Source organism: Rhizobium oryzihabitans (assembly GCF_010669145.1).
Taxonomy (GTDB): Bacteria; Pseudomonadota; Alphaproteobacteria; order Rhizobiales; family Rhizobiaceae; genus Agrobacterium; species Agrobacterium oryzihabitans.
On record NZ_CP048633.1, the window covers coordinates 57,672 to 115,342 of the forward strand.

The following is a 57,671-nucleotide window of genomic DNA, read 5'->3' on the forward strand; positions in this document are numbered from 1 at the left end:
TTGACAGTGCGGACATCGGATCTGTGCTGTCGGTATAGCAAGCGCATTGATCACGGCTCGACGGACGGCTGGCAAGGTCGGTTCAGGCGGCCCTCGGCGAACTCTTTGCTTCTTTTTTTTCCCACTTTGCAGTTTGCAATCTCTGGTGCTGGAGAAAAGCATAAGCGATCATCGTCATCAGAGCGTGCCGATGTAGGCCTTGCCACGATCGGCCCTCGAAGTGATCGAGACCGAGCTCCTCTTTCATCTGCTGATGTGCCTGTTCGCAGACCCATCTCGCCTTGATCGCGGCCGCCAGCACTTTCAATGTCGCATCGACGGGCAGGTTGGACAGGTAGTATTTGCGCTCGTCGTTTGATCGCCATTCGCCAACTAGCCAGGCCGCTTCGCCCGGCATGTGCTGCTGTCCCTTGTCATAGATGCGCTGCGGCGTGCCATCGGCGATCCGGATGCGCAATGCTGCAAACCGTGCGGTCAGGCGACCTTTTGTGCCGCGGCGCCAACTGACCTTCTTCCAGCTTGCAGATGCCAACATCGTTTCGGCGGCAACCGAAAGGGTGTCGGGGATCGAATGCTTGCGAGGACGGCCATGACCGGAGACGGGAAAGATCAATCCGACATCATCGGGATAAACCTTCTGATGCTTGGGGATACCGACCGCCCAGGTGAGGCCACGTTCACTCAAGCCCTTTCGGAACGCAGCCGACAGGCCGTAACCTGCGTCAGCCAGCACTGTGCCAAACCGGACACCGGTCACGATCAACCGATCGATCTCGGCAAGAGCAATCTCCGGCTTCGTGCGAGAGGTCCGCATGTCGTCTGGGACCCCAGCCTTCGCCATGCGCTCCTGATCACCGATCCAGCTATCCGGCAGGAACAGACGCAGGCCAACCGGGACCGGCACCTCTTCTCGCGCAAGCGTCACCGACACCAGCGTCTGGCAATTTGCTCTCTTGCCCAGCATCGAGGCGTATTGCGGCGCGACTCCGACCGAATGATCACCCTTCTTCGGCAGGCCGGTGTCATCAATCACCAGAAACGCATCGGATGCGCCAACGATCCTGTCCGCCTGCAGCGCGAGCTCGGCCTCAAGAGGAACAGCATCCCAAAGGCCGTCGGAAATGAAATGGTGGAGGCGGTCATACTGGCCTGGAGCGAACCGTTCCGCCATCGGCTCAATACTTTTGCGGTCTCCGGGGCCGATAAGCCCCGACACATAAAGTGGACACATCTGTCGCCGTTTCTTGTGTCCAAGCTTCTCCAGAAACGGCTGCAAAAATGCTGAAAGCTCCGTATTCCAATCCGCCATATCGCGCCCCAAAAGTGAGAGCGCAAATCATCTCAAACCAGGCTTGCACGAATCTGCCAAAGTAGTGTTAGGTCCTGTTGACAAAGTGGATTCCCAAATCAGCAGAAGCGTGATTCAAGACTGCTTTTTAGGAGGCAGTTTTGGCTCGCGGCGACCTGACAGATATGGAATGGCGGATCATCGAGGGGTTGTTGCCCACCGAACGCGGCAGGAAGGATAATCGGCAATATCTGAACGGTATGCTGCATGTCCTTCGGGTCGGATGCCCGTGGCGCGACATGCATGAGCGATACGGAAAGTGGAATTCGGTCTATGTGCGCTTCCGCCGTTGGGCCGAACAAGGCGTTTGGGACGCCCTGCTTGAGACCCTCGTCGAACTGGGGCTGACGGATGACTGGCAGCACATGATCGACAGCACCACTGTTCGCGGCCATTCGCAGGCGGCGGGCGCAAAAGGGGGACTTATCAGGAGGCTTTTGGTCGATCACGCGGCGGCTTTACGACGAAAATCCACGCCCGAGCAGACGGTCAGGGCCGCCCTCTTGGCTTCGTCCTGACAGGCGGCGAGGCTTCGGACTACAACGCCGTTCCTGACTTGCTGGCGATACCGGTCGGCAAGCCGAGGTTGTTCCTCGCCGACAAAGGCTACGACGGTGACTTCCTGCGTGAAGAACTCCTGATCCACGGTATCAGGCCGGTCATTCCGCCAAAAACCAACCGAAAGAACCCGCCTGCCTGCGACTTTCGGGTTTACAAAGATCGAAACCGCATCGAGCGGATGTTCAACCGTCTCAAGCAGTTCCGGCGCGTCGCGACCCGATACGACAAGACACGAAAATCCTTCTCGGCATTCCTCGCCCTGGCAGCCGCAAAGATATGGCTGCCATACTTTGTCAACAGGACCTAGCACTACTTTGGCAGATTCGTGCAAGCCTGGTTTGAGATGATTTGCGCTCTCACTTTTGGGGCGCGATATGGCGGATTGGAATACGGAGCTTTCAGCATTTTTGCAGCCGTTTCTGGAGAAGCTTGGACACAAGAAACGGCGACAGATGTGTCCACTTTATGTGTCGGGGCTTATCGGCCCCGGAGACCGCAAAAGTATTGAGCCGATGGCGGAACGGTTCGCTCCAGGCCAGTATGACCGCCTCCACCATTTCATTTCCGACGGCCTTTGGGATGCTGTTCCTCTTGAGGCCGAGCTCGCGCTGCAGGCGGACAGGATCGTTGGCGCATCCGATGCGTTTCTGGTGATTGATGACACCGGCCTGCCGAAGAAGGGTGATCATTCGGTCGGAGTCGCGCCGCAATACGCCTCGATGCTGGGCAAGAGAGCAAATTGCCAGACGCTGGTGTCGGTGACGCTTGCGCGAGAAGAGGTGCCGGTCCCGGTTGGCCTGCGTCTGTTCCTGCCGGATAGCTGGATCGGTGATCAGGAGCGCATGGCGAAGGCTGGGGTCCCAGACGACATGCGGACCTCTCGCACGAAGCCGGAGATTGCTCTTGCCGAGATCGATCGGTTGATCGTGACCGGTGTCCGGTTTGGCACAGTGCTGGCTGACGCAGGTTACGGCCTGTCGGCTGCGTTCCGAAAGGGCTTGAGTGAACGTGGCCTCACCTGGGCGGTCGGTATCCCCAAGCATCAGAAGGTTTATCCCGATGATGTCGGATTGATCTTTCCCGTCTCCGGTCATGGCCGTCCTCGCAAGCATTCGATCCCCGACACCCTTTCGGTTGCCGCCGAAACGATGTTGGCATCTGCAAGCTGGAAGAAGGTCAGTTGGCGCCGCGGCACAAAAGGTCGCCTGACCGCACGGTTTGCAGCATTGCGCATCCGGATCGCCGATGGCACGCCGCAGCGCATCTATGACAAGGGACAGCAGCACATGCCGGGCGAAGCGGCCTGGCTAGTTGGCGAATGGCGATCAAACGACGAGCGCAAATACTACCTGTCCAACCTGCCCGTCGATGCGACATTGAAAGTGCTGGCGGCCGCGATCAAGGCGAGATGGGTCTGCGAACAGGCACATCAGCAGATGAAAGAGGAGCTCGGTCTCGATCACTTCGAGGGCCGATCGTGGCAAGGCCTACATCGGCACGCTCTGATGACGATGATCGCTTATGCTTTTCTCCAGCACCAGAGATTGCAAACTGCAAAGTGGGAAAAAAAAGAAGCAAAGAGTTCGCCGAGGGCCGCCTGAACCGACCTTGCCAGCCGTCCGTCGAGCCGTGATCAATGCGCTTGCTATACCGACAGCACAGATCCGATGTCCGCACTGTCAACAGCACTTTCAAAGCAAAAATTCAATTCTGCCAAAGTAGTGCTAGGCTTTTGTATGAGTGACGCTCATGCAAGATTTCCCGCAACGTGCGAAACGCGTTTTGTACCGGTCAAGTTCTGCATCATTGCGTTGGATACCCATTTCCGGATCTTCTTTCCGCGAGGCCATTTGCCTTCGGCAGGAACGCCGGCGCGCATGGGTCGTCCGCAGGCTTCAGCCGACCGCACACAAGCAAGTGATGGTTCGCCTGTTATGGGCCTGTCGGCAACAGCCCGTCGGAGGAATAATAGCAGAATATTGATGACGGCGGCTGTTGCACTAGCTAGAAGTAGCTCGCCCATATACTCCGCCACGACCTTGCCTCGCCTTGTTCAGGAACAGACACATGCCACAGACCGCTTCTCAAGACCTGACCCGCCGTGGTCTCGGTCTCGACCCCGTCGTCGCCCTCAGCCTCGCCGGCGCGATTGTTTTCTTCCTGATCAGCGGCGCGTTTGCCTACATCAACCTGAAGACGCTGCGGGAGAATACAGAGGCGATCGTCCATTCGCACGAGGTGATCATCACATTGGACGAGTTGCTGTCGAGCACGCAGGACGCGGAAACCGGCCAGCGCGGCTTCCTACTCACGAACAACGAACGGTACCTCGATCCGTACAACACGGCCCTTGATACGATCCCGGCCAAGATCCAGGAAATTGGCGAGCTCACCAGCGATAATCCGGCCCAGGTCCGGCGCCTGCCCATACTCAAGCAGCATGTCGATGCCAAGCTGGCGGAGTTGAAGCAGACGATCGATCTTCGTCGCAGCCAAGGTTTGGACGCGGCACTGGCAGTCGTCAACTCCGATCGCGGCAAGGTGGCTATGGATGCCGTGCGCGGACAGCTCTCGGCGATGAGCCGAGAAGAAGCGGTATTGCGGGCAAAGCGCCTCGAGGAAATGAACAATGCCTATGGTACTGCGCTTTTGAGCGGCGTACTTGCCGGCATCCTCGGCATTCTCCTGACCATCGCCATCGGCGTTTTGATCCGCCGTTCTACCCTCGCCCGTCGCCGCGAAGAATGGCTGCAGGCGGGTAATCTTGGACTGGCATCCGCGATGATGGGCGACCAGCGCACCGAGCAACTTGGCGGCAGCATTCTGACTTACCTAGCAAACCACGTCGGGGCCGTCGCCGGGGCAATCTTCGTGGGTGGGTCAGATGCCTACAAGCGTTCATCGACCTACGGCGTCCCCGCCGATGCAAAGCTTCCGGATTTGGTCAGGCCCCGTGAAGGTCTGCTCGGACAGGTGGCGGTCGAGGGCAAACCCGTCATCGTCAACGACGTGCCGGAAAACTATCTGGAGTTCGGCTCGGCGCTTGGCCGGGATAAGCCGCGGCACCTGGTTCTTGCCCGGCGGCGATCGACCACAACGTGAACACTGTGATCGAGCTCGGCTTCCTGCGGCCTGTGGATGAACGCGTCCTCGCGTTCCTTAAAGAGGCATCCGGCACGATCGCCACCGCCATTCGTTCGGCGAACTATCGAAGTGAGTTGCAGAACCTTCTGGAGGAAACCCAGCGACAATCGGAAGAGCTGCAGGTGCAGAGCGAGGAACTGCGGGTCTCGAACGAAGAACTCGAGGAACAGGGTCGGGCCTTGAAGGAGTCGCAAGCGCGGCTCGAACAGCAGCAGGTCGAACTGGAGCAGACGAACTCTCAGCTTGAGGAGCAGGCGCAACAGCTGGAATCGCAAAAAGACGACTTGGAGCGCTCCAACGCCTCAACTCAGCTGAAAGCCCGCGAGCTGGAGCAGGCCAGCCGATACAAGTCCGACTTCCTGGCCAACATGTCGCATGAGCTGCGCACGCCGCTGAACTCGTCGTTGATCCTGGCGAAACTGCTGGCGGACAATCCCGACGACAACCTGACGGCCGAGCAGGTCAAGTATGCCCAGACCATCCAGTCTTCAGGTAACGATCTTCTCAACCTGATCAACGACATTCTTGATCTTTCCAAAATCGAGGCGGGCCATGTCGACATCCGGCCCGAACCCGTCTCCGTCGAGCGTCTATCCAACAACCTGCGTCAAGTCTTCGAACCAATTGCCAAAAACAAGTCGCTCGGTTTCGAGATCGACATCTCGCCGGAATGCCCCGCAGTCATCGAGACCGATCTGCAGCGGATCGAACAGATCCTCAAAAACCTGCTGTCTAACGCTTTCAAGTTCACCGAGAAAGGCAAGGTTACGCTTTCGATGAACCGAACGGGCGACGGCCAGGTCGCCTTTGGGGTGACGGACACGGGGATCGGCATCGCGCCGGAGCAGCAAAAACGGATTTTCGAGGCCTTCCATCAAGCGGATGGAACGATCAGCCGCAAGTTTGGCGGCACGGGATTAGGCCTGTCTATTTCCCGTGAACTCGTGCGCCTGCTGGGTGGTACGATCCATATCAGAAGCCAGGAAGGGAAAGGCAGCACCTTAACGGTCACGCTCCCGCTCGCCTACGATCCTGCCATCGTCGCGCCGAGAGCTCCGGTCGGCAATGCCGTACCCCTCGCACCCGCTGCTTCAGCAGCACCAAGTCAACCGACGGCGCTACTGCCGCGAGCGATTGTGGAGGACGACCGCGCTATGCCCTCGGACGAGCGACGAATTCTGCTTGTCGTCGAAGATGATCAGACCTTCGCGGCGATCTTGCGTGACCTCGCCCGCGAGATGGGCTTCCGCTCGCTCGTAGCAGGCACCGCCCAGGACGCCCTTAACCTCGCGCAGCAGTTCATGCCGAGCGCCATCGTCCTCGATGTTGGCTTACCCGATCAGTCCGGCCTCTCCGTCCTCGATCGTCTGAAGCGGGATGTCCGCACCCGGCATATTCCGATCCATATCGTCTCGGGCGACGACTATACGGAGACTGCCCTGTCGCTCGGGGCTGTTGGCTACATGCTGAAGCCGGTGCAGCGCGAGCAACTGGTCGAAGTGCTGCACAAGCTTGAAGCAAAGCTTACGCAAGGCGTGCGCCGTGTTCTGATCGTTGAAGACAACGAGGTTCAACGAGAGGCCGTCGCCAAGCTTCTCACGTCACACGACGTCGAGACGGTCAGCGCCGGGACAGCAGCGGAAACCTTGGCACTGCTGAAGGACCAGACATTTGATTGCATGGTTCTTGACCTTTCACTTCCGGACGCGTCGGGGTACTCGCTGCTTGAAACCATCAGCCAGGAGGACACGCATTCCTTCCCACCGGTGATCGTCTACACCGGTCGCGTGCTCGCATCCGACGAGGAGGAAAAACTTCGTCGCTATTCGAAGTCGATCATCATCAAAGGGGCAAAGTCGCCGGAGCGGCTGCTGGACGAGGTGTCGCTGTTCCTGCACCAGGTCGTCTCGGAGCTGCCGGACGAGCAGCAGAAGATGATCCGCAAGGCGCGTCACCGCGACGCCCTGCTTGAGGGACGCCGGATCCTCATTGTTGAAGACGACGTGCGTAATGTCTACGCCCTCACGAATATTCTGGAGCCCCGTGGCGCGCTCATTCAGATAGCCCGCAATGGCCAGGAGGCGCTCGACGCCCTGGAGAAATCCAGCGCCGATGACGTGTCCAAGATCGATCTGGTGCTGATGGATGTGATGATGCCGGTGATGGATGGCCTGACAGCAACGCGGGCGATCCGAAAAAATCCTGACTGGAAAAAGCTGCCGATCATCACTCTGACGGCCAAGGCGATGCCCGACGATCAGCAGCGCTGCATCGATGCCGGCGCCAACGATTATATGGCCAAACCACTCGACGTCGAAAAGCTGCTATCGCTCGTCCGCGTCTGGATGCCGCGATGAGCGAGACATTCGACAAGATCGAGGACATCGAGATCCGGCTGCTGCTGGAGGCGCTCTACGTCCGCTACCACTATGACTTCCGCAATTACGCGATGGCATCGGTGAAGCGACGCCTGCGTCAGGCCCGTGAGCAACTGGGGTTTCCGACTATTTCGGCCATCCAGGAAAGCGTCTTGCACGACGAGGCGATGCTGCCGCGGTTGCTTGGCTATCTGACCGTGCAGGTGAGCGAGATGTTTCGCGATCCGAGCTACTTTCGCGCCATTCGCGAGAAGGTGGTGCCGCATCTTAAGACCTATCCATCGCTTAAGATTTGGATCGCTGGCTGCAGCGGCGGGGAGGAACTTTATTCCTTTGTGATCCTGTTCCGCGAGGAGGGTCTGGAGGACAGGACGATCTTCTATGCCACCGATATCAACCAGGAAGCGTTGAGGATCGCCGAAGCCGGTGTCTATGATCTCGATCGCATGCAGCTCTTCACGCAAAACCACCGAGCGTCAGGCGGCAAGTCGTCTTTGTCAGATTATTACACCACCGGTTATGGCCGGGCGACATTCGACCGCAGCCTCAGGGAGCGTGTCGTTTTTTCCGACCATAGCCTTGTGACAGACGCGGTCTTCGGCGAGATGAATCTGATCTCCTGTCGCAATGTGATGATTTACTTCGATCGGCCACTTCAGGATCGGACCATCGGCCTGTTCAAGGAATCGCTCGCGCGGAAAGGCTTTTTGGGGATCGGCGCGAAGGAAAGCCTTCGGTTCTCGGCGCATGCCAATGCGTTCACAGACGTCGTTCGCGAAGAGAAGATCTACCAGAAGGCGGTCCGATGAGCACCTCCAGTCCAGAGGCTGTCGTGATCGGTACATCGGCTGGTGCCCTTGAGGCGCTATCCGTTATCCTGCCAGCGCTTCCTGCCGACTTCGGATTACCGATCATGGTGGTGGTTCATATACCTCCGGACAAACGCAGCGTTCTTGCCGAGCTCTTTGCCGCAAAATGCGCCCTTAATGTCGTTGAGGCAGAGGACAAGGTTCCGCTCGAAGCAGGGACTATCTACTTCGCGCCGCCAGACTACCATCTGCTTGTCGAAACAGACAGGTCACTTGCGCTATCCGCCGATGAGCCCGTGCTGTTTTCCCGTCCGTCGATCGATGTCCTGTTTGAATCGGCTGCAGACATTTACGGTCCCGGCCTGATTGGTATTGTTCTGACCGGCGCCAACCAGGATGGGGCTTTGGGCCTCAAAGCGATCGCCGACGCAGGCGGCATCGCAATTGTTCAGGAACCAGACACGGCGTTTCAGGACGCCATGCCAGAGGCTGCGATTAAAGCCGTTGCGAAAGCCGATATTTTGTCACTTGCTTCGATAGCTACTTATCTGCAAAAGGTTGAGCCATGAACCCCGTCAAATTTTTGCTGGTCGACGATCTCGAAGAAAACCTCCTGTCTCTCGAAGCGCTGCTTCGTCGCGACGACCTGTATCTTCTGAAAGCCCGCTCCGGCGACCAGGCGCTCGAAATCCTCCTTGAGGATGATGTCGCGCTCGCCTTGATAGACGTCCAGATGCCTGGCCTCAACGGTTTTGAGCTTGCCGAACTGATGCGCGGCAATGAGCGAACCCGCCGCATCCCGATCATCTTTGTTACCGCCGGCAGCACGAGCGAGCGCCGCCGCTTCGAGGGATATGAAGCGGGAGCCGTGGATTTTATCCAGAAGCCGATCGAGCCCGATGTGCTGCGCCATAAGGCAGAGGTCTTTTTCGAACTCTATCGTCAGCGCCAACAGATCGAGCAGCAGCGGGACCAGCTTCAGACCCAGGCCGAGGCGCTGAAGGAAGCGGACCGCCGCAAGGACGAGTTCCTGGCCACTCTTGCCCATGAGCTTCGCAACCCACTTGCACCGCTTCGCAATGGTCTCGATATCCTGCGGCGCGATCCCGACGATGTGAGGGCTTACGAGCTTCGCGAGATGATGGACCGTCAGTTGGACCACCTGGTTAGGCTGATCGACGATCTCCTTGATGTTTCGCGTGTCAGCCAAGGAAAGATCGAGCTGCGCCAGGAGAAGGTCAGGGTCGCGGACGTCGTTCATTCAGCGGCCGAGGCCAGCCGCCCGCTTATCGATCGCGCAGCACACACCTTCGAGCTCGATATCCCCACCGCAGATCTTTGGATCGATGCGGACCCGGCCCGCGTGTCGCAGGTCATCGCCAACCTGCTGACCAACGCAGCAAAATACACGCCATCCGGCGGAACGATCAAACTATCGGTGACCGCGGACGGCGGCAAAGCTGTCATCACCATCCGCGACAATGGAGTAGGCATTCCGGCCGAGATGCAGAGCGACGTCTTCCGGCTGTTTGCGCAGGTCGGTGGTCATCGAGAGCGTTCGCAAGGTGGCCTCGGTATCGGCCTGGCCCTCGTCAAGCAATTGGTCGAACTGCACGGCGGCTCGGTCAGCGCATCAAGCGAGGGGACTGATCGAGGAAGCGTCTTCACTGTCCAGATCCCGTTAACCGCAGCCCCGGAGGAAATCACAACTGCGGAACAGTCCGCCAAACCAACGGAGAAGCCATCCCAGAGGCTGAAAGTCCTCGTCATCGATGACAACCCGATCATCGCCGACACGATGGGGATGTTGCTGGAGGACATCGGCCATGAATTCGAGGCGGTCCACGATGGACGAGAAGCTCTGGATGCCGCTCGCAACTATAGGCCAGACGCGATCCTGCTCGATATTGGCCTCCCCGGTATGGATGGCTACGAGGTCTGCCGCGCGCTGAGGCAGGACCACCTGTTCGAACACACCACCATCATCGCTCAGACAGGCTGGGGCCAGGATAAGGACAAGGAACTGGCCAGAGATGCGGGGTTCGATTTCCACCTCACCAAGCCTGTGCCTCTTGCGGATCTTCAGCGAATACTTTCGGGCGTGGCAGCAAGAGACTGACGAAGGGTGCCGTCGGCGTTTGTTATGCGGCCGAGAGCATCTCGTTCAGACTGGCAATGACGTTCGCGCAGCTATAGGGTTTGGCGAAGAAGCGGCATTCTGCTGGGAGGTCGGTATTCGCGGGGCGATGGCGTCCAGAGGCGACGAGAATTTTGACGTCGGGTCGGTCGGTACTCACCACTTGCGCGAGATCCAACCCGTCTTTCGGGCCTGGCATGTCGACATCGGTGAACACCGCAATGATGTCGGGAACCACGCCAAGGATCGCGACTGCGTCGACGACATTGCAGGCTTCGAGGACCTTGAAACCAGCCTCTTCCAGGGCATCGACGATATTCCAGCGGATGAGAGCTTCGTCCTCAACGACAAGCACGGTATCACCTGAGTTCGGCATCTCGATATCCTAGTTCTGCAAGCGAAACGCAATACAGCGCAAAACGATCAGCGCGTTTGTTTATTAGATGCCGACAATATTAATAAAATGCCAATTAACCTGAAGGCTCATGCATCAGTCAATGAGCATCGCGACCGCTGCAACACCCATCACGCCGCTCGCCGCCCATCCGCAGATCTTCATGGCAATGGGAGCCGTGAACTCCTTCATCTGCTTTTTGCTGCTGACGACCATCATCATCGCGATCATGATTGGCACGGCGACAAATCCGTTGATGACGGCACTCCAGAACAGCGCCTTGACCGGATCGAGCGGCACAAATTCGAGGCTGAGTCCGAACAGGGTCGCCGCCACGATAACGCCGTAGAAGCCCACGGCTTCCCACGGTTTGTGGTCGAGACCCGCCTTCCAGTCCTGCGTTTCGGCGAAGGCATATGCCGCAGAGCCAGCCAGAACCGGGATCGACAGCAGCCCCGTCCCAACGATGCCGAGGCTGAAGAGGACAAAGGCAAAATTGCCGGCGATCGGCTTCAGCGCTTCGGCGACATCCGCGGCCGAGTTGATATCGGTCTTTCCGTTGGCGTGCAGCGTCGCGGCCGCGCAAATCATGATCGCGACAGCGACGATCGTGGAAACGGCCATCCCGCGAGGGTATCAAGCTCGATCCGGTTCAGCTCTTTCGGAGCTTGAGGCGGTGCCTCCTCAAGCGGCTTGGCTTCCTCCTTGCGATCGATCTCCTCGACCTCCTGACTCTACTGCCAGAAGAATAGATAAGGACTGATCGTCGTGCCGAGGATCGCAACGACCACGGTGAAGCTGTCATTGTTCAAGGCAAAGGTTGGCCAGACAAATCCTTTCAACGTCGCCATCCAGTCGATCTTCACCACAAACAGGACGGCGATGTAGGCGAACAGGACCAGCGTCAGCCACTTCAGGATGTTGGCATATCGCTCATAGGGAATGAACATCTGCAGCCCTAGTGACAAGAGGGCGAAGAAGATGGTGATCGGCAGGCTCGGCATGCCCGTCGCGAGCTCGACCGACGCACCCATCGCCGCGAGGTTCGCGCCAATATTGATGCAGTTGGCAACGAATAGCAGACAGACCAACCCGGTGACGAGCCATTTCGGCCAGATGGCACCCATGTTGACCGCCAGCCCCGATCCGGTCACGCGGCCAATTCTGGCGCTGACAAGCTGGATTGCCGACATCAGCGGATAAGACAGCAACATGGTCCAAAGCATGTTGAAGCCGAACTGCGCGCCGGCCTGGGAGTAGGTTGCGATCCCACTTGGATCGTCGTCGGCGGCTCCAGTGATTAGGCCAGGGCCAAGCTTCTTCAGAACCGAGCCTGATGTCGGACGCGACGTGGCATGCCCGGAAGGGGGCGCGGGTAGCGGGCCGTCAATTGAGGTGTTCACATCAGTCGTCAGAGCCCCTTTTGGGAGCCGATAAGGGGTCCCGTTACGACGCCTATCGACAGCCTCCCGACAAGACGTCCGCTCGTTCCTGGCGCGGTGGATGATCGGGAGACTGCGGATTCACGGCTACCTCGGGACACAGGATTCGCTGGCATGGCTACGAAGTGCTTGTTCTTTCGAAACAATACCGCCTTGTCAGCAGGTCGAGAGGCTGGACGCTGTGGGTCGATCACGGAGGTGATAAGACGTTGTCATCGGTGCTGGCGACGAAATTTATTCCCACTCGTTCAGGGCGCGGAACCTTGACGCCTCCACCGCGTTAAATGGCACTCACGGACACGTGATTATTGGGACGACAGGCTCATGAATCCTTTCGTGGTGATTTCGGTACGCCAAGTATCGCAGCTCCGTTTCAGGCCACGTCCTCACCCGCTCAGACAAGGAGGATCACTTTGAGCATCTTCGACCGTATCAAGCACGCAATCTTTGGCGAAGCACATGCTGCATCTGCTCCGCAGAGATCAAACTCGTCCGCATCTTCGACCTCACCGTCTTCTTCCGCGCCGGCCTCCACAATGTCTTCGTCGCCCGCACCGTCGACGACCGCGGCCGCTCCGGCGGCAAGCTCGTCGTCTTCCGCAACCCAGCCTGCAGCCCCGTCGTCCGCGCAGCCCTCTCAGTCGGCCGGCAGCGGTTCCTCCGTCGATGTCGAAACCATTCTGAACGAAGCCGTGAAGAAGTCAGGCCAGAAGCTCGACTGGCGGCACTCCATCGTCGACCTGATGAAGGCGCTTGACATGGACGCGAGCCTCGAAGAGCGCAAAGAGCTTGCTCAGGAACTCGGCTATTCCGGCGACGCCCATGACAGCGCGAAAATGAATACCTTCCTTCACAAGGCGCTCATGAAGAAGCTGTCGGAAAACGGCGGCAAGGTACCGGCCGACCTGCTCGACTGATCGCAGTCATCGTTAAGTTAGAAATCATCAACAGGGAGAAATGAAATGGCAGCCACCAAGACACTCGACGACCTGTTCCTCGATACGCTCAAGGACATCTATTTCGCTGAAAAGCAGATCCTGAAGGCCCTTCCGAAAATGGCCCGCGCCGCGCAGTCGGAAGAAGGCAAAGCAGGCTTTCTTCAGCATCACGACGAGACGCAGGGCCAGATCGAACGCCTTGAGCAGGTCTTCGAACTGCTCGGCAGGCCGGCGCGAGGTAAGACTTGCGAGGCCATCCAGGGCATCATCGCCGAAGGCGAGGAGATAATCGAGGAGTTCAAGGAATCTCCGGCTCTTGACGCTGGCCTGATCTCCTCCGCCCAGGCGGTCGAGCACTACGAGATCGCCCGCTACGGCACTCTTATCGAGTGGGCTAAGCAGCTCGGTCTGAAGGATGCCGTGCCGCTCCTTCAGGCAAATCTTGCCGAAGAGGAAGCGACGGACAAGAAGCTGACGCAGCTCGCAAAGGCGTCTGCGAATGCCAAGGGCAAAAGCAAGGCAGCCTAAACCATCTGAACTCACGAGAAGGCCGTCCAGACGGCCTTTTTTGACATCCGGCCACCATCATCGGGGACAACCATGGCAAAGCGCACGACGCGGGCTTCCTGCTCGACCTCATCTACCGACACCGTCACCATTCACGACCAGCAGCTTCACCGCGGCGCGGGCGGCGAGCTGCATCAGATCGCGGAGGATGGCGCCGACGTCCTGACCACGTCGCAGGGCGGGCCGGTCGCCGACGACCAGAACTCGCTTCGAGTCGGCCCGCGAGGTCCGCTTCTGGTCGACGACTTTCATTTTCGCGAGAAGATATTCCACTTCGACCACGAGCGCATTCCGGAACGCGTGGTGCATGCGCGTGGCTATGGCGCCCACGGTTTCTTCGAGACCTACGAAACCTTGTCGGACGTCACGCGCGCCGACATCTTCCAGCGACCAGGCGAGAAGACGCCCGTGTTCGTGCGCTTCTCAACCGTCGCAGGCAACAAGGGTTCCGCCGACCTGGCGCGCGACGTTCGCGGCTTTGCCGTCAAGTTCTACACGCAGGAAGGCAACTGGGACCTCGTCGGAAACAACATCCCGGTCTTCTTTATCCAGGATGCGATCAAATTCCCCGACATGGTGCACGCTGCCAAACAGGAACCTGACCGGGCCTTCCCGCAGGCGCAGACCGCCCACGACAATTTCTGGGATTTTATCAGCCTGACGCCGGAAAGCATGAACATGGTCATGTGGATTATGTCCGACAGGACGATCCCTCGCTCCTTTCGTTTCATGGAAGGCTTCGGCGTCCACACCTTCCGGTTTGTCAACGAAAAGGACGAATCCACGTTCGTCAAGTTCCACTGGAAGCCGAAGCTCGGCCTGCAGTCCGTCGCATGGAACGAAGCGGTCAAGATCAACGGGGCCGATCCCGACTTCCATCGCCGCGATCTCTGGCAGTCGATCCAGTCCGGCAACTTCCCGGAATGGGAGCTGTGCGTGCAGCTCTTCGATCAGGAGTTTGCCGACAATTTCGACTTCGACGTGCTCGATCCGACGAAGATTATCCCTGAGGAAATCCTGCCCGTGAAGCCGATCGGCCGTCTCGTGCTCGACCGCATGCCGGACAACTTCTTCGCGGAGACCGAGCAGGTCGCATTCATGACCCAGAATGTGCCGCCGGGCATCGGCTTCAGCAACGACCCCCTGCTTCAGGGCCGCAACTTCTCCTACCTCGACACGCAGCTAAAGCGCCTTGGCGGTCCGAACTTTACGCACCTTCCCATCAACGCACCGAAGTGTCCCTTCCACAATTTTCAGCAGGACGGGCACATGGCGATGCGCAACCCGGCCGGCCGGGTGAACTACCAGCCGAACTCCTTTGGTGAAGGTCCGCGCGAATCTCCGTCGAGAGGCTATCGCCACTTCCCTGCCGAGGAGAACGGTTCGAAGGTGCGGCTGCGCCCGGAGAGCTTCGCCGACCATTACAGCCAGGCTCGCCAGTTCTTTCTCAGCCAGACGCCGCCGGAGCAGCGGCACATCGCCATGGCGCTGACCTTCGAACTGAGCAAGGTGGAAACGGTCGCCATCCGGGAGCGGATGATCTCCCATCTCCTGAACATTGACGAGACGCTCGCGACCACTGTCGCGCAGAAGCTCGGGATCCAGACGATGCCGAAAGCAGCGGACGCCGCCATGCCGACGCGCCAGGATCTCGAGCCCTCTCCTGCCCTCAGCATCGTCGAGCGTGGTCCGAAGCGGTTCGAGGGCCGCAAGCTTGGTGTGCTCGTCACCGACGGGGTCGATGCGAAGCTCTTGAAGGGGCTGAAGACCGCTATCGAAAAGGAGAAGGCTCTAGTCGAGCTGATCGCGCCGAAGGTCGGCGGCGTGACCGCGTCCGACGGCTCCTGGATCGAGGCCCAGCATATGATCGACGGTGGTCCGTCGGTGCTGTTCGACGCCGTTGCCGTCCTCGCCTCGCCCGCCGCGATCGAGGATCTGGTAAAGGAGGCGACCGCGCGGGACTTCGTCGCGGATGCATTCCAGCACTGCAAGTTCATCGGCTACGACGAGAGCGCCTTCCCGCTGCTCGTCAAAGCCGGGATCACCGATGTCCTCGACGAGGGCATGATCATCCTTCCCGGCGAAGAAGGACTTGCCGCCTTCGTGTCTGAGCTCGGCAAGCTTCGGGTCTGGGGGCGCGAACCCGCGCTCAAGCTCGGCAAGGCGTCTCCGCCGGTGAAGTGAACATGAGGCGAGGACCCCGTGTCCGCCCCCCTCCGTCGAAGGAGTGAGGAACGTGAGACCTCTTCCAGTGTTGTCGTTCCACGGAGCGGCAACACACCGGAAGAAGCTAACACAGGAGATAGATCAATGATGAGTGGACCTATGAAAGCGCTGCTGGGAGCGCTCGCCGTGGCAGGCTACCAGAACCGTGACAAGATCGCGGAGGTGCTGCGCGGGCTTCAGAACCGGCAGCCTCAAAGCGGCGACGCCTCTCGCCCGACCGATAAGGCGGACGGCGGCCTGGGTGGTCTCTTTGGGGGACAAGGCGGCCTTGGAGACCTACTCGGGGGCCTGACGACCGGCGGCATCCTCAGCGGCGGCCTGGGCGACCTTCTGAAGACGTTTCAGCAGAACGGCCACGGCGACAAGGCAGATACGTGGGTCCAGCCGGGACCGAACGCTCCCATTGAGCGAGGACAGCTCTCGGAGGCTCTCGGCCCGGACGTCCTCGACGAACTCACGGCCAAGACGGGCCTGTCTCGCGAGGACATCCTCGATCGGTTGACGCGCGATCTGCCGAAGGCCGTGGACGACCTTACGCCCGATGGCAAAGTGCCGAGCGAAGAAGACGACTTCCTTCGCTCGGCCAGCGCGCTGTCGACGGGCAAGACCGCATGAACTCTACCTCTCGAACGGAGAACACGATGTCCGAACCGAACAATTCGCCAGCCGTCCAGTTGATGCGCGAGGAGCAGGAGCGGCAGCGCTCCGCAGCGAGCGCCGGCACCCTCGATAAGGGGCTAGAGGCCACCTTCCCTGGTTCCGATCCCGTGTCTGCAACGATCACCTCGATCCCGGCGGGCCGAGCGGAGACCGCAGACGCAGGTTCCCCAGCGCGCGCCGCGGAACTTGCAGAGGATCGGGACTACCCACGCGTCGACGCCGCACTGGAGAGCCAGTCGCAAATTGACTCTGAGGTTCTCGATGCCGGGGAGGAAGTCCGCGCTTTGCGTCGGGACGTCGCCCGACTGAGGGAAAACCTGCTTGAAATCGCCGAGGGCGGTGTCGAACTGATGAAGGCGGAAGCCCGATCCGCAGTTCGCGACGCTGAGAGCCGCATTCGGGAGCGTCCGCTAACAGCCGTAAGTATTGCCGCGCTATTGGGTTATGTCTGGGGGCTGACCCGCTAGACCCGGCGTTAGCTCAATTCACTGGCCCTCGCGGCTTCCCTTGCTGGCTTCGGCGCCCATCAGCGTCATTGTCAATCGGCGTCGTAACGGGGGGTCTGACGCAATTTCGATGACATCAGGGTGCTCCGACGATACGTGCCTCAAGCAAATCCAGTTTCCCGCGCCCGTACATCTGGCGCTTGATGAGTTTGCTTGGTGATGTGGCCCTCTGTCGGGCCGTTCGACCAAATTGAAGTGATTGCATTTTGAACCGCTGCTCTATCGCGGATAACGCCGTTCGCGAATGGAGAGATTAAGCTTGCTGCGGCGCAGTTGATCCATGTGTCCAGATCATCTTTAGACTTGCGCCGCAGCATTTCGTGGAAGCTCTCCACAACATTTCTTGCGTCGACAAGGTCTGGTAGCTGCTCCTCAATCGCTGCGACCATCATCGTCTGCGCCTTGGTCAAATTGTTGCGCTCAAGGGTCATCAGGCGGACGATGGTGCGTGCTGCTGGCGCGTGACCGAGCCCGTTCTCGGCCTTTTCGGCCCTTCTTCGTCGTGTTGCCCATTCCGTGACGACGCGGAGACCGCCGCCAAAACCAGCCAGCCAAGCTGCCGCCCAAGGTTCAGCGCCGTTTCGTAATCCGGCATCCCATTGCGCTTCGAGCCACGGGAGGTGTGGTTCGAGCGAAGTTTGCCGGACTCGGAAGATGTCGGTCCTTTGACCACGGATGACACTGCGAACGAGCTTACGACTATGTCCTGTTCTGCGCACGATTTCCTTGATGGACACGCCATCGCCGACGAGCCCACGAATGACAGAGTTAGTCTCTTCACGCCGTAGATAGCCCTCATATTGCAAACGCTCGGCGGCAGTCAGAAGCTTAGGGCTTACGGTTGCTGTTCCAACTGCCAGGCGCACCTGCCGCATCGACTTGCGAACGGCGTCAAGAAAGGCGTGGCTAGCATTTTCCATGAGATGCCAGCGGTCGACGACCTGTTCGGCCTGTGGCAGGGCTTGCGCAGCGGCCTGTGCACATCCGCCGCCGCGGTCTCTTGCGACGATTTTGATTTGCGGCTGCTCAACCAGCCAGGCCTTTGCGGTCGAGGATTCTCGGTCGGGCAACAACGCGATCGTCTTTCGCCGTTCCAGATCGCAGATAATCGTGCCATATCGGTGATTGCTACGCCACGCCCAGTCATCAATGCCGATAACGCTTGGCGGCGGTGGTGGTGGGCGATCATATCGGCGAACGGTTCGAAGCTGCGTGTCATTGCTAACCGGTAACCCGAGACGATCTGCGAACCGTGCTGCTGGCCGACCACCCAATGCCAAAGCGAGATGGTAAACTAAGGTCTCTAGGCGTGCCGTGCGGCGGGCCATCGGTCGGATCACGCCATCACCGAAACGCTCGGCGAAAATCTTTCGGCGACAATGGACGACATTGCAGACGAAGCGTCGGACCGTCAGATGCAATTCGATCCTTCGGCCCGCACACGGCAGATCGGCGATCATCCGAGGATAGCGGCTATGAACGCGATGGGAGGTCGTACCGCATTCGGGACACTTGCAACCTGGGGAATGACCGTATGCGGCGATGACCATCGCATCGGATGTGTGGTGCACTGACTTGACGTCAGCTCGGCTGGGATCAGATCGGAAAGCCGAAACTGGGCTCGCATGGCGCTGGTTCTCCGTGAAAAACCAGGCCAGTGGAATCTAAAACATCATCAAGATTGAGTCAGACCCCTTACTCCATGCCTAATCACAACCTGGCAGAGATGCATGGTTCACTTCATGCGCAATGCCTTGGTCCAAGCCGGAAAGAGCGGACGTCGCGTCGTGTCCGCCTTCATTGCCACGGCATTTGCTCAGGACACGCCAGCGGCGGCGAGCACCCAATGGCGCAGTGTCGCCGACCAGATCAGGCCGAAGGTTCCGAAACTCGCTACGCTGATGGATAGTGCCGAACAGGATGTCCTCGCTTACATGACCTTTCCCAAGCAGCACTGGGCAAAGCTTCAGTCGACAAATCTGATCGAGCGTCGCACGGCGAGATCAAGTAACGAAATCCATCCCCATCCGCGCTCAAAATGGCTTCCCCTCGGCAGTTCATCAGGGCTAAATCAAACTGGCATGTCCGCCGAAACGGGCACTCCAAGACTACAATGGCTCGGGAAACGCTTCCCGTCGCACTCAAAAAAGTGAGGCCCGCCGATCTCGTTGGAGATTAATCGAGCGGGCCTCGCGCCGCTGCGGAATTGGAACACCGACGGCAATGTTTCAATTCGCTAAAAAACCAAACGTTCCTGGGCACAGGTGAGAACAAAAAAGCCCGTCACCTGGCGGGTGACGAGCTCACGCTTAGGCGCTATTCGCAACGCCGCTGCATTCTATGATGCCTGTTCTTGGCATTCGTGTCGTTGGAATAGAAGATAGCGCAGATAGGTTGCGCGAAGCTTACGTTTCAACTGTAACTTATAGTCTTCAAAAAGAATGAGGCCCGACGCTCCTCGTAAGCGCCGGGCATCTATGCCGCTACCCGTTGGAAAGATGCGACGGTTCAAGGCTAACCCCGCCGGCAATACCGGCAACCTTAAAAAACACGACAGGAGAACAGGGCGACTGTACGCGAGGGGAGCGGGAGGCTTGTGCCACCGGCCATTTTTGGGGCCGCTTTGCTCAACGCTGTGGCCATAATGTAAGGCTGATTCCCTCCGATCTACGTGAAGCCGTTTGTCAAACGTCAGAAGAACGACACAGCCGATGCAGCGGCGATCGAGGCTGCACAACGAGCGAACATGCATTATGTCGAGGTCAAGGGCTGAACATCAAGCCCGAGCGGTGGCGTTTCGAACGCACCAGTGCTTCGTGCGCCATCGTACCGAGCTCATCAATGCGCTGCGTGGACATCTTGGCGAATTCGGGATCATCGTTGTTCAAGGACCCGCCAATCTCACTGCGGTAGTGGGAATTCTGGCCGATGAGACAAATGATCTTCCTACTGGAGTTAGAGAGATGGGCCAGCTTTACCTGGATCAGATCAGGCTGCTGACCGAGAAAATCGACGGGCTGATGCTGAAACTTCGAGAAGCGATCAAAGCGAATGAAGATATGCGTCGACTTTGCACTGCTCCCGGCGTCGGATCCGTGACCGTCGGCGCGATCCTCGCATTTGCTCCAGATCTTCGCGCATTTAAGAGCGGCCGGAATTTTGCTGCCTGGCTTGGCCTTGTGCCCAGGCAGCACTCTACGGGAGGCAAGACCCGACTGGGTGGTGTCAGCAAGATGGGGCAATCCGTTGGTAGGGTTCGCATGTCCAATTCCGGTATGCTGATCGATAGAGGGTTGAAGAACACCGGCGAATCCTGCATTGCAATGAGTACGTGCCCAGAAGTCACGTCGCTGCAGGGTCGGCCAGTCTTCGGGCTGTCCGACCCTCCATTGAGCCAACGCCCTTGCAATATTTCTTTTCGGGTGCAAAAGAGTGCTGCCACCTGTCTTGTTTTCCTTGATCCTTTTGATGATGGTCGCCCTGTTTGTCATGATTGGCGCCGTCATTGGGCGGGATGCGGGATGGATTGATCTTACCGGCGCCCATGATTCCACGATTAGTCGCGACTATGTCTTGCGACCCTTCTCTTCGGATGGAAAATAGCATCAAAAGGCGTCAGCCCTCCGTTCTCAAATAGACGATAACCGCCGGTTTCTGCGCCCCGTCAAGCAGGCGGTTGAAGCATGGCACGCCAACCTATTGTTCTCCGTCACGAGCGCGCAGCATCCGGCTAACTCGGCAGATATTCCGCGATTTTCAAGAGGAAGGAACATCCGGGTTACATTATTTGCCCTGACGTGCGTGGCCCCCAACCATTTCGACGCCTTGCAGGAGACAGGGTGGGGTGGAAATGCTATGAGACGCCCCGCACCCGAAAACTTGTAGAACCAATCAAATGCAGCAGTTTTCGGACACCTAAAGCGTTCGGGACTTTCCTAGGTTCAGGACTCGTTGATCAGAGCCAGAAGATAACGGTTTCAGCGAGAGCGGTGGCGGAGAGGAAGACCATTGGGCATCTGTCGTAGCGGGTAGCGACACGCCGCGAGTCTTTGAGACGCCCGAACATGATCTCGATCCGGTTGCGCCGTTTGTACCGGCGTTTACGGTATTTGATGGCTTTGTTGCAGGACTTCCGACCCGGAATGCAGGAGATGATCCCCTTCGCCTGTAAAGCGTCACGATACCAGTCGGCATCATAGCACGGTCGGCCAGTAGCCATTTGGCCTTGGGAAGTTCATCAAGCAAGGCGGCGGCACCGGTGTAATCGCTGTCCTGACCGGCCGTTATGAAGAAAATGATCGGGCGACCAATCGCATCCGTTATGGCATGAAGCTTGGTGTTCATGCCGCCTTTCGTGCGCCCAGGCGGCCTGAGCCCCCTTTTTTACCCGCAGGCTGGAAGCCGTGCGGTGGGCCTTGAGATAGGTCGCGTCGATCATGATGTTCATGCGCTCTGCAGCCTCGGGCACAGCCAAGCATTCCATCATCTGGAGAAAGATGCCCTTGTCACCCCAACGTTTCCAGCGGTTATAAAGCGTCTTGGAAGGGCCATATTCCTTTGGCGCATCGCACCACCTGGGCCGTTGCGGTTGACGAAAATGATGCCGCTCAGAACGCGTCGATCATCGACGCGCTGGCGACCATCGCTCTTGGGGAAGTACGGCTGAAGACGAGCCATTTGCCCTCCTCCGCCCCCTCGGAACAAAACCTGGAATAATTGATTTTGCTTGTTGAGATAGTGGGCGGTGCTCCTGTTTTCGGCTGGGCAGTTGAGCGCCTCTCTCTGTCCTGCCCACGCCTCATTCCATCAGGGACGGCAGGCTGATTATTTACGGGGATACCCATGGCCAACGACAAGCTTTCGACCTACAGGCAGAAACGCGATTTTCAGAAGACGCAGGAGCCAAGCGGAAAAACGAAGCTGAAAGCTTCAAACCGCCGGCGCTTTGTCATCCAGAAGCATGACGCCACGCGGCTCCATTATGACCTGCGCCTCGAACTCGACGGCGTCTTCAAGTCCTGGGCTGTGACCAAGGGACCGTCTCTCGATCCCCAGGACAAGCGTCTGGCCGTGGAGGTGGAAGACCACCCGCTGGACTATGGTGACTTCGAAGGCACGATTCCCAAAGGCCAGTATGGCGGCGGCACGGTCATGCTCTGGGACCGCGGCTACTGGGAGCCGGAAGGCAACAGGACGCCCGAGCAGGCTCTCGCCAAGGGCGACTTCAAGTTTACCCTTGAAGGGGAGCGGCTGCATGGCAGCTTCGTGCTGGTGCGGATGCGCAATGACCGTGACGGGGGCAAACGGACGAACTGGCTGCTGATCAAGCATCGCGACGACTTCTCGGTCGATGAAAACGGCGCCGCCATCCTTGACGAAAACAACACGTCGGTTGCCTCGGGCAGAACCATGGCCGCCATCGCCGCCGGTAAAGGAAAGAAACCAAAACCGTTCATGGTGCAGAGCGGCGATGTGCAGGCCGACGCCGTCTGGGACAGCAATTGTTGGTTTCCGCGCAGAAGTGAGCCGGTGGGGGTGCGGACGAAAACTTGGACCAAATTTTTCACTTGACCAGCTCATTACATCAACTTGCGCGCCCCTTGAGCACGTCCGACATGTAGCTGGCCGCACACCACCTTACATCAGCACGTTTGGCAGGAATGTGATGATTGGCGGCACCAGCGTGAAGAGCAGCAGAAGACCGACAAGGACTGCGAGAAACGGCAGGAATTCCTTTGAGAAATCCTCGATGGAGCATTTGGTGATTGAGCAGACCGTGAACATCACCGTGCCGATGGGCGGCGTGACCGAGCCGATGGCCGTGTTGAAGACCAGCACGACGCCGAGATGAACGGGGTCGATGCCGAGACTGGTCGCCACATCGAGCAGAAACGGGCCCAGGATGATGATGATCGCCAATCCCTCGAAAATCGTACCGAGAACAAGCAGCGCGATGTTGATGACGATCAGAACGACATATTTGTTTTCCGAAATGCCGAGCAGTTGCGACACCAGCATCTGCGGCAGTTGTTCCAGGCTGAGGATCAGCGAGAAGACCGAGGCGGAAGCGACGATGAACATGACGCCCGCCGTCGTTAGCGCCGATTCACGAAGCAGGTCGTAGCTGTCGGAAAAGGACAGGCCCTTGTAGATGACGGCGCCGACGAAAAATGCGTAGAGCGCGGCGAATGCACCGAGTTCCGTCGGCGTGAAAAAGCCGGTCCTCAGACCAAACAGCAAGAGAACCGGCATGGCCAGCGCCCAGAGTGCTGCATGACCCTTGGTCCAGATTTCACGCGGTCTTGCACGTTCCGTTCTCGCCTGCGTGTGCCCATGGCGGCGTGCGCACCAGCGCACGGTCAGCATCAACGCGGCGGCGATGAAGAAGGCTGGAATGACGCCGCCCATGAACAGGCGCCCTATCGAGGTATCGGTCAGGAGACCATAAACGATCAATGCGATGGATGGCGGCATGATCGGCGCGATCAGGGCTGATGCGGCGCTGACCACCGAACCATAGGCGTTGGTATAGCCGTGCTGACGCATCACCGGCACGATGGTTCGCGCATCGATGGCGGCATCCGCATTGGCGGAACCGGACATGGCACCCATGAACAGCGAGTTCACCACGGCGATCTGCGCCAGCCCGCCCTTCCAGTGACCGACGAGCGTTTCGGCAAAGCCGTAAAGCCGGTCGGCAATGCCGCCGCGCGCCATGGCGCAACCGGCCACCACGAACAATGGCACGGCCAGCAGCGGGAAGGATTCGAGCGCCGAACCCATGCGCTGCGCGACGATGCTCGCCATCATCGGGTTCTGGAAGAAATAGATCATCGAGGCGCCGAGCATGACGAAACCGACCGGCAGCCCGAGCAGCAGCAGAACGACGAAGGCGATAGCGGTCAGGGTCATTGGAAATTCTTCTCCCCACGCAGGCGGGCAACGATATCAAGAAGGCGCACGATGATGATCATGATCATGCCGGCGGCAATGAAGGCCGCGATGATCCATTTCGGCCAACCGAGCGCCAGAAACGTCGTGAAGCGGGCGGTGGAGATCTGTGCATAGGCGGCCCGCACAACGGCGGCGGCGATCAGGATCGTCAACAGATCGGCGGCAACCATCGCGGCCATCTGCAAGCGCGGCGGCAACCGCTCCACGACGGTGGCGATGCCGAACATCTGGTCGGACATGCAGGCGCCCGCAAGACCGAACCAGACCGTGACCGCCATCATCACGACCGCGAGATCGTGTGCCCAGGGAATGGGGGCTTGAAAGAAATTGCGGGCGATGACATCCGCGAAAACCACGAGGACGATCGCTCCGGTCGTCACCGCCGGAAGCGCGACGCCGAAAAGGCGGATCAGACTACGCATTGAACGCTCCCAAAATCCGTGGGTGGCGGCGAAGGCGTGCAAGCGCCTCCGCCCTTCCTTCAGATTACCAACCGGCCCTTTACTTGGCCACCGCCGCCGCGCGAACCTGTTCGAAGAGACCCGCAGGCCACTTCGGGAAGCTCGTATAGTATCCGGCCGTGGCCTTGCGATAGGCCTCGATGTCGGCGGTGTGGAAGGTCACGCCCTGTGCTTCGAACGCCGTGCGGATTTCGCCTTCGAGCTTGGCCGACAGCTTCGTCAGGTCCTGACCGCCGGTTTTGAACTCTTCCATCAGAATGGCGCGGTCGCCGTCGCTCAGCTTCGCGTAAACCGCCTCGCTCATCACCCATCCGGTGAAGAGATTGAAGTGACCGGTCAGCGTGATGTGCTTGACGACTTCCTGCCAGCCCGAGGCACGAAGGCCGGTCAGCGGGCTTTCTGCAGCCGTGACAACACCCTGGGAAAGCGCCGAATAGACTTCGCCCGCTTCGACAGTGGTGGCGACGACGCCGAGAGGCTGGAAGGTCTTCAGCCAGCTTTCGACGGGGGGAACACGCATCTTGACGCCCTTGAGGTCCGTCGGCGCCGGATAGCCCTTGTCGCCGATCATATGGCGCGGACCGTCAAACCAGTTCAGCGCCACAGGGCGAATGCCTGCGTCCTTCGCAAGACGGTCGTAGAAGCCCTGCATCAGTGGGGAAAACGCAATGTTTTCGGCTTCATCCGTGCTGGAAACCATGAAGGGGCCTTCAACGACGGAAAGCTCCGGCACGCCGAACGTCGACAGGAACGAGGCGGAGGTGAAGGTCATGACGGGTTGACCCTGGCTCGCCTGCTCGATGGAGTCGGTCGTGCTGCCAAGCTGGCCCGAGGGAAGCCCTGGAACGAGACACGGCCTTCGGTCCGCGTCTTGACGCGTTCGGCTGCGGCCATCGCACCCTTGTAGGATTCGCTGGTCGGCGCGTTGACGGTCGCGATGCGTATCGTCACGTTCTCGGCGACGGCCGGGGCCGACAGGAGAGCCGATGCAAGGAACAGTCCGCCAGCGATTGCACCGCGGCGCGTCGTCTTCAAAGTGGTCATGTTGCCCCTCCTCTGATCAGGGTTTGTTGTTGTCATTGTATCTCGAACCAGTGCAGGTCTTGCGCTGGCAGGCATGACGCCAGGCCCTTCCCTGGGCATGGCGTTCCAGCGCACGTTTCAGGCATCCACCGGACTGGGGGCCGGTTTCGTCGTGCGATAGATTTCATCAATTGTCATGGCGGTCGAAATATCGACGTCCATGGGACTTTCATGGCCGAAGCCGCCCTTGGCGAGGCAGGTGAGGGCAGCCGTCTGCGCGGCAGCGGCGAGGGCTTCCTCCGGCGCTTCCGCGCGCAGAAGTCCGACCAGCGTGCGCGCAATGAAGCTATCACCTGCTCCGAGCGTATCGACCGGCGCGACAATGGCAGCGGGTACAACGCTCAGCCCGCAGGCACCGAGCAGTAACGCACCACGGTCGCCGAGCGTCACCAGAACCCAATGCGCGCCAGCATCACGGGTGAATTCAGCAAGCGCGAGGGCATCGTCGCGCCCGAGATCACCACCGGAAAAGGCGGCAAGAAAGCAATGCTTCGCCAGCGGTGCGATGTGAGCCCTGTCGCGGATCGTCGCAAAATCGTAGGAAACGCGCGTCAGCCCGGCGATCAACGGTATCCACGCATCGATATGGCTCGAACGGCCGGTATGCAGCGCGTCGACTTGGCGGGCGAACTCAAGATCGGCCGTCTCGGGCGCGATAATCGAAACACCGAGATTGGCCCCTGCGAACACACGGTCGCCATCCTGAAGCTCAATCACGCAGTAGGCGGTCGCGCCCGGCAGAAAGCGGAGGCGTGAAACGTCAACCCCTTCTCTGGCCAGCGCATCGCGGATCGCACGTCCGGCTGCGTCGTCGGCAACGGCTCCGGCATAGGCGGAGCGTGCACCGGCACGACGGGCAAACGCTGCGAGATTGACGCAGTTTCCACCCGGATACATGACCTTTTCGTCACTGTAGCAATCGACGACGTTGTCGCCGAACGCCAGAACGAATGGTTCGTTTGTCATGCTCGTTCCCATCCCTCTTGCTCATTTAAGAGAACGTTCGCACAATTGTTTCAAGCCTGTCAATTGCGCTTGACACGTCCCGGCAAAAAAATAATACGTATTATAACGTCATATCGAGAAAGGCTTTAAAATGACCTTGCCATCCACTTTCGACAAAGGGGTGCTTGCAGCCCTTGGTGCCCTTGACGCGAGCGCAATCCACCACGTCTTCTTCGTTGCCTGCGGCGGTTCGCTTTCCATCATGCATCCTGCAAAATTCCTGCTGGATCAGCATGCGGCGATTGCTTCGGATGTCTATAACGCTGCCGAATTCGTTGCCCGCGCACCAAAACTGCTCGGTCCCGGCTCGCTGGTTATCCTGTGCTCGATGACCGGCACGACGAAGGAAACGACGGCCGCCGCCGAATTCGCCCGTGCAAAGGGTGCAACCACGATCGGCCTGACGGTCGAGCCGGGTTCGCCGCTCGCAAATGCTTGCGATCATGTCGTCGGCTTCGAGGCCCCCTACACGACCGGCGTTCCGATCGATGCCGTTAACAGCAACTATTCCCGCATCTACCAGCTTGTCATGGGCGTCGTCGCGCTCACCGGCGGCGAAAACCTGACTGAGCCGTTGATCAAAAGCCTCGCCGCGCTTCAGGTCGCAATCGACAAGGCACAGCTCGTCTTCGCGCCGCTTTTCGATGATTACGCCCCGCGTTTTGCCAAAGAGAACGTCGTCTACACCGTCGCCAGCGGCGCCAGCTACGGCGCAGCCTATTCCTTCTCCATCTGCGTGCTGATGGAAATGCAGTGGATCAACAGCCAGGCGATCCATGCGAACGAGTTCTTCCATGGTCCGTTCGAGGTGCTCGACAAGGACCGCGCCTTTATTCTCATGAAGGGGCTGGACAGCACCCGTGCGCTTGAAGACCGGGCGGACACCTTCCTCCACCGCTTCGGCTCGGCGGAGAAGATTCTTGTTCTCGATGCTGAAAAGCTCGATCTCGACGGTATCGATCCGCAATTCCGTGGCAATGTCGTCCCGCTCATTTTCTTCGACACCCTTTGGCGTTTCGCTTACAAGATCGCCGAACTGCGCAAGCACGAAATGCTGGAAGCGCGACGCTACATGAAGAAGATCTCCTACTGACACGGATGGCTGATGGACGAGCATGAACAGCTGATACCGCTCTATGAGCGGGTGCGACGTGCAATTCTGGCGGATATCGAATCCGGCGTTCTTGGCGAAGGCGGGTTCCTGCCCGCCGAGCCTGAACTTTGCGCGGCGCATGGTGTCAGCCGTATCACGCTCCGCCGCGCGATCTCGGAGCTTTGTGCCGAGGGACACCTCGTTCGGCAACAAGGCAGAGGCACGCTCGTCGCACCGCGCAAGGTTCGCCAGACGCTGGTGACCCTTTCCGGCTTCACGGAAACGATGAGCGGCCTTGGTCGCAGGAGCAGCCATAGCATTCTGTCTTTCGGGATAGACGACAATGCCGCCGCCGCTGGCGGACGCCTTGCGGCGGCACGGCTTGCCCGCTTCGAGCGCGTGCTCGAAGTGGATGGCCGTCCCATGACGCTGGAGACGCTGTGGTTCGATGCCGAACGACTGGAAGGCGCTATCCAGCCTGTTCGCGACGGCGGTTCCTTCTTCACTACGCTGCGCGAGCGCATGCACATCCAGCCAGCCGGTGCCGAGCGACAGTTCGATGTCGGTTTCGCCACCCGCGAGGAAGCGCAGATCCTCGCCATTCCATCCTCGCAACCCGTCTACCGGATCGAGAAGACCGTTTTCGAGGCCGGTGACCGGCCGATTTCCTTCTCGAGACTTGTGACACCTTGCCACCTCGTGACATTCACGATGAGAAGCTGAAAGTTTCCTAATGCTCGTTTTCGATGCCGATGCCGTTCACGCTACCCTTGCCTGGCCCCTGCTGATCGAAGCGCTTCGCATCGCTCACTTGGGCGAAATGCCTGCCTCCGATGTCGTGCTGCAATCCGACCCGCGTGGCAGCGGCAACCAGTTCGTAACATTGCCGGGCTGGATTCCCGGAGGTCTGATCGGCGTGAAAATGGTCGGTGTCTTTCCCGGCAATGCCGAACTTCAACCTCCGCAGCCTTCAGTGCAGGGCCTCGTCGCCGCATTTGACGGTGCGACAGGCGCGCCGCGTATGGTGGCCGACGGGGCGGCCATGACAGCCCGCAAGACGGCCGGTGATTCCGCACTCGGGTCTAGTCTCCTGGCCCGCCATGACGCCCGGACATTGCTCGTGGTCGGAGCAGGTGCCCTTGCCCCTCACGTCGCCCACGCCCATTCGGCGGCGCGTCCGTCGGTCGATCGTATTCTGGTGTGGAACCGCACCCCGGCACGCGCCGAGGCGGTGGTGGCGGGGCTGAAGGCCGATGGGCTGAATGCCGCGGTGGCAACTGATCTCGATCAGGCGGTCAGCGAGGCCGATATCATTTCGTGCGTCACGATGTCGGATACCCCGCTGGTCAAGGGTGCCTTGTTGCGGCCCGGCGCGCATCTCGACCTGATCGGGGCATACATGACGACGCTTCGGGAAGCCGACGACGAAGCCATGCAGCGCGGAACGATTTTCGTCGACACCCGGCGCGGCATGGAAGGTGCCGGCGATCTGGCGCAGCCGGTCGCATCCGGCATTCTCGGCTGGGATGCTGTCACGGCCGATATGTTCGATCTGGCGCAGGCAAGGCATCCGGGCCGGATCTCCGAAGACGAGATCACCATCTACAAGAACGTCGGCGGTGCCCATCTCGATCTATTCACCGTCGCGGCACTTATGGCGACGCACAACGCAACTGCTCCATGATGTGGGTGGGGCCTCACCGGGAGGTCGTTGCCATGGTGGCGGCGATCACAATGGTGCGACAGAGCCGCGTTCAATCAACTCGGCGGGCATAAGCACCGTGCGTGGTGGATAATCCTCGCCGTGAATGCGCTCCAGCAGCATCCGTGCAGCGGCCTCGCCCATGGCGAGGCGCGGCTGTGCAATGGTGGTGATGCCGGGGCGATGAAAGCTCATCCAGTCAAGATCGTCGAAGCAGATGATCGAGAGGTCCTCTGGAATTGAAAGCTTCAACTCGGAGAGCCCTCGCATGGCGCCCTCGGACATAGTGCCGTCCGTCGTGAACAGAGCCGTCGGCGGGTCCGGGACTTTCATCAGCCGGGGAGCGCAGCCTGAGCGGCGCTGGCAGAATAGCCTCCCGCCCGTATCGTCAGGCGTGGGTCCACTGGCAAGCCTTCAATCCGGTGCGCACGGATATAACCAAGAAGGCGCTGCCAACTTGGATAAAGCGTTTCGCTTTCGATCGGATCTCCCGCGACAGCGCGCGCCAGAAACCCGTCCAGTCCGTCGCTCTCCTGATCGACGAGTTCCGCAACAATGCCGATCCGCCGGTGACCGGCGGCAATCAGATAGCGCACGGCCTGTTCGGCAGCGGCGATATTGTCGGTCGCCACGCGGTCCACCATCAGACCGGCGACAGCACGGTCGATCAGAACGAGCGGCACGCCCATGCCCGCAGATTGTGCAGGTGCCGCGCCTTGCGCGTGTCGCTGGGGGTGACGATCAACCCATCCACCTGCTTCTGCGCCAGAAGCTCCACCGAGTGAACCTCCTTGGATTGCGACTCGTCGCTATTGGTGATCAGCAGCCCGAAACCGTTGGCTTCCACGACGTTTGAAATACCGCGCAGAACCGAAGCGTAGAACGGGTTCTGAATATCACCGGCCACGACGCCGATAGTTCGTGTCTTGCCGGTAATGAGGCTGCGCGCCAGCGCATTGGGCCGATAGCCCAGCTTCTGGGCGGCCTTGAGCACCTGTTCTTTCTTGTCGTCACTGGTGTAGCCGTAACCGCCCAGCACGCGCCCCGCGGTCGCCGTGGAAACACCTGCTGCACGTGCGACATCGGTGATCGTCGCCTTGCTTTTAGGAGCCAACTGGCAATTCCTCTCATATTTTGGTCTGCCGGAATGAGAATCTTATCATGTCTGGTCGGAAGAAAACGGTAGCTGTTTTTTGGCTTTAGCAGATCGACAGTGGTTTTCAACGCTCCATAAAGCCGGTCATCTGAAAGATGACGCTTGACGGATGGATATTCGCCGTGCCTCATATGTGAGAACGTTCTCTAAATGATTGCAAGGGGAACCGGAGAACGCAATCGCGGACCCGCCGGGTTTCGCATAACAAGGAGGCTGTCATGTTCAAATCCATTCTGGCCGGGTGTGTCCTGAGCGCATTGACGGCGGTGAGCACATTCGCGGACGTCATTCCCGCTCTGCGCGATGCACTGCCGCAGGAATACAAGGATAATGGTATCAAGGCTGCGGTCTTCAACGACTGGGCGCCCGATGAGTATCTTGATGCCGATGGCCAGCTCAAGGGCTGGAGCGTGGACCTCGCCAAGGAGATGGAAGTACGTCTCGGCGTTCCCTTCACTTTCGAGGGTACAAGCTTCGATGCCATCATTCCGGGGCTTCAGTCCAAGCGTTTCGACGCCGGCTTCTCCTCCTTCGGCACAACCGCCGAGCGGCTGAAGACGCTTGATTTCGTTTCCCAGCGGCGGATCGGCACCTCGTTCGCTTACCCGGCAAACAGCAAGCTCGCCGTCAAGTCCGCCTCCGATGCCTGCGGTCTGACGATAGCGGTTCTGAACGGTTCCTGGATATCGGGCTCCTTGAAAAGCTCAACGCCAATGAATGCAAGGACAAGCCGATCGTCATGCAGATGCACGCCACGCAGGCGCAGGCTGAACTTGCCGTTCGTTCCAATCGCGCCGAAGCCACCGTCGGCGGCTCGGTCAAGCTCAGCTACATGGCGACGCAGACCGGCGATCTGAAGGTTTCGGAACTGGTTCTGTCTCCTGTCAACAGCTGCATCGGCGTGCGCAAGGGCGATCCGCTCGGCCAGGTCCTGACGGACGCGATCCAATCGCTGATCGACGACGGTACTTACGAGAAGATCATGGCCAAGTGGGGTCTGAACGACAGTGGCATGCTGAGCAAGGCGCTGCTGATCACGGAAGAAAACCCGGTTGATCTCTGACGCAGTTTCACCGGCTGCAAAAGCGTATCCCGGCCCGGATTGTCATCCGGGCCGAAGCAGACAGCTCAGGATCGGCAGCAAGGAATAAAGATGTCTGAAAAATCGCCGGAGCGTCCCTCGATCCTCAACTTGAAGCCCATCGCGGTGCCTAAAATAGGCCACTGGATCGGCGGCGTGGCTCTGACCATTCTTGCCATAGTGTTCCTGCAGGTGCTCGTCACCAACAAGAACATGCAGTGGGGCGTGGTCGCCAAATATATGTTCAACCCTGCGATCCTTTCCGGTCTCGGCATGACGTTGCTGCTGACGGTCCTTGCCATGGTGCTCGGTCTTGGGATCGGCATCGTTCTTGCCATCATGCGCCTGTCGACCAGCCGCGTCTTTCAAGCCGTGAGCTGGGGCTGGATCTGGTTCTTCCGCGGTGTGCCGCCGTTGGTTCAGATGATCTTCTGGTACAATCTGGCGCTGCTTTTGCCGGAGATTTCGATCGGCATTCCTTTCGACGGGTCGAAGCTTGTCTCCTGGAACACCAACCAGCTCATCACGCCATTCAGTGCGGCCATCATGGGCCTCGCCTTAACCGAAAGCGCCTATGCCGCCGAAATGATCCGTGCCGGCATACAGGCCGTGAACGCGGGCCAGACGGAAGCTGCCGCAACGCTTGGCATGACGCGTGGCCAGACGCTTCGCCGCATCGTGCTGCCGCAAGCGTTGCGTATCGTTATTCCGCCCATCGGCAACGATACGATCTCGATGCTGAAATTCACGTCGCTCGTCTCCGTGCTGGCATTGCCCGACCTGCTTTATTCCGCCCAGATGGTCTATGCACGCACTTATCAGACTGTGCCGCTGCTGTTGGTCGCGACCATCTGGTATCTCGTCCTGACGACAGTGCTGACGGTTATCGAGCATGCCGTCGAGCACCGCTTGAAGTCCGAACACCGTGCAGGTGCGAAGAAAGCAGGCGGGCTTTTGCCCGCTCGCCTGTTCAAACGTCAGCGGGAGGCTTTGTGATGAAGGACCAGACTAGCGTCGAGCCTCTGCTGAAGGTCGAGAAGCTGCGCAAGAGTTTCGGCACACATGAGGTGTTAAGCGGGATTGATGTCGCGGTCATGCGTGGCGACGTAACCTGCATCGTTGGCCCGTCCGGCTCCGGCAAGAGCACGCTGCTGCGCTGCCTGAACTATCTCGAGAGGCCTACGGGCGGCGCGATCTTCCTGAACGGGGAACCTGTCGGTGTGCGCTGGAAAGGCGACAAGCTCTATGAGATGAGTTTCAACGAGCTTGCCCGTCAACGACAACGTATGGGCATGGTGTTTCAAGGCTTTCACCTCTTCCCACACAAGACCGTGCTTGAAAATGTGATTGAGGCTCCGGTACTGGTCAAGCGCATGTCCCGTGGTGCGGCGGTGGAGGAGGCTATAGTGCTTCTGGATCGCGTCGGCATGAAGGAGCGGGCGGCTTACTATCCCGCCCAACTCTCCGGCGGGCAGCAGCAGCGTGCCGCCATTGCCCGCTCTCTGGCAATGAAGCCAGACGTCATGCTGTTCGATGAGCCGACCTCGGCACTCGATCCGGAGCTTGTCGGCGAGGTTCTTGCTGTAATGCGCCAGCTTGCGGACGATGGCATGACCATGGTCGTCGTCACCCATGAAATGGGTTTTGCGCGAGACGTTGCTGACCACCTGATCTTCATGGATGGGGGAGTGATCGTGGAGCAAGGCCGGCCGGCAGACGTCCTGACGCGCCCGCAGCACGAGCGCACCCAGGCGTTTCTGGCGCGGGTTCTGGCTGCTGCGTAAAGCGCCGAAGCGCCGAAGCGCCGAAGCGCCGAAGCGCATCCGCGACTATGTGGATGCGCTTTGGAAGACCTCGTTGGAATTGACCTGTGGGAATTGAGCGTGACCCAGATGATTTACGACACCGTGGTTGTGGGCGGCGGCATCATTGCCGCCGCAGCCGGCCAGCATCTGGCTGCGGCAGACTATCGCACACTTCTGGTCGAACGCGACTATTATGGTGCGGGCGCTTCCAGCAGGACGTCGCGGTTGCAGCATTGCGGGCTCGGTTATCTTTCCGCCGCCAGCGGATCAATCGCAGCCTCCCTGGCTCGACCGTTTGACGAGATCGAGTGCCTCAGCCTCATGCGCCGCTCGATGCGGGGACAGGCAGAGTTCGTGCGTGTGGCGCCGGAACGGGTAAGGCCCGTAACCTTCATCATTCCGCTGATGCCAGAAAACGCCATTCCGCGATGGAAGGCAAAGCTCGCTTTCCTTTTGATGGCAGCGAGTGACGGAGGCGCGGCGCTGCTCAATTTTAACACCCTTTCGGCCAAAGAGGCACGGACACATCCGGCTCTTCAGGGCATGGCCGGGCTCGAAGACATTCGCGGTACAATGAGTTTCACTGAATACCAGTATCACTGGCCGGAGCGCATCGTGGTCGAGACGGTCATGAAGGCTCGTGCGATCGGCATGGAGGCGTTGAACCATACCGCCGTAACCGGTCTCGCACGCGAGAGCGAACTCTGGCGGATGACGCTGAAGGCCGCTGGCCGGTCGCGCGACGTTCTGGCTCGCGCGGTTGTCAATTGTGCCGGTGTCTGGATCGATGAGATCACGGCTCTGGCCGGTGCACCGCATATCCGCAAAAACACCGGCGAAAAAGGTACGAATATTGTCGCGCGCCTGCCGGAAAGGCTGCGCGGCATAGGTTTCAAGACCGTAACCGCAGCGGGAGCACCGTTCTATCTGCCCCCCTGGGCCAGCTTCATTATATCGGCCCGTGGGATTCGCAATCGGATGGCGGTCTCGAAGGGTTTCGCGCCACCGAAGCGGAAATCGCCACCATACTCGATCAGTTCGACCGCCTGTTTCCAGGTTTCGGATTGAAACGGGAGGATGTCCTCTATGCCTGGGCGGGTGTCAGGCCGCGCAGCCTTGCTCCGGACGGCAAGAGTTCTGTGCCTGCCGTTCGCGAGCACGACCTCACCGATGAAGGCCCGCCGAATGTCTTCACCTTTACCGATGGCCTGCTGATAACCCATCGGGAAGCAGGGCGACGGATCACACGCGCCGTTGCGCGCCGGCTGAAGCCTTCCGGCTCGCCGCGTCCGCCCGACGCCCCATCGCCGCCACTGCCGGATATGGATCAGGTCACCGAAGCGTCGGTGGCTCACGCCGTCATGAACGAACACGCCAGTACACCCGCAGACATCCTCCGAAGCCGCCTTTCCGTCGGCTGGGAACCGGATCTCGGCCGTTGTCATCTGGAAACGGCCGCAGGGCTTGCAGCCCCATCTTGGATGGGGCCCGGAAGAAGTGGCGACGCAAATTGCCGGTTTTAACGAAGAAACGATAACCGAATTCAGATTTCGGACATCTCAATCCGCAACGACGCGGCACACCGAAGCGCAAAGTGAATAGCGACATTCTTGTGAACGACGATCCGTCGCATTGGTATATGGAGAATAGATAATGGCAATTGATGAGCGCAGCATAAGCGTAATGAATTTCCACTACGTGCGGCACACGCTGGACAGATTTCTGGCCGATGTGTGTGATGCCGGGGTCTCGCGCATCGAACTTTGGGCCGCCGCGCCGCATTTCTATATCGGCGATAAAACGCTGGCCGATGCGCGGGCGCTGGGGCAGAAAGCCCGTGGAATAGGTCTTGACATCGTCGCTTTCACGCCGGAGCAATGCATCTACCCGATCAACATCTCTGCGAAAGAACCGGAGTTGCGCGACCGCTCCGTGCGCTATTTTCTGGAGTCGATGGAATTTGCCATCGAATGCGGGGCACCAGCCCTTCTGGTAACGGCAGGCGGTGGCTATCGCGACGAACCCGTGGAGCAGGCACTGGAACGCTGCATCGATTCCATGGGCATTCTTTGCGATCGCGCGCAGAAACTCGGCATCGATCTCTGGATGGAGTCGCTGCCGGATTCATTCGCAAATATCATTCGCTCGGCGCGGGAAATCCGGGAACTGATGGACAAACTCGGGAGCCCCGCGCTTCACGCGGTATACGATGTTGCCGGCGCGATAATGACGCATGAGACGCCCGAGGATTACTTCACCCATCTCGCCGGTCGCGTTGCGCATGTGCACTTTACCGATTCCGACGCTGGTGGTAGCCACCTTGCCTGGGGTGATGGCGTCATCGACCTCGACAAGTTGGTCACCTTTCTGCGGAAAGAGAACTATGACGGGTCTCTGACGGTGGAACTGACCAACTGGAAATATAACGTCGACCCCACCCCGCCGCTAAAGCAATGCGTCGAAGCCATGCGCAAGGCGCTCAGGTCTGCATAGGCGGCTATTCGGCGGTAGACAAACAAGAAACCCGTCACTCAAGCGCCAGCTCCTGATATCTGCTACGGCATTTGAATGTCTATACGTAATGCAAGACGTGAATGTTCGACAGTTACGCTTGTTCTACGCGCACAGCTATCTTGCCTGCAACGACCGTCAAACCGGAGTAGTTTTGGTTGTGAAGTCGGCCCATGATCAGGCTTGTTGATATAATTTGAAGATGTTTTCCGCCTCGATTGTTGATGGCGTTGGCCTTCGTCATTGGCGGTTAGGAGCGCCGCTTCAATCAGGCAAATGATGTTGGGAAGAAAATACTCGCCTTATGCCTATCACTGCTTCTTCGTGAGATAAAGGAGCGTCGAAGAGGGCGGTCATTCTCTTCCCAAATGGGTAATGGATCGTGAAAAACGAGGTCGTTTCGGGGGCGAGCTGGAGGGTAATCACATCCAGCTTTTCCAATCGTCCTGAACGGATACCCGAGCTTTTGGCCCGGAGGACAAGCATCGGATAGGGAAAAGATGACTAATATTATTATCGGTGCAGATATATCGGAAGACCATATCGACCAGCATCGGCAACAGGATGGGAGCTGGCAGCACGCCGCCGACGACGACAAGGGGGTTGCCGCTACCCTCGAATGGATGGGTGCCGTCGAGCGCATCATCTACGAACCGACCAGTAGCTCGTACAGGGCTTTCGAATATTTCATGCTCAGCCGCAGCTTAGCGGTTTCTATCCTCAATCCGTGTAAGGCGCGACGGTTTGCCGATGCTCTTGTTAGCCAGTCAAAACTGCGCCGAGAGGGATATCGCGTCAGACATAGGGATCATCGAACCGGACGATATCGAAAACGCTTTCACGCGGATGGTGACGGGCGATGTCTGCTATCGATTTGTAATGCGTCTGGATGCCGGGCGGTAAGTGTGATCGGCAGGTCAGAACTGAATGCACAGACGGACCGCATCGAGCATCGCCGCGTGAACCGACCGGCTGGTTACGGCATCGCCGATCCGGTGCAGCTCGAACCCGTTGTCGGGTCGCAGGCGAAGCGGGGCTGGGCCGGTTAACGAAGACAACTTGGTCCTGCCATCATTGGCAGAAAGCGGACGAAGCTCATCGAACACATCCGTTATCGGGTAAGTCCCGTTTTCCACCACGACCTGAGAACAGGCCAGAACCAGACCTTGTCCGGTCAACAAATGTCTTAGCGACACGTCATACCGGTCGCCGTTCGGAGACACGTGAACGATCTCGTATTCCAGCAAGGTCTGTACCCCCAGTTCGGCGAATCTCTTGCGATAGATTATCTGGGAGTGGGCCTCCATTTCAGGGGCCACGATGGGATCGAGTGCCGCGAAGGTCACGGATTTCCCGGCCGACGCCAGTTGAACCGCCACGGAAGGCGCCGGGTGTCGACCCGTCCCGTCATAGACAAGGATATCATCAGCCATGGCGGATGGATTGCCCAGCGCATCCCACACACTGAGACAAAGTTCATTGCCGTCAAACGTGGGGCCAGAACAAGAGCAGTCCGAAACCGTACGCTAAGGGCGAACGAAATAAGAACTTATGCGACCCGCCGTAGCCCGGGGGGAAGGCGGAGCGATCGAAATCCGTTGGGCATCTGATGCTCGGCATCCCAGGTGTAGATGCCAGTAAGATTAATGTGCTCCCAACTAAGCGGCGAGATGTGCTTCGACAGAGTATCAGGAATATCTCGACCCTCTCGCTTCAGCTGTGCGATCGCACGGTCGAGATAGACAGTATTCCAATGGACGATCGCACTGACAACGAGGTTGAGGCCAGACGCGCGGAACGCCTGGCTCTCGAACGACCGGTCGCGGATTTCGCCCCGCTCGTGGAAGAACACGGCGCGTTTCAGCTTATGGGCGGCCTCACCCTTATTGAGACCGGCTTGGCATCTCCTCCGGAGTGCCGGACTTGAGTACCATTCGATCATAAACAGCGACCTTTCGATACGGCCGAGTTCGCGGAGCGCCCTTGCGAGATGGCTTTGCTTCGGAGACGCGGACAGTTTCTTGAGGATCGTAGATGGCACCACGGCCCGCGTCGTGACAGACGCCGCGAGATGGAGCAGGTCGTCCCAATGATCGAGGATCAGATTGGCGTTGATCGGGGCCCCGATGTGGTTCGACAGAGCCGGATATGCACCACTCTTCTCGAACGTGTGGAATTTCCGGTCTTTGAGATTGCGCAGTCGCGGTGAGAAACGCTTTCCGATTAAGGCGAATAGCCCAAAGATATGATCACTGGCTCCGCCTGTGTCGGTAAAGTGTTCACGGATGTCGAGGATCGTGTCCTGATCAAAGAGCCCATCGAGCACATAGGCCGCCTCGCTCTCGGTCGGACTGATGGGCAAAATGCTGAAGTAGCCGTATTTATCTGATAGATGGCTGTAGAATTTCGATCCGGGCTCGCTGCCGTAGTGCAAGTTGATTTCACCGCGCTTTGCAGCTCGGTCGCTCGCCCGGAAGAATTGGCCATCGGAAGATGACGTTGTGCCGTTCCCCCAAAGGCGGGAATACGGATGCTGGGTGTGGGCATCGGTGATGCACGCTTGCGCCGCGCGGTAGGTTTCCGATCGAGCATGGAATGTACGCATCCACCCAATCTGGTGAGCGCTGATCCCTTTGGACGCGCCTGCCATCCGCTTCGGGCCGAGATTTGTCGCATCGGCCAGTACACCAGCGAGCATGGCAGAAACATTTTTTGGGACGTCGCCGGTGCGAACATGCGTGAAGTGATCCGCAAAGCCGGTCCATTCATGCACTTCTCTTAAGAGGTCAGGAACCTCGACCAATGGATACATATCGCTGACCTTGGCATTCAATTCCTCGGCTGCCGCCGGGACGTCGCCGACGGTTGGTGTGACGATCAACGTTCCAGCCTCAAGACGAACTCCTTCGAGACTTCCGGATCGTGCTCTATACGCCAGGCGGTGCAGGTTGAACTCAAGCATCTGACGCGCTTCGGCGAGCCACTGCGCGCCGTCGCCCTGGACCCCCAAACCGAGACGATCCTCTTCCTTCATCGTGATGAATGTCGACCGCGGCATCAGATGTTCGTCAATCGGCCGGAAAGATCGGCTACCATCGACCCAAATTTCGGCAGATCTAAGCCGGTCTCGCAAAACGGCGAGCGTGGCAACCTCCTACAGACGACGATTGGGTTTTCCCTGATCGAAGATGAGGCGCGCTGATCAGTTTGGCAGAGGTGGGTGAGTGGTACGCGATCCGGGAGTGTTCGCCGTTTCTCGGCATAAAGCCGTTTCAGCAGCGCAATTGCCGCTAGAAGCGGATCGTGGCGACGCGCTGAGCGGAACGTGAAGCCTAGGAGGAACGCGCCGGCATATTTGTGGACGGTCGCATATTGCTCAGATGCAACGATCAACGACGGCGCCTCGTTGTCGTCGACCATCGTTTCGAGCTCAGGCTTCATCCGAAGCAGTCGGTGCCAGCCGACTTTTTGGTCGAGAACATCCAATGCGTTCCGACCATAGTCATTGGCGGACTGCAGGGCGGTGATCGTATCTAGAAACATGCGCAGCGCTTTGGCAGTATTCGCTCGGCAGTCCATTTGCCGCTGCTTCTTTCGATTGTTGGCTTGCGAGAACAGCTTGCCCATCAGCTTGATGAACATCGTCACCGCATCATCCGTGAGCTTCTGACAAAGCTTGATGACTTGAGCCACTATCAGAGCGTAGCGACGGCTGGCGTTGAAGTCGCTGGCAAGCCAGGCTGGCGTTGCGTTGCCCTCCCGGATCATCTGCTCCCACCGTCCGGATGATACCCGCACCTGCAGTTCCGGACGGATCTCCAGCTGCCGCAGAAAAGCTATTCGCTCGGTCAACCCGACGAGGTTCGACACAGCCGGCGCTTCTGGCGCCGAACGCAGCCAATGAAAGCGCGTCTGGCCGATCGACGGGTCAACCTCTAACAGCCTATCCAATGATTGAAGCCTATCGAGTGGTATGTCTTCAATCAGAGTTCTTTCTGCCCAGCGCCGGGCTATGGCACGGCCAGCAAGGCCGATGCGTTCAATCGTGTCGATCGCCGGAAGAAGAACTCCGCGTTCGCGAAACGCTGCGATAGCAGAGCTAGCTATCGCAGCACCGTCATCGGACATGGTTGCCGCTTGAATTGACGCCATTAACGCGGCGCGGCGATCTTGCAGCGTCGCGCTCCGCGTATCCAGATAGACCATTAGGCGCGCCATATGGTCCCGACGGGTTTCTTCACGACGTGCATAGAGAGAAAACTCGTCTGGAGCGGCGCCGATCTGATCCGCAACATATTTCAGCATGGCACGAGGCGGAGTTTCTTCTGCTCCGAGCACTCGACCCGGGTATCGCATCAGACATAGCTGGACGGCAAAGCCGAGCCGATTGTGATTACGTCTTCGCAGTTCGATCTCCAGGCGATCCCCTAACGATAACGAATAGTGGCGGATTAAGCTGTCCTCGTCGACTGGGATATCGACCAGCTTCCGGCGATCTTGATCTTTGAGAAGCTTGCGCTTTGCCATCGCCCGACTCCATTAACGACCAACCTGCGTGAAGCGTTGTCGAGTCGGGCCGGGCAGGGAAATCAAAACTGGCGCATTTCGGCGGTAATCCACAGAGATCGGATGTTGCACATCCGATCTCTGCATCGTTCCGGTTTCGTTCGGCCTTAGCGTAGGATTTCGGACTGCTCTTCTGTGGTTGCCGTCCGTTGCGCAAGTAGTTTCTGACCTTTTTTGAGGTGTGATCGAGTGCGGTCTTCTGTCAGGCCTTTCTTTGCGGCACTTTCAGAGGCCGCTGGCCGGTATGGTGATCTGCGGATCCGGCCCAAATCTTGTTCCCGAGCTCGTGGCTCCAAGAGCAGTACTGGTTTTCCCGATCCAGATCGTTTCGATCATGCGCCCATTCGGGTCATCGACTTCTCACACCTCCTAGCCGGTCCTGGTTATCCTAGCGGTTCCGTGTCACGCCATAATTGCCAGTGCCGGGTCTCTATAATCTTCCTGCTTCGTCAGCATGGCCCATATATTCCGCGCTATTTTGTTCGCAAGTGCGATCGCCACCAGCATCTTCGGCTTCTTTGCGAGCATCCGTGAAAGCCACGATCCGTGCACTGGCGGTTTGCGACCCGCCCAACTTACGCAGGTCATCGCACCGATGATCAGAAGTCTGCGAATGTCGGCCTGTCCGGCCTTCGATACCCGGCCGAGTCGTTCCTTTTCGCCCGACGAAAATTGTCGGGGAACGAGACCAAGCCAGGCTGCGAAATCTCGGCCGCACCGGAAATTTTCCATCGCTGGCGCGAAGGCTTCTACCGCCAGTGCGACCAACGGACCCACGCCAGGCATCGTTTGAAGTCGATGCGCGATTCCGCTCTGCCGAGACAGGTCCACGAGCTTCTTGGCCTTCTCCTTAATCCGGGCTGTCTTCTCGTCTATCTGAGCCAAAAGATCACGGCACTCCTCCCGCACGAGTTCAGGCAGGTCGATCTCAGCCCTCTCAACGATCGCTTCAATGCGCTGGATGTGAGCAATGCCCTGTGGAATGGCCTGGCCATATTCATAGAGAACAGCACGCAAAGCGTTCACCAATTCCGTTCGCTGGCGGACAATCCGCTCGCGCGCCCGGAACAGAACCGCTCGAGCTTGCTGATCCGCAGTTTTGGGAGGGACGAAACGCATCTCGGGCTGACGGGCCGCGATGACGATTGCTTCAGCATCGGCGGCGTCGTTCTTCTGGCGCTTCACGAAAGGGCGGACATATTGCGGAGCGATCAGCCTGACCTCGTGCCCCACTTTGACCAACTCACGGGCCCAGTAATGGGCGCTACCGCAGGCTTCCATAATCACAATCGCTGGCGGCTGTTCCGACAGGAAGCGGAGAAACTGTCCTCGTGACAATTTCTTTCGATACCGTACTTCGCCCGTCATCGTTGCTGCGTGCAGCACGAAAACACTCTTTGCCAGATCCACCCCGATCATCGTGTCTTTCATTTTCTCGTCTTCTCCGTCCTGTGGGCTACAACCACATCATCTTGGCATATTGCAATGCCGTGAGGGGAGGACGGCAACCACCCCATCTTGTTCTGGCCCCAAAGATTTCCTCTGGCAGCAGGCCGAGAAAGTCGATCTCGGGAAATACTCCTCATCTCAGACGGAGCGCAGGCGGCTTGAATACACTCTTTTCGTTCACGTCAGCCGTTGTTCAGCGGGAAACCAACGCGACGCGCGCACTCCGCGTCAATTCGCATGCACTTAGACTGCGATTGGAGCCTCTGTGCGACGGGTCAAATAAGCGCGGTATTGGGCAGCATTTTCCACTTGCTGCGCCGGACATAAGCGCTGTCGTTCAGGAGCCGCAGCGCGTTGAAAGCGCATATCGAATAAAAGAAAAGCCGGCTGAATTAAGCCGACTTTTCGTTGGATCAGCTTATCTATAGGTCATTTCTCTAGCATGCCCGTATCCGGCCGGTCGAGTTCCAGGTATTTCGTCTCGGGAACAAGTAGGCCAGTGAGCAGGGTAATGCCGGCCACCGCCATCAGATAGTACAAAAACCACTGATGATGTCCTGTCTGTGAAAGATAGGTGTTTACGTAGGGTGCCGTGCCACCGAAGATTGCGGTTGCCAGGGAAAGTGGCCCGCTCACACCGGTCGCTCGGATATTGGTGGGGAAAACCTCGGTCCACACCGCGGTGTTCACGCCAAAGAGGCAGGCGACGATGAGAAGCGCGCAGATCATGGCCGCCAGAAGGCCACCGAATGTGTTGTCGATAAGCCCGTCGAGATAAAGCGTCAGCGCGATGAAACCAATACCGAAGAGAATAATGAAGAGGCGGCGTCCGAACCTGTCGGCAAGCCATCCGACAAGCGGGATCGCCAGCAAAAATACGCATTGCGCGATGAGGCTTGCTTTGAGTGCAGACTGAGGATCGAGTCCGCGGGCAACCTGTGCATAGGTCGGGCTGTAGATCAGCCAGGTGTAGAACATGATGGATCCACCCGCCGACAGGCCGAACACAACGGCGACGCCGCGCCAGTTGCGCAGCAGCGCGGCAAACTTGCCTTCGGAGCGCTCTGTCTCAGCCTCCTGCTTCTTGAAAGTCTCCGTTTCGTTCAGCCTGCGCCGCAGATAGAGACCGTACAGACCAAGGACGCCTCCAAGGGCAAAGGGAATCCGCCATGCCCACTCAACGATTTCAGCTCGGTCGAGATACCCGTTGATGATGAGGCCGGTAATGGTGGCCAGCATGGTTCCGAAAACCACGCTGACCCAGGAGGTGCTGCCGAAGAGTGCGCGGTGGTTTCGTGGCGCCCGCTCGACAAGATAAGTGACGGAAGTTCCCATCTCGCCACCATGGGCGATACCTTGAGCCAGTCTTGCAACAAGCAGAATAATTGATGCGAAAATGCCAATGCTGGCAAAGGTTGGGGTGAACGCGATTAACAGGCTGCCGCCTGCGGTTACCAGCATTGCAAGCGTCAAGCTTTGCTTGCGACCCACGCGGTCAGCATACAGGCCGAAGATAAAGCCCCCAGCGGTCGTGTCAGAAATCCGGCTGCGAAGACCGCCAATGCGGCAAGCAGTGCCGCAGTTGGATCGCTCGAAGGAAAGAACTGAATGGCGAAGAAAGGCGCAAAGATCGTATAGATCGTCCAGTCAAACCATTCGAGCGTATTGCCGAAATTAACTGCGAGCAAATCGCGGATTTTTCCCCGGTCGATCCTCTGCTCCTGAGATGTCTGATTTGTTGATATCATTATAGTTCCCCTTATTGACGCCGGTTACTGCAAACCTGAGCGTTTTATCGACGTGGAATTCATTTGAATTCGGACCTGCCTTCCAGCCCGTATTTCGCGGCCTCATCGGACCCTGGCACACGCATTTCGAAAGTGCTGTCAATGACGGCGTAGTCGAAGTATCCGAGGCGGGCGATGGGACGGATTTTCTTGATGTCGAGCTTGCCATCCGGAAGGATCACGGCATCGTCGATGTGAATTTTTTCAACCCGCGCGAATACAATATCGATCGTTCCGACGGGCGAATTTCCCTTAAGCCGATGCGTGCTCATGTAGCGGCATTCAAACTTTACCGGGCTCTCCTTGACCATGGGGACAGGAGCGTTATCCGCAAGGACGCGAGTAACGTTCATCCGGTCGAATTCACTTTCTTCCGGCGGCAGCGCCATGGCGCTTATGTTGACAGCCTCCCGCAGGTCGTAGGTCGCCATATTCCAGACGAACCATCCCGTTTCCTCGGCATTCACGACCGTGTCTTTGCGGCGTCCGTCTGGATACTGGTTCGCTGAAAACATCACCATCGGTGGGTCGAAGCTTAGGTTCTGCCATTGGCTGTAAGGCGCGATGTTCTCGGTGCCGTCGACGCTAATGCTCGAAAGCCAGCCTATCGGCCGTGGCACGGTGCAGCTTTTGAATGGCGAAAAAGGCAAGGGGCTGGGCTCGATGTGTGGTGCATATTTCATAGTAATCCTCCATTCACGATTCGAAATATCATTCGCATATAACTGATATATCGGTTGCAGAGCAACAGTATTTTGCAGATATGGTAGAGGAGACCGTGAATCGAGTTGCGAGGAGGAGAAATGAACGTGACCAGCCAATCCGATCAGGCCGTTGAAATCTTGCAAGGCGTGATCGAACGCGGCGAATTGAAGCCTGGAACAATGGTGTCCGAAAGGACACTGATGGAGCTCGTGGGGTTGGGCCGAACGCCCGTTCGTGAAGCCATCCAAAGATTGGCGCTCAATCGTATGCTACGCATTCACCCGAACCGCGGGATAGAAGTCCCGCCAATATCCGTGGAGGATCAACTCAGTGGACTAGAGGTTCGTCGTGCAACCGAATTGCTGGCAGTCACTCTTGCTTGCGAGCGGGCCACTAGTGCAGATATCAAGGACATTCAAGCACTCGCGGATGCACTGGACGGTGACTATACGTTAGAGCGATACACCGAGACGATCCGCTTGACGCATACCCTTATCATCAGGTCCGCGGGCAATCCTTTTCTGCAGGATCTCATGTCTCCCCTACAGGCCAGGTCGCGGAGATTCTGGCTTATGCATCTTCAGGACTCAGTGGAAGAGGTAAATATAGGCAAACACCTTCACCAGCGGATACTCAGGGCAATCTGTGCGAGAGATGCCAAAGAAGCTGGGACAGCCTCACTCGATCTCAATGATTATCTGGTGAAATTCTCCATGAGCGTTATTTCGCAGAGGGTCAGCAAGCGAGACAGCCAGTCTTGGTGACAAGGCGCGCTGGCAGGTATTCCGGCCCTGCAGTCTATGCTGGTTTAAGAGCGCAGATTGCAGGATGAGCATGACGGTTGAACCGGAAAGCGCAGGTGTACGCTTCCCTCCGCCCCTTCCTCTATCCAGGAGCGTTTGGGGTTGGCGACAGCGTTCGTTAACCTGCGCACATATTGCATTGGAGAAAGTGCCCTAGTCGGATCACCATTCTCGAAAAATTCATAGAAGGACAGATCATGAAGTCTTTGTTTATAGCCAGCCTCCTTGCCGTTGCGGTCGCATCGTCATCGGCTGTTGCTCAGGAGCCGGTGATCGCCTCCCAAAATGCGGACCAGTTATTCACAAGCCCGGATCCACAACTCAACGCCAACAAGCAGGTGGTTTACCGGCGTTGTCACGTTGTTCGACTGAGGCCGGACGAAGCACTTTCAGTTAAACTCAGGCAGTTGCGCCGGTCACGGCCTTCCAGTGCGCCATGGCGCGGATCCGATGAATGTGGGTGGCGAGGGCGGAGTGTTTTTGATGCGACGGGACGAAATCATTTCTAACCGCTGAAAACACGGGGACAAATTGTTGCAGACTGCCGACGGATCGGAAGCCCTGCATCACTCGTTCTCGTTTTCGCAGCGGCAGATGGGAATTTTCCGCACGGTTGCTAAGGCCCTTGTGTGATCTATGTTCAATGGCCGGCATCACATCTCGCTTTGCCGCCCCGTATGAACGCAGTTTATCGGTGACAATCCTCTTTGGCGCGAGGGCTTGCTTCTTCAGCAGCCTGATCAGCAATCGCTTGGCAGCCTTGGTGTCTCGACGGGTCTGCACGATCTCGTCGAGAACATATCCGTCCTGGTCGACGGCTCGCCAAAGCCAATGCTTTCGCCCGCCGATCGTCACGACCACTTCGTCCAGATGCCAGATATCCTCTCGCGACGGCGTCTTTCTGCGCAGTCGCTTTGCGTAGGCCGCACCGAATTTCCGGCCCCAGCGCCGGATCGTTTCGTAGGACACGACAATGCCGCGCTCCAGCAGCATTTCTTCCACCAGCCGCAGGCTTAACGGGAACCGGAAATACAGCCAGACGGCATGGGCGATGATATGCGGTGAGAAACGGTGGTTCTTGTAGCTGATGGTCGGCGTGCTCATCACGTCCGGTTATCCGTCAACCGTTAAGCCACGAACAACGTGACAACGCCCGTCACGCCCTTGCCCGGGCGGTCTTCCTCCACCAGCTTGGCGAGCTGCGCAACCGCGTGGCGGAAACCATGGCCTATCGGGCGTCAGGTCTCAACCTCGTCGTCAACGCCATTATCCTGTGGAACACCGTCTATCTCAGCCGCGCTGTCGATTATGTCCGCGCCCAGGGCATCGATATTCCCGCTGAGCTGCTCTCCCAGGTCGCACCGGTTCCCTGGGCGCATATCGCACTCACCGGCGACTATCTCTGGAACGAAATTGACCGACCCCTCGAACGCTTCAGGCCGATCCGCGCTAACCGTTTCAATCCAAACAACTTCGCTTTCCCTTAGCGGGTATTATTGCAGAAATGCCCACGGAGCCCCATCATTCCGAGAGGAGCCATCTCGACGAGAGGCTCGACTTTGTTGGTATAGGGCAGCAGGAAAAGAAAGCGCTGTCGGCGCTCTCCGAAACGATCGCAAAGGCATTGGACGGCACCCTCGACCGCTTTTACGCCAAGGCTACAAAGAATCCCAAGACAGCAGCATTCTTCAGAAGCAGCGAGCACGTCAAACACGCCAAAGACCGGCAGGTCTCGCATTGGAACACGATCGCCAGCGCGAAGTTCGACGCCGAATATTTAGCGGGTGTCACCGCTGTCGGACTGACGCATGCGCGACTGGGACTTGAACCACGATGGTATATCGGCGGATATGCGATGATGATGGACGGAATTGTTCGCCACTTCGATGCGGGCGCGCCGTCTGGTTCCGCCGGGACGACATGAAGGCTTGTGTCGGAGAGAACCGGTTTCACAAGCAAGCCAACAAACAGCCTGCAACAAGTGTGACGGATCTTGCGACTGAATATGAGGAAAACAAAAATTGAAAGCTTCCCCGGTCTTCGTCGCCATCGCCATCGTGACAGCCAGTGGCTTCGCGAACGCGGGGTCAGCCCAGCAACTGATGACTTCTAATCAGACATTCTCGATTTGCGGGAGCGGGCAAAGGGTAACCTGCGTCGTTGATGGAGATACATTCTGGCTCCGCGGCACGAAGGTCAGGATTGCCGATATCGACACGCCGGAACTGAGCCCTCCTAGATGCGAACGTGAACGCCAGCGCGGCATGGCTGCAAAGCAGCGTCTGCTCGAAATCCTCAACTCGGGACCGCTCTCCTTCAAGCGCACAACGAGAGATGAGGACCGCTTCGGTCGGAAGTTCAGGTCGTCTATCGCGGGATCGATCTGTCGGCGACATCCTTATTGCCGAAGGCCTGGCCCGAAAGTGGGAGGGATCACGTCGCGGCTGGTGTGATTGAAGTGGCCCGACGGATCAACGTCATGAATCGGTGAGCCCCCGGCGATTCAAAACTCTCATTGGACGTCGATTTCGGATCGCGCGATTCTGTCTTCATGATTTCGTGAGCGACAAAATCACTGCGTCAATACTTTGTTCCGGCCTCGGGCAATTTTTGCGCCGTTGGCGACGCGCAACCTTTTCCAAGGAACAAGGTTGGATTCCGAGCGTTCAATGCTGGTCGAAACGATCCTGGTATACGGATGACCGAGCCCGAAGAGAAACTCTCGCTGATCGAAGAACAGCTTGTCGTCGACAAGCTTGCCGTGAGAGACGGCCGCGTTCGCATCAGCACGAAAACCGAGTTTGTCACCGAAAATGCGGAGGCGCGCCTCGACAGCGAGAATGTCGAGGTGACGCGGGTCCCGATTGGACGTGAAGTGCAAGAAGCCCCCTCCGTCCGCACGGACGGTGACGTGACGATCGTCCCGGTGATGGAGGAGGTCCTCGTTGTCGAGAAGCGTCTGATGCTGGTCGAAGAGATCTACATCCGCCGCGTCGCCACCACCGAGGACGTTTCCATTCCGGTCGAGTTGCGCAAGCAGCGCGCCACCGTCGAGCGGACTGATCCTTAATCGAAATCACCAATCTTAAAAAAGGAGAAACTCATGACCTACAGCGAAACCACATCGTCCTATAGCGCCTCGTCGTCTAACACAGTGACGGCGTTCTTCGAAAACCGCAGCGATGCGGACGCCGCTGTCGAACGCCTTGCCGAAGCCGGGATTGCCCGCGACGGCATTCGCGTCGTCGCCGGCAAAGAGTCTGCTACCTCGACTGAGGTTGCACCCGAACACAAGGGCTTCTGGGAGAAGCTCGAGGACTTCTTCTTTCCTGACGAGGATCGCGCCGTCTACTCCGAAGGTCTTCGCCGCGGTGGCTATCTGGTAACGGTCAGCAACGTCAGCGCCGCCTACTACGACAAGGTCGTTGACATCCTCGATGACGAGGGCAGCATCGATCTCGATCAGCGCGCTGAGAGCTGGCGCTCGGAAGGCTGGAACCAGCAGGAGACCGTGAGTTCGTATGGCGCTTCCGCCAATCGTGCCGGCGCAACCGGAACGGCAGCCCTGGATGCCGGCCGTGAAGAGGTCATACCGGTGGTCGAGGAAGAGCTTCGCGTCGGCAAGCGCGACCTCAACCATGGCCGGGTGCGTGTCCGCTCCTATGTGGTCGAAAATCCTGTCAGCGAACAGGTATCGCTGCGCGACGAAAATGTCAGCATCGAGCGCCGCACGGTCGACCGTCCGGTAACCGGAACGGAGAACGCCTTCGTCGACCGTACGATCGAGGCAGAAGAGCACCATGAAGAGGCTGTCGTCTCGAAGGATGCGCGCGTTGTCGAAGAGATCGCGCTGCGCAAGACCGCCGAGCAGCGGGAGGAAACCATCAGCGACAGCGTCCGTCGTACCGAGGTGGAAGTCGAAGATGAACGATCCGACCGTATCGTCCGCAAGGACTAATGGAAGGCTCTTCGTTTGATCTAGCTGCAGTTCGAGGCCGGCGATCCCATCGCCGGCCTTTTTTGTCTCTTGTGGTACTGGAACCGAACGGCAATTGCGGCGTTAGTGTGACACTCACGTTCCCGTGATGAAAAGGATGCACCATGACCGAACCTGTCTCCGTCCAAGTTTCCCGCGAAGCCGCTTATGTCGATCCCTCCCTCACGGCCACTTTGCATAAGGTGTCGTGGGGCGGGATCTTCGCCGGGGTTGTTCTGGCACTTGCCGCACAGTTCCTCCTCAATCTTTTGGGCGTCGGAATTGGCGCCGCCGTGATCGATCCGGCGACCTATGACAACCCGAATGCAAGCACCTTTTCCATCGCCGGTGGCGCGTGGTTTGTGGTGGCCGGTATCATCGCTTCTTTTGTCGGCGGTTATGCCGCCAGCCGCCTGTCCGGCCGTCCAAGCCGCTCGACCGGCGGGTATCAGGGCGTAACCACCTGGGCCGTCACCACCCTGGTCATCCTCTATCTGCTAACCACGTCGGTCGGTGCTCTCATCGGTGGCGCATTCAGCGGTCTGTCGAGCATTGTCGGTGGCGTCGGTCAGACGGCGGCGACTGCTGCCACGGCGGCAGCTCCTGCCCTTGCGACCTCTGCCAACCCGATGGCCGGGATCGAACAGCAGATCCGCGACGCATCTGGCGGCAATGATCCGGCAGCCTTGCGTGATGCAGCCGTTTCGGCCGTTCAGGCTGCGGTCACCGGTGACCAGGCAAAGGCTGCCGATGCCCGCAATCGCGCCGCTGACGCGATTGCCAAGGCGCAGAATATCCCGGTCGAACAGGCTCGCACCCAGGTCGAGCAGTACGAGAAGACCTATCGCGACAATATTGCTGCCGCCAAGCAGCAGGCGCTCGATGCCGCCCAGACGGCCACAAAAGCTGTTTCCGCCGGCGCGATCCTTGGCTTCTTCGCCCTCCTGCTCGGGGCTGTCGCAGCCTGGTTCGGTGGCTCCTTCGGAACTAAGAAGGCTTTGCTTCTGGCGGAAACCACCACTCGCCGCACGATTTGACAAGATCAAGGCCGCTGGAAACGGCGGCCTTTCTCCTTCCTTGGCCTCTATCTAAAGAAGCCTCTTCATCGCGTGATGGAGAGGCTCTCCCAACTTATCGGTAGCCTCCATGCAGAATGCCCTTCGGTACCTTTCACTGACTGCCGCTCTAACGCTCTGTTCCCCAGCCTTTGCAGCGCCGATCGACGGACAAGCCGTCAATACCTCGGCGATCGCGTCCCTTCCGATCGAGGCGCCGGCGGAAAAACAGGCTGAGCCCAATCCAGCCATCGTGCATCTGCAGGTGCTGCTCGACCGCGCCGGATCATCACCCGGCGTCATCGACGGTTATTTCGGCGACAACCTGACGAAAGCGATTGCCGGTTTCGAAGCGCTTCAACGTGTGCCAGTCGATGGGAAGCTCGATCCCGACGTACTGGGCCGTTTGACCGATGAGGCCCCGGCGATCCAGGCCTATGCCATCACTCAGGAGGACGGCAAGGATATCGTCGAGAGCATTCCGAAGGACTATGCCGAACAGGCCAGGATGGAGCATCTCGGCTATACCAGCATTGCGGAAAGGCTGGCCGAACGTTTCCACATGCATATCGCGCTGATCAAGGCACTCAATCCGACGGCGGCCTTCAAGCCGGGCGAGACGATCGCTGTCGCCATTCCCGGCGCTGCGAGGACCGGATCGGTCAAGCGGATCGAGGTTCACCGCAAGGCGGCGCAGGTCTTCGCTTTCGCCGAAGACGGCTCGCTGCTCGCGGTGTATCCGGCGACGATCGGCAGCGAGGACAGCCCCTCGCCTACCGGTATGCACAAGGTCAAGGGCGTATCACGAATGCCTACCTACACCTACAACCCGAAGATCAATTTCCAGCAGGGCAACAACAAGAAGATCCTTGAACTGCCGAGCGGGCCGAACGGTCCTGTGGGTACCGTGTGGATCGACCTGACAGAGCCGACCTACGGCATTCATGGCACGCCTGAGCCGGAACTGATCGGCAAGGTCGGATCGCATGGATGTGTCCGGTTGGCCAACTGGGACGTCGAGGAACTGGCCGGAATGGTCAAGCCGGGCGTCGTGGTTGATTTCGTCGATTAGCTCTGGCTCACCGCCAGTAGAGGAGCGCAGAGTGTTGGTTTCCACGCAGAAGTGAGCCGGTTAGGCGCATAAGGGGGTGCGGATAAAAAGTTGGACTGTTTTAAATGCTCAGGCCGAGGCTCTTACGATATTCGACCGGGCTGAGTGATCCCAGTGATATTTTGATGCGCGTTTCATTGTACCATCGGATGTAGGCGTCCACCTCTGCCACGAACTGCTCGATCGTGATGACCTTCCAGTCTCGTGGATAGAAGAGCTCGGTTTTCAACCGACCGAAGAACCCTTCGCACGCGGCGTTGTCTTGCGAGCAACCCTTTCGAGACATCGAGCGAACCAGTCTTGCTTCGCTGATACGGGTTAACCAGCCGGGCCATCGATAATGGGCTCCGCGATCAGAATGGATGATTGGCCGTTCCTCGCCGTTGGCGACGGTTTCGATGGCTGCATCCAGCATGGTGTTGACGAGACCTGCATCCGGTTGGGTTCCGATGGACCAGCTGATGACCATGCCGTCAAAGCAGTCGATGATGGGCGAAAGGTACACCTTGCCTGCTGGGATCTGGAACTCGGTGATGTCTGTCAGCCACTTCACGTTCGGCGCTTCTGCATGGAAGTCGCGATTGATCAGGTTCTCGGGCGCTGGACTGATCTCTCCCAGATAGGATCCAAACCGCCGTCGACGCGGCTTGGCAACGACCAATTGCTCCTGCTTCATCAATCGCTGGACAACCTTTTCCGAGATTACCACGCTTTGTCTGGCCAGCGACGCCTGCAGTCGTCGATAACCGTAGCAACGACGGTTCGTTTCAAAGATCTCAGCTAGGCTGTGGCGGACGGCGGCATACTTGTCTGCCAGGCACATGCGGGCGCGATGGTAGAAGTAGGAGCTGCGGGCAATCCGAAGCTGGGCAAGCAGCTCTGGCAAGCGATAAACTTCCTTAAGGGCGTCAATCAGTTGGGTCTTCTCCCGATTACTCAGGATCTGCAGATCGACGCCCAGGTCTTTTTTTAGGAGTTCGTTGGCCTTCTTCAGGAGATCATGCTCGAGTTGTAACTGGCGGACATCACGCTGGAGGGCTTCAAGCTGTCGCTCGAGCTCTTCACGTTCAGGCAGCTTGGGGTTGGATTTGCGGCGTTTCATGGATGAGGGAGCCTCGTGACCGAGTAGCTGATCTTTCCAGCTGTACAATGTCGGCCTTGAGACGCCCAGTCGGTCAGCTACCTGTTGAGCGCTTTCATCTCCACTGCATAATCCGATGACCCCCGCTTGCCGGACCTCTTCGGAATAGCCAGGGTGCCACGATCGACCGACCATCGATGTCCGCGCCTCCGGAAACGCCTCACGAACCCATGCGGTTAGAGTTCCTCGACCGGGATAGCCGAGCGCCCTCATCGTCGCAGAGATGCAACGATCATGGGTGCGAAAGTGCTCAAGTGCCGCCTGCCTCTGAGCCTCTGAATATTTTGGCGCTCGCGCTACCGGCTGAGTACGCAGGTCGAGATGCTGTAGGTACTCGCGGTACCAGCCTCTCAGCGCATTCTTGGTGGGATATCCCAGCTGGCGAATGGTCGCGTTAAGCCGCTTGCCAAGCCGGATATAGAGCTCAACCGCTCGAAGTCTGTCTGCGTAGGAATACATGAACTACCTCCTTGGTGGTCCAAGTTTTCGTCCGCACCCCCACCGGCTCACTTCTGCGCGGAAACCAACACGTATGGTATCGAAAGCTTCTGGTCTTTGGCATTTGCCATTGCGGTTTTTGGAATGCTGGGAACGGCTGCCGTCATTGGCCAGATTTGTCTTGCGATCTTGGGCATCATGGCTGTCATCCCTGCGTCGGCTCTGGCAGCTATCCTTAGGATCATCTCATAGGCCTTGGCCATCCGCCGGTACCGGATCACCCCCCTCATTCTGAAACTTATCCGGTACGTAGTACTTTAGGGCGATACCACTAAATGCCGCTGGAAATGATCGTCACGATGAGCGACAATGCACTTGCTGTCCAGTACAGTAGCCTAAAAATTTGAGTATATACAGGAAATTCAATTATCCAGTGGAGCATAATTGATCAATATGAATGATGTAACGCTAATAATTCCGAGCTATAATTACGGAAACTACATCGAGGACGCAATAGATTCTGTCTTGGAACAGACTGAACAGCCTGAACGCATTTTCGTTATTGATGACTGCTCGACTGATTCTACAAGACGCGTATTACAGAGATATAGCAACAAAATTGAATTAATATACAACGATAAAAATCTAGGAATAGTAGAAAATTTTCGTAAGGCTGTAAATATCTGCAGAACAGAGTTCATCGCTTTTGTTGGTGCGGACAATATTGCAAAAAGAAATTTTGTCTATGAGTTGAGGCGTGCCCTTGCTCGGAATCAAAGAGCCGCGGTTGCGTATTTTGATATGGAGATATTCGGTCCGAAAGCGGAGCAACTTGCAGCAAAAGTTGGAGCTACTTATATAAGCGATTCCGACCCGAAGCGCTTTTACTGGTCGTTTCCAGATCCAACGCCGGAAGCTCTTGCCAGATTAGAAACCGATAATTTCATGAACGGCTCGTCGATGTTCAGAAGGAGTGCCTATGAGGCGGTTGGTGGGTACAGGCAGACGCTTGGTCCGGAGGACGCTGACTTATTTTTAAGGATGGTTCGACACGGTTATGAGGTTGTCCGGGTACCGGAAGCGCTAATAATGTACAGGCAGCATTCCCTAGGTCAGGCAAACACAGCGTTGCTCACTCAAAAGATTATAGAAGACCAAAAGCAAGCGTTAGAAGCCGCATGGGCCGAAAACGAACATCTGCGCAAATGGGCTGCCTCGCTTCATGAGGCATTGGTGGACGCAAATAACTGGGCCCGTCACCTAGAGCTTCAATTACAAGATTCTGAAAAATCAGGTAACAATTAATTTGCTCTCGGCAGCGTAGCACTTAGATAACAGTTCATGTCAAAGCGTACTAATTATAGCGAGGCGCCCAGAAGCGGCAATTAGATCACGAACCTATGACGGCAATAGTTATCATTGTAAAACTCTGAAACTTTATGTTCAGGATCAATTTGAGCGGGCAGTTTACCAATCTTTTCTCGAGACCGAAAATTGGAGGCGGCTCTGGCAAATACCTCGTCAGATGCATACTTGTCACAGACGGCGAGCACCTCATTAAGCCTATCAGGGCGGGAATACTTATAAGCCATCAATAAAGACGCTTCAATGGAGTAATACCTTTCCGCACTAGAGGGTTTCCAAGATCCATCAATATTCAGTCTTTTATCATGAAATACAACTGAAGATGGCTGAAATAAAACTCTCCTCCCTGCTAATCTCACTCTCCAAGAGAAGTCAACATCGTCGCAGTAAAGAAAAAATGTCTCTGAGTCGAACCCGTTTAGCTGCCGGAAGATCTCAGTTGAAATCAACGCACATGCAGTCGTCGCCCAGGGAGTATCGCCAGTTCTCGGATCATAATCTTTCGGATGCTCAATCGGTAGCTGGCGGGCTTCGGCCATCCCGCAATTGCTTTGGTCAAAAGCAGAAAGTAGCTCCAAAATGTAATTTCCCTGACCAACAACATCAGGATTTTGGATGAGTATGAAGCCCTCAGGTGCGCCGGCTGCCAGCCGGTTATGCCCTTCAGCTGACCCAAGGTTCTCACCGAAAATGACGTAGCGAAATCCACCATTCTCGTGGATACGTTCCATCTCTCTCACATCGTTTAGCGAGAGGCAGGGTTTGTCCGGAGAGCAATCACCGTAAACGACATCAACAGTAACATTCCGATGCTTTTGTAAAATGCGGGAAGCGTTGCTAACAGCTCGAAGAGCTTTTTTAATGTCGTCGGCTTCATTGTTGAACAAAACACTCTGTACTTGTATATGCGCCATCTGTTGTCTTTCTACAGGTCAGCGGAGCTAGGGTTTTCAGAGAACAACCACTCACCCACCATAAAAACACCCTCCTGAAGGGATGTTTTTGGAACGTACCCTAGGTCAGCAGTTGTTTTGGATATGTTAGCAGTAGCAAATCGGACATCACCTTCTCTAAATTGCCCGGTTACGACTGGAGCTGGAGCTTTATGAAAATCCGCAACAACACTTGCTACTTCTGCAATAGTCACAGACTTACCGCTACCAACATCGTATGTATTAATTCCCGGTATTTTTTGATTCAAAGCCCTGATGCAACAGTCCACCACATCGTCAATCCACACGAAATCGCGAGTTATCAGCCCATCTTCATAAAGGGGTATTGTTTCTGCTTTCCGGGCTATATGATGAAATATATTAATTATACCGGTATACGGGTTGGAAGGAGACTGGCCGATACCATAGACGTTCTGAAATCTCAAAATGCATAGGGAAATATCGTTGGCCGCGCACCAAGCTTCCAAAATATGCTCTTGCGCCAGTTTCGTAGCGCCATAAACACTTGTAGGGTGAGGATGAACTTCTGGTGCAAAATGCGCTAAAGGAAAAGCAAATCTCCCATCCCTACTCTTAAAATCCCATCGCATTTCGAGAAATTGCGAACGTGATCTAATTCCTGGGTAAAACGAAACTCCGTCCGCACTACGCCAAGCGCCTTCACCATAAACTGCGCGACTTGAGGCAAGCAGAATGCTAAGAGGACGAACGTTACTACGCTTAAGTGCATCTACAAGCTCCGCCGTTCCAACAACGTTCACGGAGGCATGACGACTGCACTCAGACATCGACTGTGATGTGCCCGTTTCAGCCGCAAAATGTACAACAAAATCCGGCTGCAGGTCAGATATTACTTGATCCAGCAAATCTCCATTTCGCACGTCCCCAACAATCATTTGCGCATCTTCAGGAAAACGACGGCGCAGGACACCGTCTCCATGAACTTGCGGTAGCAAGTTATCCACGGCGACGACGGTAACCCCACCTTGACCGGCTAATTCTTTTGCAAGAGAGGCGCCAATAAAGCCCGCGCCACCTGTAATCAAGACTCTCAACGGGAACCTCGTATCTATGATTGTTGTTTAGCATTTGTATGAGAACGGGACAGCTCTAACAGCTCTTCCTCGCAAACTAACCGCTGTTGCTCATTGAGAGTAGCTAGCGTTTTACCAGCTTGTGCATCAGCGACATCCACAATTTGACGAACGCTACCCTCGCTTGACACACTCTCCATGAAAACCCGCATAACGTGGTCTACACCCTCAACAGTTACCGTTCTCAAATCCGGTGCAAAGTACCTTCCTTTGTTGAAGGAACCTACAATGAGCTCATAGGATGGAAAATAGGCGACAGCTCCAGAGAACTCTGCGGATATTTCCTCGCATGCGACCCTCAATGCAGATTTCGAATAGGTGTTTGATACGAGAACGTGCCTGTCCTCCGCCGTAGCAACCAATGGAACCGGTGATACTGTCAGAATAATGCGTGCCTTACAGTTCAGTGACTGAATCCGTTTAATTGATTCTCTTAGGTCACTTACGATATCGAGCACTCGGAAATTTACAAATTGGTGTCGCTCTGGGTTAAATTGACCTCCGGCAACACCTGGACAAACTGGGAATACCGTTCCGTCGAGCTTATCGTGCCATGCTTCCGTTAGACCAAGAGTAAAGACAAAGACGTCCAATTCCTGGAACATCCGTCGTACAGCCTTCAGGTGCCGTTCCCTATCAGCTTCCAATTCTTCTAGAGATGAAAATCCCCGGGGTTCTATAGTAGGACGCAACGGATCAACAAACCGCCCATTGGGAAGCCTCCACCACCCATCTAGAGGTCTCCGATCATCATAAGCGCGTTCAATTAATTGGAGGAGTTGTCTGGTGGTGTAGATATTGGCATACCTTGCAGAATAAACCTGGTAATTGTATTTATTAAGCAACTCTGTATTGGCATAATGATGTCCTGGTTCCGTAACAAAGTAGTTATACCCATTTGTCCTGAGTCTCTTTGCAATATGTTGCGCAAAGCAGCTACCGGCCGTCGCCACTTTGTCGGTATAACCAATTTTAAAGGGGAACGCAGCGATAGGATTAAGGTCGGAATAGGCCACTCCTGCTACCGAGTGGCTCCAGCGTGTGTATTGTGGAAGACTTTTGTAAGGATGCATTTTTCTATCCAAAGCTGTTCCAACCAACAAACTTGCATCCGAACCTAGATTCAAGTGCGTCAATAATTACGTTACCATACAAAGCGTTAGCATGCGTACTATCCGGCCCGTAATGTTCTGGCTTCAGAAATCCCGATCCGTCGATTGCCGATGGAGGTACTTTCATATATTCTATTCCCAGTTCCGAGCACGTT

At 57.6% G+C, this 57,671-nt stretch carries 45 protein-coding genes and 11 pseudogenes (1 of these 56 only partly in view); 32 read left to right on the plus strand and 24 right to left on the minus strand.

The genetic code is table 11. The features are described from left to right. Positions 1 to 82: 82 nt before the first annotated feature. Entirely contained in the window at positions 83 to 1,309 is a 1,227-nt protein-coding gene (locus G3A56_RS16450; protein WP_142174431.1) for an IS701 family transposase, read from the minus strand. A gap of 164 nt (positions 1,310 to 1,473) precedes the next feature. On the opposite strand from G3A56_RS16450, the pseudogene G3A56_RS16455 reads away from it, so the two are divergent. The 6 genes and pseudogenes from G3A56_RS16455 to G3A56_RS16480 all read left to right on the plus strand — a co-directional run bounded on the left by G3A56_RS16455 (position 1,474) and on the right by G3A56_RS16480 (position 10,359). Further along, a pseudogene (locus G3A56_RS16455) lies at positions 1,474 to 2,216 on the plus strand (IS5 family transposase). Positions 2,217 to 2,283: 67 nt separating this feature from the next. After that, entirely contained in the window at positions 2,284 to 3,510 is a 1,227-nt protein-coding gene (locus tag G3A56_RS16460; RefSeq protein ID WP_142174431.1) for an IS701 family transposase, read from the plus strand. Between the two features lie 466 nt (positions 3,511 to 3,976). Continuing rightward, positions 3,977 to 7,410 (plus strand): annotated as a pseudogene (locus G3A56_RS16465) (response regulator). Further along, positions 7,407 to 8,240, plus strand: a complete 834-nt coding sequence (locus tag G3A56_RS16470) for a CheR family methyltransferase (RefSeq protein ID WP_052821350.1) — start codon at positions 7,407 to 7,409, stop codon at positions 8,238 to 8,240. Before G3A56_RS16465 ends, G3A56_RS16470 begins: the two are co-directional and overlap by 4 nt. Further along, positions 8,237 to 8,809 carry a chemotaxis protein CheB gene (locus G3A56_RS16475; RefSeq protein ID WP_052821349.1) on the plus strand — a complete coding sequence of 191 codons (573 nt, stop codon included), beginning with the start codon at positions 8,237 to 8,239 and terminating at the stop codon, positions 8,807 to 8,809. Before G3A56_RS16470 ends, G3A56_RS16475 begins: the two co-directional genes overlap by 4 nt. A gap of 14 nt (positions 8,810 to 8,823) precedes the next feature. Beyond that, positions 8,824 to 10,359, plus strand: a complete 1,536-nt coding sequence (locus G3A56_RS16480) for a response regulator (protein ID WP_318281749.1) — start codon at positions 8,824 to 8,826, stop codon at positions 10,357 to 10,359. Positions 10,360 to 10,381: 22 nt separating this feature from the next. On the opposite strand, the gene G3A56_RS16485 is transcribed toward G3A56_RS16480, so the two are convergent. Both G3A56_RS16485 and G3A56_RS16490 read right to left on the minus strand, forming a co-directional pair. Further along, the gene (locus tag G3A56_RS16485; RefSeq protein ID WP_038595187.1) at positions 10,382 to 10,753 is read right to left on the minus strand and encodes a response regulator; all 372 of its coding nucleotides are present in this window, start codon (positions 10,751 to 10,753) and stop codon (positions 10,382 to 10,384) included. Positions 10,754 to 10,867: 114 nt separating this feature from the next. Continuing rightward, positions 10,868 to 12,162, minus strand: a pseudogene (locus G3A56_RS16490) (Nramp family divalent metal transporter). 464 nt (positions 12,163 to 12,626) lie between these two features. Here G3A56_RS16490 and G3A56_RS16495 point away from each other — a divergent pair. The 5 genes from G3A56_RS16495 to G3A56_RS16515 all read left to right on the plus strand — a co-directional run bounded on the left by G3A56_RS16495 (position 12,627) and on the right by G3A56_RS16515 (position 17,071). After that, positions 12,627 to 13,130, plus strand: a complete 504-nt coding sequence (locus G3A56_RS16495; protein ID WP_082186164.1) for a DUF3597 domain-containing protein — start codon at positions 12,627 to 12,629, stop codon at positions 13,128 to 13,130. Positions 13,131 to 13,175: 45 nt separating this feature from the next. Next, a complete protein-coding gene (locus G3A56_RS16500; RefSeq protein ID WP_052821346.1) occupies positions 13,176 to 13,679 on the plus strand; it encodes a YciE/YciF ferroxidase family protein in 504 nt (167 codons plus the stop codon). 72 nt (positions 13,680 to 13,751) lie between these two features. After that, on the plus strand, positions 13,752 to 15,902 hold the full coding sequence (katE, locus tag G3A56_RS16505) for a catalase (protein ID WP_052821345.1): 2,151 nt from the start codon (positions 13,752 to 13,754) through the stop codon (positions 15,900 to 15,902). Between the two features lie 126 nt (positions 15,903 to 16,028). After that, positions 16,029 to 16,559 (plus strand): YidB family protein, encoded by a 531-nt coding sequence (locus G3A56_RS16510; RefSeq protein ID WP_052821344.1) that lies wholly within the window; start codon positions 16,029 to 16,031, stop codon positions 16,557 to 16,559. Further along, positions 16,556 to 17,071, plus strand: coding sequence for a hypothetical protein (locus G3A56_RS16515; protein ID WP_225247032.1), 516 nt, complete (start codon positions 16,556 to 16,558; stop codon positions 17,069 to 17,071). The genes G3A56_RS16510 and G3A56_RS16515 overlap by 4 nt, the downstream gene beginning before the upstream one ends. A gap of 115 nt (positions 17,072 to 17,186) precedes the next feature. On the opposite strand, the pseudogene G3A56_RS16520 reads toward G3A56_RS16515, so the two are convergent. Then, a pseudogene (locus G3A56_RS16520) lies at positions 17,187 to 18,737 on the minus strand (ISL3 family transposase). A 79-nt stretch (positions 18,738 to 18,816) separates the two neighbouring features. Here G3A56_RS16520 and G3A56_RS16525 point away from each other — a divergent pair. Together G3A56_RS16525 and G3A56_RS28970 are read left to right on the plus strand one after the other, a co-directional pair. After that, positions 18,817 to 19,101, plus strand: a pseudogene (locus G3A56_RS16525) (transposase); the annotation flags it as partial. Between the two features lie 1,068 nt (positions 19,102 to 20,169). Next, complete coding sequence (locus tag G3A56_RS28970; protein WP_225339657.1) at positions 20,170 to 20,640, plus strand: transposase; 471 nt, start codon at positions 20,170 to 20,172, stop codon at positions 20,638 to 20,640. A gap of 385 nt (positions 20,641 to 21,025) precedes the next feature. Here G3A56_RS28970 and G3A56_RS29645 read toward each other — a convergent pair whose 3' ends face one another. After that, positions 21,026 to 21,454, minus strand: coding sequence for a transposase (locus G3A56_RS29645; protein ID WP_425503363.1), 429 nt, complete (start codon positions 21,452 to 21,454; stop codon positions 21,026 to 21,028). 498 nt (positions 21,455 to 21,952) lie between these two features. On the opposite strand from G3A56_RS29645, the pseudogene G3A56_RS16540 reads away from it, so the two are divergent. Beyond that, a pseudogene (locus G3A56_RS16540) lies at positions 21,953 to 22,612 on the plus strand (DNA polymerase ligase N-terminal domain-containing protein); the annotation flags it as partial. A gap of 135 nt (positions 22,613 to 22,747) precedes the next feature. On the opposite strand, the gene G3A56_RS16545 reads toward G3A56_RS16540, so the two are convergent. The 5 genes from G3A56_RS16545 to G3A56_RS16560 all read right to left on the minus strand — a co-directional run bounded on the left by G3A56_RS16545 (position 22,748) and on the right by G3A56_RS16560 (position 26,574). Further along, positions 22,748 to 24,022 (minus strand): TRAP transporter large permease, encoded by a 1,275-nt coding sequence (locus tag G3A56_RS16545; RefSeq protein WP_052821135.1) that lies wholly within the window; start codon positions 24,020 to 24,022, stop codon positions 22,748 to 22,750. Then, positions 24,019 to 24,486, minus strand: a complete 468-nt coding sequence (locus tag G3A56_RS16550) for a TRAP transporter small permease (RefSeq protein WP_052821136.1) — start codon at positions 24,484 to 24,486, stop codon at positions 24,019 to 24,021. Before G3A56_RS16550 ends, G3A56_RS16545 begins: the two co-directional genes overlap by 4 nt. Before the next feature lie 79 nt (positions 24,487 to 24,565). Continuing rightward, positions 24,566 to 25,327, minus strand: coding sequence for a TRAP transporter substrate-binding protein DctP (gene dctP / locus G3A56_RS16555; protein ID WP_246231369.1), 762 nt, complete (start codon positions 25,325 to 25,327; stop codon positions 24,566 to 24,568). Continuing rightward, positions 25,294 to 25,569, minus strand: coding sequence for a type 2 periplasmic-binding domain-containing protein (locus G3A56_RS28985; protein ID WP_246231363.1), 276 nt, complete (start codon positions 25,567 to 25,569; stop codon positions 25,294 to 25,296). Before G3A56_RS28985 ends, dctP begins: the two co-directional genes overlap by 34 nt. Positions 25,570 to 25,686: 117 nt before the next feature. Beyond that, positions 25,687 to 26,574, minus strand: a complete 888-nt coding sequence (locus G3A56_RS16560; protein WP_052821160.1) for a PfkB family carbohydrate kinase — start codon at positions 26,572 to 26,574, stop codon at positions 25,687 to 25,689. A gap of 130 nt (positions 26,575 to 26,704) precedes the next feature. On the opposite strand from G3A56_RS16560, the gene G3A56_RS16565 reads away from it, so the two are divergent. Genes G3A56_RS16565 through G3A56_RS16575 form a run of 3 tightly spaced genes read left to right on the plus strand, consistent with a single transcriptional unit; the run spans position 26,705 to position 29,390 of the window. Then, positions 26,705 to 27,706 (plus strand): SIS domain-containing protein, encoded by a 1,002-nt coding sequence (locus G3A56_RS16565; protein WP_052821138.1) that lies wholly within the window; start codon positions 26,705 to 26,707, stop codon positions 27,704 to 27,706. Between the two features lie 12 nt (positions 27,707 to 27,718). Then, complete coding sequence (locus G3A56_RS16570; protein WP_052821139.1) at positions 27,719 to 28,429, plus strand: UTRA domain-containing protein; 711 nt, start codon at positions 27,719 to 27,721, stop codon at positions 28,427 to 28,429. Between the two features lie 10 nt (positions 28,430 to 28,439). Next, on the plus strand, positions 28,440 to 29,390 hold the full coding sequence (locus G3A56_RS16575; protein ID WP_052821140.1) for an ornithine cyclodeaminase: 951 nt from the start codon (positions 28,440 to 28,442) through the stop codon (positions 29,388 to 29,390). A 45-nt stretch (positions 29,391 to 29,435) separates the two neighbouring features. Here the strand turns inward: G3A56_RS16575 and G3A56_RS16580 are convergent. Continuing rightward, a pseudogene (locus tag G3A56_RS16580) lies at positions 29,436 to 30,522 on the minus strand (LacI family DNA-binding transcriptional regulator). A 260-nt stretch (positions 30,523 to 30,782) separates the two neighbouring features. Between G3A56_RS16580 and G3A56_RS16585 the strand changes: the two are divergent. The 6 genes and pseudogenes from G3A56_RS16585 (at position 30,783) to G3A56_RS16605 (ending at position 35,943) form a co-directional block, all read left to right on the plus strand. Then, positions 30,783 to 31,421 (plus strand): transporter substrate-binding domain-containing protein, encoded by a 639-nt coding sequence (locus G3A56_RS16585; protein WP_281357774.1) that lies wholly within the window; start codon positions 30,783 to 30,785, stop codon positions 31,419 to 31,421. Next, on the plus strand, positions 31,397 to 31,627 hold the full coding sequence (locus tag G3A56_RS29335) for a type 2 periplasmic-binding domain-containing protein (RefSeq protein WP_425503364.1): 231 nt from the start codon (positions 31,397 to 31,399) through the stop codon (positions 31,625 to 31,627). Before G3A56_RS16585 ends, G3A56_RS29335 begins: the two co-directional genes overlap by 25 nt. Before the next feature lie 90 nt (positions 31,628 to 31,717). Beyond that, a complete protein-coding gene (locus G3A56_RS16590) occupies positions 31,718 to 32,641 on the plus strand; it encodes an amino acid ABC transporter permease (RefSeq protein WP_164056702.1) in 924 nt (307 codons plus the stop codon). Further along, entirely contained in the window at positions 32,641 to 33,429 is a 789-nt protein-coding gene (locus tag G3A56_RS16595; protein WP_164056704.1) for an amino acid ABC transporter ATP-binding protein, read from the plus strand. Before G3A56_RS16590 ends, G3A56_RS16595 begins: the two co-directional genes overlap by 1 nt. Before the next feature lie 108 nt (positions 33,430 to 33,537). Next, positions 33,538 to 34,973, plus strand: a pseudogene (locus tag G3A56_RS16600) (FAD-dependent oxidoreductase). A 130-nt stretch (positions 34,974 to 35,103) separates the two neighbouring features. Then, positions 35,104 to 35,943, plus strand: a complete 840-nt coding sequence (locus G3A56_RS16605; protein ID WP_164056706.1) for a sugar phosphate isomerase/epimerase family protein — start codon at positions 35,104 to 35,106, stop codon at positions 35,941 to 35,943. Positions 35,944 to 36,878: 935 nt separating this feature from the next. Here G3A56_RS16605 and G3A56_RS16610 read toward each other — a convergent pair. The 6 genes and pseudogenes from G3A56_RS16610 to G3A56_RS16630 all read right to left on the minus strand — a co-directional run bounded on the left by G3A56_RS16610 (position 36,879) and on the right by G3A56_RS16630 (position 44,446). After that, positions 36,879 to 37,394, minus strand: coding sequence for an FAD-dependent oxidoreductase (locus tag G3A56_RS16610; RefSeq protein ID WP_164056707.1), 516 nt, complete (start codon positions 37,392 to 37,394; stop codon positions 36,879 to 36,881). Between the two features lie 116 nt (positions 37,395 to 37,510). Next, positions 37,511 to 40,488 (minus strand): annotated as a pseudogene (locus G3A56_RS16615) (Tn3 family transposase). A gap of 441 nt (positions 40,489 to 40,929) precedes the next feature. Beyond that, positions 40,930 to 41,958 (minus strand): IS110 family RNA-guided transposase, encoded by a 1,029-nt coding sequence (locus G3A56_RS16620; protein ID WP_164056708.1) that lies wholly within the window; start codon positions 41,956 to 41,958, stop codon positions 40,930 to 40,932. A 447-nt stretch (positions 41,959 to 42,405) separates the two neighbouring features. Next, positions 42,406 to 43,449, minus strand: a complete 1,044-nt coding sequence (locus G3A56_RS16625) for an MFS transporter (protein ID WP_246231365.1) — start codon at positions 43,447 to 43,449, stop codon at positions 42,406 to 42,408. Beyond that, the gene (locus tag G3A56_RS28990; RefSeq protein ID WP_246231367.1) at positions 43,446 to 43,724 is read right to left on the minus strand and encodes a hypothetical protein; all 279 of its coding nucleotides are present in this window, start codon (positions 43,722 to 43,724) and stop codon (positions 43,446 to 43,448) included. Before G3A56_RS28990 ends, G3A56_RS16625 begins: the two co-directional genes overlap by 4 nt. A gap of 59 nt (positions 43,725 to 43,783) precedes the next feature. Continuing rightward, on the minus strand, positions 43,784 to 44,446 hold the full coding sequence (locus tag G3A56_RS16630) for a flavin reductase family protein (protein ID WP_113382787.1): 663 nt from the start codon (positions 44,444 to 44,446) through the stop codon (positions 43,784 to 43,786). 120 nt (positions 44,447 to 44,566) lie between these two features. On the opposite strand from G3A56_RS16630, the gene G3A56_RS16635 reads away from it, so the two are divergent. Continuing rightward, complete coding sequence (locus tag G3A56_RS16635; protein ID WP_164056709.1) at positions 44,567 to 45,232, plus strand: GntR family transcriptional regulator; 666 nt, start codon at positions 44,567 to 44,569, stop codon at positions 45,230 to 45,232. A gap of 438 nt (positions 45,233 to 45,670) precedes the next feature. Here the strand turns inward: G3A56_RS16635 and G3A56_RS16640 are convergent. Further along, positions 45,671 to 46,388, minus strand: a pseudogene (locus tag G3A56_RS16640) (IS6 family transposase). A 25-nt stretch (positions 46,389 to 46,413) separates the two neighbouring features. Between G3A56_RS16640 and G3A56_RS16645 the strand changes: the two are divergent. The 7 genes and pseudogenes from G3A56_RS16645 to G3A56_RS16675 all read left to right on the plus strand — a co-directional run. Beyond that, positions 46,414 to 46,758, plus strand: a pseudogene (locus G3A56_RS16645) (Tn3 family transposase); the annotation flags it as partial. Positions 46,759 to 46,775: 17 nt separating this feature from the next. Further along, complete coding sequence (locus G3A56_RS16650) at positions 46,776 to 47,195, plus strand: protoglobin domain-containing protein (RefSeq protein ID WP_164056711.1); 420 nt, start codon at positions 46,776 to 46,778, stop codon at positions 47,193 to 47,195. Positions 47,196 to 47,292: 97 nt separating this feature from the next. Next, positions 47,293 to 47,724: a thermonuclease family protein gene (locus tag G3A56_RS16655; protein ID WP_425503365.1), complete on the plus strand. Its 432-nt coding sequence runs from the start codon at positions 47,293 to 47,295 to the stop codon at positions 47,722 to 47,724. A 245-nt stretch (positions 47,725 to 47,969) separates the two neighbouring features. Continuing rightward, complete coding sequence (locus G3A56_RS16660) at positions 47,970 to 48,341, plus strand: YsnF/AvaK domain-containing protein (protein ID WP_164056712.1); 372 nt, start codon at positions 47,970 to 47,972, stop codon at positions 48,339 to 48,341. Between the two features lie 33 nt (positions 48,342 to 48,374). Then, positions 48,375 to 49,229: a YsnF/AvaK domain-containing protein gene (locus tag G3A56_RS16665; RefSeq protein WP_164056713.1), complete on the plus strand. Its 855-nt coding sequence runs from the start codon at positions 48,375 to 48,377 to the stop codon at positions 49,227 to 49,229. 143 nt (positions 49,230 to 49,372) lie between these two features. Continuing rightward, positions 49,373 to 50,284, plus strand: a complete 912-nt coding sequence (locus G3A56_RS16670) for a PhnA-like protein (protein ID WP_164056714.1) — start codon at positions 49,373 to 49,375, stop codon at positions 50,282 to 50,284. A gap of 109 nt (positions 50,285 to 50,393) precedes the next feature. Next, positions 50,394 to 51,374: a L,D-transpeptidase family protein gene (locus G3A56_RS16675; protein WP_164056715.1), complete on the plus strand. Its 981-nt coding sequence runs from the start codon at positions 50,394 to 50,396 to the stop codon at positions 51,372 to 51,374. Positions 51,375 to 51,474: 100 nt separating this feature from the next. Here G3A56_RS16675 and G3A56_RS16680 read toward each other — a convergent pair whose 3' ends face one another. Then, complete coding sequence (locus G3A56_RS16680; RefSeq protein WP_011983001.1) at positions 51,475 to 53,013, minus strand: IS3 family transposase; 1,539 nt, start codon at positions 53,011 to 53,013, stop codon at positions 51,475 to 51,477. Between the two features lie 47 nt (positions 53,014 to 53,060). After that, positions 53,061 to 53,255 (minus strand): hypothetical protein, encoded by a 195-nt coding sequence (locus G3A56_RS16685; RefSeq protein ID WP_164056716.1) that lies wholly within the window; start codon positions 53,253 to 53,255, stop codon positions 53,061 to 53,063. Between the two features lie 190 nt (positions 53,256 to 53,445). Between G3A56_RS16685 and G3A56_RS16690 the strand changes: the two genes are divergently transcribed. Next, positions 53,446 to 54,297, plus strand: coding sequence for a glycosyltransferase family 2 protein (locus G3A56_RS16690; RefSeq protein ID WP_246231371.1), 852 nt, complete (start codon positions 53,446 to 53,448; stop codon positions 54,295 to 54,297). Between the two features lie 80 nt (positions 54,298 to 54,377). Here G3A56_RS16690 and G3A56_RS16695 read toward each other — a convergent pair whose 3' ends face one another. The 4 genes in view from G3A56_RS16695 to G3A56_RS16710 are tightly spaced (at most 14 nt apart) and all read right to left on the minus strand, a layout consistent with a single transcriptional unit that may run on beyond the window. Continuing rightward, a complete protein-coding gene (locus tag G3A56_RS16695) occupies positions 54,378 to 55,271 on the minus strand; it encodes a glycosyltransferase family 2 protein (RefSeq protein ID WP_164056718.1) in 894 nt (297 codons plus the stop codon). 11 nt (positions 55,272 to 55,282) lie between these two features. Continuing rightward, positions 55,283 to 56,365, minus strand: a complete 1,083-nt coding sequence (locus tag G3A56_RS16700; protein ID WP_164056719.1) for an NAD-dependent epimerase/dehydratase family protein — start codon at positions 56,363 to 56,365, stop codon at positions 55,283 to 55,285. Positions 56,366 to 56,379: 14 nt separating this feature from the next. After that, on the minus strand, positions 56,380 to 57,477 hold the full coding sequence (locus G3A56_RS16705; protein ID WP_164056720.1) for a GSCFA domain-containing protein: 1,098 nt from the start codon (positions 57,475 to 57,477) through the stop codon (positions 56,380 to 56,382). 4 nt (positions 57,478 to 57,481) lie between these two features. Continuing rightward, positions 57,482 to 57,671, minus strand: partial view of a hypothetical protein gene (locus G3A56_RS16710; protein ID WP_164056721.1) — the end only. It continues 623 nt past the right edge of the window; the window shows 190 of its 813 coding nt (coding positions 624-813); the start codon falls outside the window, past its right edge — the gene reads right to left on this strand; it ends in the stop codon at positions 57,482 to 57,484.

Coding starts and splice junctions, on each gene's coding strand:
- G3A56_RS16450 (WP_142174431.1), bottom strand. CDS start 1,309: ATGGCGGATTGGAATACGGAGCTTTCAGCATTTTTGCAGCCGTTTCTG.
- G3A56_RS16460 (WP_142174431.1), top strand. CDS start 2,284: ATGGCGGATTGGAATACGGAGCTTTCAGCATTTTTGCAGCCGTTTCTG.
- G3A56_RS16470 (WP_052821350.1), top strand. CDS start 7,407: ATGAGCGAGACATTCGACAAGATCGAGGACATCGAGATCCGGCTGCTG.
- G3A56_RS16475 (WP_052821349.1), top strand. CDS start 8,237: ATGAGCACCTCCAGTCCAGAGGCTGTCGTGATCGGTACATCGGCTGGT.
- G3A56_RS16485 (WP_038595187.1), bottom strand. CDS start 10,753: ATGCCGAACTCAGGTGATACCGTGCTTGTCGTTGAGGACGAAGCTCTC.
- G3A56_RS16500 (WP_052821346.1), top strand. CDS start 13,176: ATGGCAGCCACCAAGACACTCGACGACCTGTTCCTCGATACGCTCAAG.
- katE (WP_052821345.1), top strand. CDS start 13,752: ATGGCAAAGCGCACGACGCGGGCTTCCTGCTCGACCTCATCTACCGAC.
- G3A56_RS16510 (WP_052821344.1), top strand. CDS start 16,029: ATGATGAGTGGACCTATGAAAGCGCTGCTGGGAGCGCTCGCCGTGGCA.
- G3A56_RS16515 (WP_225247032.1), top strand. CDS start 16,556: ATGAACTCTACCTCTCGAACGGAGAACACGATGTCCGAACCGAACAAT.
- G3A56_RS28970 (WP_225339657.1), top strand. CDS start 20,170: ATGCGTCGACTTTGCACTGCTCCCGGCGTCGGATCCGTGACCGTCGGC.
- G3A56_RS29645 (WP_425503363.1), bottom strand. CDS start 21,454: ATGAACACCAAGCTTCATGCCATAACGGATGCGATTGGTCGCCCGATC.
- G3A56_RS16545 (WP_052821135.1), bottom strand. CDS start 24,022: ATGACCCTGACCGCTATCGCCTTCGTCGTTCTGCTGCTGCTCGGGCTG.
- G3A56_RS16550 (WP_052821136.1), bottom strand. CDS start 24,486: ATGCGTAGTCTGATCCGCCTTTTCGGCGTCGCGCTTCCGGCGGTGACG.
- G3A56_RS28985 (WP_246231363.1), bottom strand. CDS start 25,569: ATGACCACTTTGAAGACGACGCGCCGCGGTGCAATCGCTGGCGGACTG.
- G3A56_RS16560 (WP_052821160.1), bottom strand. CDS start 26,574: ATGACAAACGAACCATTCGTTCTGGCGTTCGGCGACAACGTCGTCGAT.
- G3A56_RS16565 (WP_052821138.1), top strand. CDS start 26,705: ATGACCTTGCCATCCACTTTCGACAAAGGGGTGCTTGCAGCCCTTGGT.
- G3A56_RS16570 (WP_052821139.1), top strand. CDS start 27,719: ATGGACGAGCATGAACAGCTGATACCGCTCTATGAGCGGGTGCGACGT.
- G3A56_RS16575 (WP_052821140.1), top strand. CDS start 28,440: ATGCTCGTTTTCGATGCCGATGCCGTTCACGCTACCCTTGCCTGGCCC.
- G3A56_RS16585 (WP_281357774.1), top strand. CDS start 30,783: ATGTTCAAATCCATTCTGGCCGGGTGTGTCCTGAGCGCATTGACGGCG.
- G3A56_RS29335 (WP_425503364.1), top strand. CDS start 31,397: ATGGCGACGCAGACCGGCGATCTGAAGGTTTCGGAACTGGTTCTGTCT.
- G3A56_RS16590 (WP_164056702.1), top strand. CDS start 31,718: ATGTCTGAAAAATCGCCGGAGCGTCCCTCGATCCTCAACTTGAAGCCC.
- G3A56_RS16595 (WP_164056704.1), top strand. CDS start 32,641: ATGAAGGACCAGACTAGCGTCGAGCCTCTGCTGAAGGTCGAGAAGCTG.
- G3A56_RS16605 (WP_164056706.1), top strand. CDS start 35,104: ATGGCAATTGATGAGCGCAGCATAAGCGTAATGAATTTCCACTACGTG.
- G3A56_RS16610 (WP_164056707.1), bottom strand. CDS start 37,394: ATGGCTGATGATATCCTTGTCTATGACGGGACGGGTCGACACCCGGCG.
- G3A56_RS16620 (WP_164056708.1), bottom strand. CDS start 41,958: ATGAAAGACACGATGATCGGGGTGGATCTGGCAAAGAGTGTTTTCGTG.
- G3A56_RS28990 (WP_246231367.1), bottom strand. CDS start 43,724: ATGATATCAACAAATCAGACATCTCAGGAGCAGAGGATCGACCGGGGA.
- G3A56_RS16630 (WP_113382787.1), bottom strand. CDS start 44,446: ATGAAATATGCACCACACATCGAGCCCAGCCCCTTGCCTTTTTCGCCA.
- G3A56_RS16635 (WP_164056709.1), top strand. CDS start 44,567: ATGAACGTGACCAGCCAATCCGATCAGGCCGTTGAAATCTTGCAAGGC.
- G3A56_RS16650 (WP_164056711.1), top strand. CDS start 46,776: ATGCCCACGGAGCCCCATCATTCCGAGAGGAGCCATCTCGACGAGAGG.
- G3A56_RS16660 (WP_164056712.1), top strand. CDS start 47,970: ATGACCGAGCCCGAAGAGAAACTCTCGCTGATCGAAGAACAGCTTGTC.
- G3A56_RS16665 (WP_164056713.1), top strand. CDS start 48,375: ATGACCTACAGCGAAACCACATCGTCCTATAGCGCCTCGTCGTCTAAC.
- G3A56_RS16670 (WP_164056714.1), top strand. CDS start 49,373: ATGACCGAACCTGTCTCCGTCCAAGTTTCCCGCGAAGCCGCTTATGTC.
- G3A56_RS16675 (WP_164056715.1), top strand. CDS start 50,394: ATGCAGAATGCCCTTCGGTACCTTTCACTGACTGCCGCTCTAACGCTC.
- G3A56_RS16680 (WP_011983001.1), bottom strand. CDS start 53,013: ATGTATTCCTACGCAGACAGACTTCGAGCGGTTGAGCTCTATATCCGG.
- G3A56_RS16685 (WP_164056716.1), bottom strand. CDS start 53,255: ATGGCCAAGGCCTATGAGATGATCCTAAGGATAGCTGCCAGAGCCGAC.
- G3A56_RS16690 (WP_246231371.1), top strand. CDS start 53,446: ATGAATGATGTAACGCTAATAATTCCGAGCTATAATTACGGAAACTAC.
- G3A56_RS16695 (WP_164056718.1), bottom strand. CDS start 55,271: ATGGCGCATATACAAGTACAGAGTGTTTTGTTCAACAATGAAGCCGAC.
- G3A56_RS16705 (WP_164056720.1), bottom strand. CDS start 57,477: ATGCATCCTTACAAAAGTCTTCCACAATACACACGCTGGAGCCACTCG.